This window comes from Pseudogulbenkiania sp. FW507-F1, from assembly GCF_058781125.1.
Genome location: NZ_JBYSWM010000032.1, coordinates 1 through 41,078, shown reverse-complemented (window position 1 = coordinate 41,078; position 41,078 = coordinate 1). Strand labels below are relative to the sequence as shown.

General features: G+C 66.2%; 33 protein-coding genes. 28 read left to right on the top strand and 5 right to left on the bottom strand.

What is annotated here, in order from left to right; all coding sequences use genetic code 11:
• From AC3WG5_RS16610 to AC3WG5_RS16595, 4 genes are all read left to right on the top strand, one after another.
• Nucleotides 1-1,932, top strand: a 1,932-nt coding sequence (locus tag AC3WG5_RS16610) for a type IV pili methyl-accepting chemotaxis transducer N-terminal domain-containing protein (protein WP_492569690.1), incomplete at its 5' end; no start/stop codon positions are given.
• A gap of 31 nt (nucleotides 1,933-1,963) precedes the next feature.
• Entirely contained in the window at nucleotides 1,964-2,632 is a 669-nt protein-coding gene (locus tag AC3WG5_RS16605; RefSeq protein ID WP_008952999.1) for a response regulator, read from the top strand.
• Between the two features lie 63 nt (nucleotides 2,633-2,695).
• A complete protein-coding gene (locus AC3WG5_RS16600) occupies nucleotides 2,696-2,953 on the top strand; it encodes a hypothetical protein (RefSeq protein ID WP_492569688.1) in 258 nt (85 codons plus the stop codon).
• A 359-nt stretch (nucleotides 2,954-3,312) separates the two neighbouring features.
• Nucleotides 3,313-4,068, top strand: a complete 756-nt coding sequence (locus AC3WG5_RS16595; RefSeq protein WP_482582673.1) for a sulfite exporter TauE/SafE family protein — start codon at nucleotides 3,313-3,315, stop codon at nucleotides 4,066-4,068.
• A 113-nt stretch (nucleotides 4,069-4,181) separates the two neighbouring features.
• On the opposite strand, the gene AC3WG5_RS16590 is transcribed toward AC3WG5_RS16595, so the two are convergent.
• Complete coding sequence (locus AC3WG5_RS16590) at nucleotides 4,182-4,958, bottom strand: PAS domain-containing protein (protein WP_492569686.1); 777 nt, start codon at nucleotides 4,956-4,958, stop codon at nucleotides 4,182-4,184.
• 269 nt (nucleotides 4,959-5,227) lie between these two features.
• On the opposite strand from AC3WG5_RS16590, the gene AC3WG5_RS16585 reads away from it, so the two are divergent.
• The 7 genes from AC3WG5_RS16585 to AC3WG5_RS16555 all read left to right on the top strand — a co-directional run bounded on the left by AC3WG5_RS16585 (nucleotide 5,228) and on the right by AC3WG5_RS16555 (nucleotide 13,237).
• Nucleotides 5,228-6,154 carry a 4-hydroxyproline epimerase gene (locus tag AC3WG5_RS16585; RefSeq protein ID WP_492569684.1) on the top strand — a complete coding sequence of 309 codons (927 nt, stop codon included), beginning with the start codon at nucleotides 5,228-5,230 and terminating at the stop codon, nucleotides 6,152-6,154.
• Between the two features lie 218 nt (nucleotides 6,155-6,372).
• A complete protein-coding gene (locus tag AC3WG5_RS16580; RefSeq protein WP_014086655.1) occupies nucleotides 6,373-7,320 on the top strand; it encodes a dihydrodipicolinate synthase family protein in 948 nt (315 codons plus the stop codon).
• A 107-nt stretch (nucleotides 7,321-7,427) separates the two neighbouring features.
• Nucleotides 7,428-8,999, top strand: coding sequence for an aldehyde dehydrogenase (NADP(+)) (locus AC3WG5_RS16575; protein ID WP_492569682.1), 1,572 nt, complete (start codon nucleotides 7,428-7,430; stop codon nucleotides 8,997-8,999).
• A 3-nt stretch (nucleotides 9,000-9,002) separates the two neighbouring features.
• Nucleotides 9,003-10,265, top strand: coding sequence for an NAD(P)/FAD-dependent oxidoreductase (locus AC3WG5_RS16570; protein WP_492569680.1), 1,263 nt, complete (start codon nucleotides 9,003-9,005; stop codon nucleotides 10,263-10,265).
• A 44-nt stretch (nucleotides 10,266-10,309) separates the two neighbouring features.
• On the top strand, nucleotides 10,310-11,455 hold the full coding sequence (locus tag AC3WG5_RS16565; protein ID WP_492569679.1) for a branched-chain amino acid ABC transporter substrate-binding protein: 1,146 nt from the start codon (nucleotides 10,310-10,312) through the stop codon (nucleotides 11,453-11,455).
• Between the two features lie 106 nt (nucleotides 11,456-11,561).
• Entirely contained in the window at nucleotides 11,562-12,566 is a 1,005-nt protein-coding gene (locus tag AC3WG5_RS16560; RefSeq protein ID WP_492569678.1) for a proline racemase family protein, read from the top strand.
• A 245-nt stretch (nucleotides 12,567-12,811) separates the two neighbouring features.
• Nucleotides 12,812-13,237 (top strand): acyl-CoA thioesterase, encoded by a 426-nt coding sequence (locus tag AC3WG5_RS16555; protein WP_492569676.1) that lies wholly within the window; start codon nucleotides 12,812-12,814, stop codon nucleotides 13,235-13,237.
• Between the two features lie 95 nt (nucleotides 13,238-13,332).
• Here AC3WG5_RS16555 and mnmC read toward each other — a convergent pair whose 3' ends face one another.
• Entirely contained in the window at nucleotides 13,333-15,312 is a 1,980-nt protein-coding gene (gene mnmC, locus AC3WG5_RS16550; RefSeq protein WP_492569674.1) for a bifunctional tRNA (5-methylaminomethyl-2-thiouridine)(34)-methyltransferase MnmC2/FAD-dependent 5-carboxymethylaminomethyl-2-thiouridine(34) oxidoreductase MnmC1, read from the bottom strand.
• 48 nt (nucleotides 15,313-15,360) lie between these two features.
• Nucleotides 15,361-16,401 (bottom strand): tRNA 2-selenouridine(34) synthase MnmH, encoded by a 1,041-nt coding sequence (mnmH, locus tag AC3WG5_RS16545; RefSeq protein WP_492569672.1) that lies wholly within the window; start codon nucleotides 16,399-16,401, stop codon nucleotides 15,361-15,363.
• 33 nt (nucleotides 16,402-16,434) lie between these two features.
• Here mnmH and selD point away from each other — a divergent pair, with 33 nt between their 5' ends.
• From selD to AC3WG5_RS16520, 5 genes are all read left to right on the top strand, one after another.
• Nucleotides 16,435-17,460 carry a selenide, water dikinase SelD gene (gene selD, locus AC3WG5_RS16540; RefSeq protein WP_492569670.1) on the top strand — a complete coding sequence of 342 codons (1,026 nt, stop codon included), beginning with the start codon at nucleotides 16,435-16,437 and terminating at the stop codon, nucleotides 17,458-17,460.
• 3 nt (nucleotides 17,461-17,463) lie between these two features.
• Nucleotides 17,464-17,994, top strand: a complete 531-nt coding sequence (locus tag AC3WG5_RS16535) for a LexA family protein (RefSeq protein ID WP_492569668.1) — start codon at nucleotides 17,464-17,466, stop codon at nucleotides 17,992-17,994.
• Nucleotides 17,995-18,282: 288 nt separating this feature from the next.
• Nucleotides 18,283-20,859 (top strand): ATP-dependent chaperone ClpB, encoded by a 2,577-nt coding sequence (gene clpB, locus AC3WG5_RS16530; protein WP_492569667.1) that lies wholly within the window; start codon nucleotides 18,283-18,285, stop codon nucleotides 20,857-20,859.
• Nucleotides 20,860-21,172: 313 nt separating this feature from the next.
• Nucleotides 21,173-22,456, top strand: coding sequence for a sensor domain-containing phosphodiesterase (locus AC3WG5_RS16525; protein WP_492569666.1), 1,284 nt, complete (start codon nucleotides 21,173-21,175; stop codon nucleotides 22,454-22,456).
• A 164-nt stretch (nucleotides 22,457-22,620) separates the two neighbouring features.
• The gene (locus AC3WG5_RS16520; protein WP_008953678.1) at nucleotides 22,621-22,923 is read left to right on the top strand and encodes a YMGG-like glycine zipper-containing protein; all 303 of its coding nucleotides are present in this window, start codon (nucleotides 22,621-22,623) and stop codon (nucleotides 22,921-22,923) included.
• Nucleotides 22,924-23,033: 110 nt separating this feature from the next.
• On the opposite strand, the gene AC3WG5_RS16515 is transcribed toward AC3WG5_RS16520, so the two are convergent.
• Nucleotides 23,034-23,606, bottom strand: coding sequence for a DNA-3-methyladenine glycosylase I (locus AC3WG5_RS16515; protein WP_492569664.1), 573 nt, complete (start codon nucleotides 23,604-23,606; stop codon nucleotides 23,034-23,036).
• A gap of 174 nt (nucleotides 23,607-23,780) precedes the next feature.
• Between AC3WG5_RS16515 and AC3WG5_RS16510 the strand changes: the two genes are divergently transcribed.
• The 6 genes from AC3WG5_RS16510 to AC3WG5_RS16485 all read left to right on the top strand — a co-directional run bounded on the left by AC3WG5_RS16510 (nucleotide 23,781) and on the right by AC3WG5_RS16485 (nucleotide 31,195).
• Entirely contained in the window at nucleotides 23,781-24,365 is a 585-nt protein-coding gene (locus AC3WG5_RS16510) for an ANTAR domain-containing response regulator (RefSeq protein WP_083844245.1), read from the top strand.
• A 247-nt stretch (nucleotides 24,366-24,612) separates the two neighbouring features.
• Nucleotides 24,613-25,893 (top strand): CmpA/NrtA family ABC transporter substrate-binding protein, encoded by a 1,281-nt coding sequence (locus AC3WG5_RS16505; RefSeq protein ID WP_492569663.1) that lies wholly within the window; start codon nucleotides 24,613-24,615, stop codon nucleotides 25,891-25,893.
• A 24-nt stretch (nucleotides 25,894-25,917) separates the two neighbouring features.
• Nucleotides 25,918-26,832, top strand: a complete 915-nt coding sequence (ntrB, locus tag AC3WG5_RS16500; RefSeq protein WP_492569662.1) for a nitrate ABC transporter permease — start codon at nucleotides 25,918-25,920, stop codon at nucleotides 26,830-26,832.
• Between the two features lie 3 nt (nucleotides 26,833-26,835).
• Nucleotides 26,836-27,627: an ABC transporter ATP-binding protein gene (locus AC3WG5_RS16495; protein ID WP_492569661.1), complete on the top strand. Its 792-nt coding sequence runs from the start codon at nucleotides 26,836-26,838 to the stop codon at nucleotides 27,625-27,627.
• Between the two features lie 523 nt (nucleotides 27,628-28,150).
• Entirely contained in the window at nucleotides 28,151-29,362 is a 1,212-nt protein-coding gene (locus AC3WG5_RS16490) for a nitrate/nitrite transporter (RefSeq protein ID WP_008953684.1), read from the top strand.
• 162 nt (nucleotides 29,363-29,524) lie between these two features.
• Nucleotides 29,525-31,195 carry a bifunctional protein-serine/threonine kinase/phosphatase gene (locus AC3WG5_RS16485; protein WP_492569659.1) on the top strand — a complete coding sequence of 557 codons (1,671 nt, stop codon included), beginning with the start codon at nucleotides 29,525-29,527 and terminating at the stop codon, nucleotides 31,193-31,195.
• A 10-nt stretch (nucleotides 31,196-31,205) separates the two neighbouring features.
• On the opposite strand, the gene AC3WG5_RS16480 is transcribed toward AC3WG5_RS16485, so the two are convergent.
• The gene (locus AC3WG5_RS16480) at nucleotides 31,206-32,087 is read right to left on the bottom strand and encodes a LysR family transcriptional regulator (protein ID WP_492569657.1); all 882 of its coding nucleotides are present in this window, start codon (nucleotides 32,085-32,087) and stop codon (nucleotides 31,206-31,208) included.
• A gap of 94 nt (nucleotides 32,088-32,181) precedes the next feature.
• Here AC3WG5_RS16480 and AC3WG5_RS16475 point away from each other — a divergent pair, with 94 nt between their 5' ends.
• From AC3WG5_RS16475 to AC3WG5_RS16450, 6 genes are all read left to right on the top strand, one after another.
• Nucleotides 32,182-32,592, top strand: coding sequence for an EamA family transporter (locus AC3WG5_RS16475; RefSeq protein WP_014086677.1), 411 nt, complete (start codon nucleotides 32,182-32,184; stop codon nucleotides 32,590-32,592).
• Nucleotides 32,593-32,877: 285 nt separating this feature from the next.
• Nucleotides 32,878-35,310: a nitrite reductase large subunit NirB gene (gene nirB / locus AC3WG5_RS16470; protein WP_492569656.1), complete on the top strand. Its 2,433-nt coding sequence runs from the start codon at nucleotides 32,878-32,880 to the stop codon at nucleotides 35,308-35,310.
• Between the two features lie 68 nt (nucleotides 35,311-35,378).
• The gene (nirD, locus tag AC3WG5_RS16465) at nucleotides 35,379-35,690 is read left to right on the top strand and encodes a nitrite reductase small subunit NirD (protein ID WP_008953689.1); all 312 of its coding nucleotides are present in this window, start codon (nucleotides 35,379-35,381) and stop codon (nucleotides 35,688-35,690) included.
• A 158-nt stretch (nucleotides 35,691-35,848) separates the two neighbouring features.
• A complete protein-coding gene (locus tag AC3WG5_RS16460; protein ID WP_492569654.1) occupies nucleotides 35,849-38,551 on the top strand; it encodes a molybdopterin oxidoreductase family protein in 2,703 nt (900 codons plus the stop codon).
• Between the two features lie 153 nt (nucleotides 38,552-38,704).
• Nucleotides 38,705-39,460 (top strand): uroporphyrinogen-III C-methyltransferase, encoded by a 756-nt coding sequence (cobA, locus tag AC3WG5_RS16455; protein ID WP_492569652.1) that lies wholly within the window; start codon nucleotides 38,705-38,707, stop codon nucleotides 39,458-39,460.
• Nucleotides 39,461-39,937: 477 nt separating this feature from the next.
• On the top strand, nucleotides 39,938-40,999 hold the full coding sequence (locus tag AC3WG5_RS16450) for a porin (protein WP_014086681.1): 1,062 nt from the start codon (nucleotides 39,938-39,940) through the stop codon (nucleotides 40,997-40,999).
• Nucleotides 41,000-41,078: the final 79 nt, after the last annotated feature.

Sequence of the window (41,078 nt, the reverse complement as noted above, 5' to 3'; positions counted from 1 at the left end):
CTCCCGCCCCCCGCCGACTTGTCCCGCCCGCTGGGGTTTCGCTTGTCGGCCAAGATCATTGGTGCCCTCCTGGCGGTGCTACTGATGGCGCTCAGTGCCATCGGGGCGACGCTGTGGCTGTCCTGGCAACTCGAAGGGGGGGCCGCCGCCATCAACGACGCCGGGAGCCTGCGCATGCGCGCCACCCGGCTGTCACTCGATGTGCAGCGCTTCCACGACGGCAAGCTGCCGCGCGAAGTGGTGCAAAATTCCATCGTCCGCTATGACCAGACCCTGGCGGTATTGCGCAGGGGTGATAGCGCCCGCCCCTTGCTGGTGCCGCGCACCGCAAAAATCCTGCTCGATTTCAAAAATGTCTCCGACCAGTGGCACGGGCGCATCCGCCCCTTGGGGCAGGCCATTCTGGCGGCGGGCAGCGAGGCCAGCCCGCAGTCGATTGCTCGTTTCCAGTCCATGACCAGCGACTACGTCGACCTGATCAATCGTTTCGTCGCCGACATGGAGGCCTACAACGCGCGCAACACCGAGTACCTGCGCTATTGCCAACTGATGCTGGCGGCCCTGGCCGTGGTGGGTACGGTCGCCCTGATCTACATGATGATGCTGCTGGTGCTCAATCCGCTCGACAAGCTGCATCAGGGTATCCAGCTCCTGGCCGAAGGCCAGCTCGACGTCTCGGTGCCGGTCGAGTCTGACGATGAGTTCGCCCAGGTGAGCCAGGGCTTCAACCTGATGGCGCAACGCCTGGCCGAAGCACGCGCCACGCTGGAAGAGCGGGTCCGCGCCAAGACCGCTTCGCTGCAGCAGAAGAACAAGGAACTGGCGCTGCTCTATGAAATCTCCGCTTTCCTGAACCAGCCGCAATCGCTGGAAAGTCTGTGCCAGGGTTTCCTGGCTAAGGTGATGGCGGCGTACCGCGCCGACGGCGGGGCGGTTCGCCTCACCGATCACGAGCAGGGCATCGTCTACGTGGTAGCGGATCAGGGCATGCCGGAGGCACTGCTCAAGGAAGAGCATTGCATGCGCGTGGGCGACTGCCTGTGCGGCGAGGTGGCCGAACACTCGTCCAGCCGGGTGGAGACGCTGAGTGTGGCGGACAACAAGAGCTGCAGCCGGGAGGGCTATCGCGTTATTTCCGCCTTCCCGATCACGGTGCAGGGGCGTTCCCTGGGCTTGTTCAACCTGCATTACCGTCAGTCCGTCATCATGACGCCGCAGCAGACCCGCTTGCTCGAGGTACTGGGACAAAACCTGGCCGTGGCCATCGAGAACCAGCGCCTGTTCGCCAAGGAGCGCGAGTTGGCGGTGCTGGAAGAGCGCAACCTGGTGGCGCAGGGGCTGCACGACAGCATTGCCCAGGGCTTGTCCTTCCTGAACCTGCAGGCCCAGATGCTGCGCCAGGCGCTGCAGCTTGGCGACAAGGAGTTGCTGGACGACACCGTCGGCCTGATCGAGACCGGCATCAAGGAAAGCTACGACGATGTGCGGGAGCTGCTCAACAATTTCCGCTCCAAGCTCTCGGAGAGCCTGATGCAGGCCATCTCCACCGTGCTCGAGCGCTTCCGCCGCCAGACCGGCATCAAGGTGGAACTGCGCTCCGAGGGACTGACGGTGCCGCTGATGCCGGAACAGCAGCTGCAGATACTGTTCATCCTGCAGGAGGTGCTGTCGAACGTGCGCAAGCACGCCCAGGCTACGCAGGTGGTGGTTCATCTCAAGGACGACGGGAGTGCGTTCGAGCTCGATATCAAGGACAATGGCGTCGGCTTCGCCATGGCGACGGTGGCGGGCAAGGCCGATACCCATTTCGGCTTGTCCATCATGAAGGAGCGTGCCGCGCGTGCCGGCGTGGCCCTGCGTATCTCCAGTCAGCCGGGCCGGGGCACTTCGGTGCACCTGCATCTGCCGCGGGCCCAGCGCAAGGCCGCCTGAGCCGAATATCGACCTTAACCAAGAGAGACTTATGCCTGATACCCCGATCCGCATCCTGTTGGTCGACGACCACACCCTGTTTCGCAGTGGCATCCGCATGCTGCTGTCGCGCCAGCCCGAGCTGGCCGTCGTGGGCGAGGCCGCCGATGGGGCGGAAGGGGTGAAACTGGCAAAGCAGCTGATGCCGGATGTGGTGCTACTCGATCTGCACATGCCGGGTATCTCGGGTGTGGAAGCGCTGGGCTTGCTGTTGCAGGACAACCCGACGCTGGCGGTGGTGATGCTGACGGTGTCGGAAGACGCCGACGACCTCACTGCCGCGCTGAAGGCCGGCGCACGTGGTTACCTGCTGAAGAACATCGATGCCGACTTCCTCAAGCAGTCCATCATCAAGGCCGCCGCCGGCGAGTCGGTGATGAGCGAGGCCATGACCGCCAAACTGATGGCGCATTTCCGTGCCGGTGCGCCGGCGCCGTCGCAACAGCAGCAGGAGCTGGAGAAGCTGACGCCACGCGAACGGGAGATTCTCGGTTTCCTGGCGCAGGGCCAGAGCAACAAGGAAATCGCACGCACGCTCGACTTGGCCGAGAGCACGGTGAAAATCCACGTGCAGAACATCCTGAAAAAGCTGGGGCTATCGAGCCGGGTGCAGGCGGCGGTGTACGCAGTGGAGCACGGCGTGGCACGCCGCAGCGAGTAGGTGGGGAAAGCATGAAACAAAAAAGGCGGCCTTGGCCGCTTTTTTTTGTTGTGGCGGCAGGAAGTGACGGCGCTGGAGCCGTCGGATGGCACCAGCACGCCCCCCGGTCACGGTTGGCCAGTACGGGCAATGTTCCCCGGCTGGGGTCAATCAGAAAATATCGTCACACCGTTCGGCGAGAAAGCGGGCATCGTCCCGGTCGTGCGCCCGTTGGCGAACTTTTTGCTGCCGGACTTTTTCCGCTTCACTGAGTTGAGGTTTGGCTACCGCGTAAAGAAAGCTTTCGTGCTGGTCGCGGGCCTGTTTTCGTCGAACGCTTAGAGGGATACGAGAGATCATCCTGTCACCTCATCACTGCATTGCTGGCTTGTACACCAGAAGGCATTCGCTTTACAAAATGACCCTAATTAATTCTTTTGTAAAGCATAAATGGGCATCGGTTCCGGAAATGTTGCAGGAATGTCCTTGACGGTCAGCTTGCCGCCGATTCATTTCGATTTCATGTCAGGACGGAAGTCTTCGTATGCTGTTTTGATGGACAGCGGTGCCCCGGGTCGATGAATAGTGGCCTTTTAGAATATTGATCAAATTAGAAAATCTATTTGGTTATAACGCTAATCGGTTACTCTCCCATATCGTTTTCGAGTGCATCTGGGGGTCGTATGGAGTTGGGCTATGTCGTGGCCGGTCTTCTCGTTGGTTTTGTCGTCGGACTGACCGGCGTGGGCGGTGGCTCGCTGATGACCCCTATCCTGGTGTGGTTCGGCATTCCCCCGGCCACCGCGGTCGGTACCGATTTGCTGTACGCGGCCATTACCAAGGCCGGCGGCGTGATGATTCATCACCGTCAGCGCCATGTCGACTGGGGCATTACGAGGCGCCTGGCGACCGGCAGCCTGCCGGCGGCGCTGCTGACCCTGTTCGCGCTGTCCCGTATCGACCTGCCTACCGCCACCATCAATGCCGTGATCAAGGTGAGCCTGGGAGCGGCGCTGATCCTGACCGCGCTCGCCATTCTGTTCAAGCCGCTGCTAGTGAAACTGGCGCATCGCATCAACCCGTCGTTGCTGGATGAGTCCCGCTCGCGCACCGTGCCGACGGTGCTGATCGGCGTGATGCTGGGCGTGCTGGTGACGCTGAGCTCGATCGGTGCCGGTGCCCTGGGGACCTTGGCCCTGTTCCTGCTCTACCCGGTGCTGCCGACCACGCGTCTGGTGGGGACCGAGATTGCCCACGCCGTGCCGCTGACGCTGGTGGCGGGGATCGGTCATGCCAGTCTCGGCAACCTCGATTACGGCCTCTTGGTTAACCTGCTGATGGGGTCGCTGCCCGGTATCTGGATGGGCAGCCGCCTCACCAAGAAGATGGCGGAGCGCTGGATGCGTCCGGCACTGGCGATCATGCTGGCCATCGTCGGAACCAAGCTGGTGTACTGATCGAGACAATGTCTTTTCCCGAGCCCGGGGCGCCGATGGCAACATCGGCGCCCCGGGCTTTTGTGCGTCTTGGGATGCGTGAGATGCGGGTGGCTGTGGTAAAGCCTTATCTATCAGCTGCGCTCTGTAGCCTGACGATACTGCCGTGGTGTGAAGCCAGTCAGCGCCTTGAATTGCCGGCTGAATGCGCTGTGGTCGGTGTAACCGCACTGCAGTGCCACATCGGTAATCGGTATTTTGGTATGAAGCAAGCGATGCGCATGCTCCAGGCGCGCCTTGTGGATCATTTGCCGGGGTGTCAGATGGAAAACCCGCTTGCAGTACCGTTCCAATTGCGCGGCTGAAATGCCGGCAATCCGCGTCAACTCACCCATGGTGATGGGGCGATTGAAATGCGCACGAATGTATTCGTCCACGGCGACAAGGTGCTGATAAGCGGGATGCGTATTGCTGGCCGATTGCAGGTCGACCGATATGCCCATCAACCCGATGATTTCGCCTTTGCGGTTGTACAACGGCCATTTATACGTCAGGCACCACCCCGGTTCGCGGCTCTTGTAAAGATGCAGTTCTAGCTGGTTTTCAAGGACCAATCCCTGCTCCAGAACCCGTCGATCCTGCTCTGTATAGCCAGGACCCAGCTGAGCCGGGAAGACTTCAGCACTGGTTTTACCCAGCAGGGGTTGTAGCTGTTTCAGGCCGCAGCGCTGTACCAGCGTGTGATTGGCAATGAGGTAGCGTGCCTCCACATCCTTGATGAATATCGCCGCATTCGGGATGACATCCAGTACAGGTAGCAACGGCGCCACTCCCGCCAGCCATTCCTCGATAGTTTCAGGGCGTCGTTGCTCATCGCCCCGGCACAACATGGCAAGTGCGTTCGGTGTCATGACTTCCACTCCCCGGTATCCGTGCTCCCCCTCCAGTACCTGTTTCAGGGGCAAAACAAGCAGCTTGCAGCACGGCTTGCGTCATGTCGAGCCGCCCGTGAGGCTGCCACGCCAGTCGTACACCACTAAAACAAACTATGCCGATTTCGTCATCAAAGATGAAGATAAGCATCAAGATTATGGGCATCGATGAGTCCATTCTATGGCCTGGAAACTGACTGCGGGGCTCCCTCCCGAGAGGGGTAGCGCTCTTCTAAATGGACAGGCTTATGAAACAGGTACACATCATCGACTCCCACACTGGCGGTGAACCCACCCGCCTGGTGATGCAAGGCTTTCCGGAACTGGCTGGCAGCACCATGGCCGAGAAGCGCGACGCGTTGCGCGAGCAGCACGACAAGTGGCGCCGTGCCTGCCTGCTGGAGCCGCGTGGCAACGATGTGCTGGTGGGTGCGCTGTATTGCGAGCCGGTATCGCCAGACGCCACCTGCGGCGTGATTTTCTTCAACAATGCCGGCTACCTCGGCATGTGCGGCCACGGCACCATCGGCCTGGTCGCCTCCTTGCACCACTTGGGGCAGATCCAGCCCGGCGTCCACAAAATCGATACTCCGGTCGGCCCGGTCAGCGCCACCCTGCATGACGACGGCGCGGTGACCCTGCGCAACGTCCCGGCCTACCGCTACCGTCAGCAGGTCCCGGTAGACGTGCCCGGCCACGGCCGCGTCTACGGCGATGTTGCCTGGGGCGGCAACTGGTTCTTCCTGGTCGCCGATCACGGGCAGTCGCTACGGCTCGAGAATGTCGAAGCCCTGACGGAGTTCACCTGGGCGATGCTCAGGGCCTTGGAGGACCAGGGCATCCACGGCGAAGACGGCGCCCTGATCGACCATGTCGAGCTGTTTGCCGACGACGACCAAGCCGACAGCCGCAACTTCGTCATGTGTCCAGGCAAGGCCTACGACCGTTCGCCCTGCGGCACCGGTACCAGTGCCAAGCTGGCGTGCCTGGCGGCCGATGGCAAGCTAGCCGAGGGCGAGCGCTGGGTTCAGGCCAGCATCACGGGCAGCCGGTTCGAAGGCCGTTATGAATGGGACGGCGAGCGTATCCGCCCGTTCATTACCGGCCGTGCCTACATGACCGCCGACAGCACGCTGCTGATCGACGAACAGGATCCCTTCGCGTGGGGCATTTGAGCCCGCACGTCTGAGAACCGGTTCACGATCTGTCGCGAGCAGCCCTCAGCGGGGTGAAGAGCAGCACAGAAGCCGGAATGGACTGGAGTCCATGAGGGTTTCGAGCAGCACATGAGCCCTGATCAGGGATGCGCAGCAAGATCGTGAACAGGTTCTGACGCCGCCCCGGCGGCCCCTTTACCTCCATCACCCGAATAAATGCTGTAAGGAGCAAAACAATGAGCGACAACATCTTCACCGGTTGCATTCCTGCCCTGATGACCCCGTGCACCGCCGACCGCAAACCGGACTTCGATGCCCTGGTAGCCAAGGGCCGCGAGCTGATCGAGATCGGCATGAGCGCCGTGGTGTACTGCGGCTCCATGGGCGACTGGCCGCTGCTCACCGAAGCCGAACGTCAGGAAGGCGTGGCGCGTCTGGTGGCGGCCGGCATCCCGACCATTGTCGGCACCGGTGCGGTCAATACCCGCGAGGCCGTCTCCCACGCCGCCCACGCCGCCAAAGTCGGCGCCCATGGCCTGATGGTGATTCCTCGCGTGCTCTCCCGTGGCGCCTCGCCGGCCGCGCAGAAAGCGCATTTCGCCGCCATCCTCAAAGCCGCTCCGGGCCTGCCGGCGGTGATCTACAACAGCCCTTACTACGGCTTCGCCACCCGGGCCGACCTGTTCTTCGAGCTGCGTCGCGATTACCCGAACCTGATCGGCTTCAAGGAATTCGGTGGCGGCGCCGACCTGCGCTACGCGGCCGAGAACATCACTTCCAAGGACGATGAGATCACCCTCATGGTCGGTGTTGATACCCAGGTCGTGCACGGCTTTGTCAATTGCAACGCTACCGGCGCCATCACCGGTATCGGCAACGTTCTGCCGCGCGAAGTGTTGCAGCTGGTGGCCCTGAGCAAGCAGGCCGCCAAGGGCGACGCCAAGGCCCGCCGCCTTGCCGGCGAGCTGGAATCGGCGCTGGCGGTGCTGTCGTCTTTCGATGAGGGCTGTGACCTGGTGCTCTACTACAAGCACCTGATGGTGCTCAACGGCGACAAGGAATACACCCTGCACTTCAACGAGAGCGATGTGCTCAGCGATGCCCAGCGTCGTTATGCCGAGAACCAGTACGCGCTGTTCCGCGAGTGGTACGGCAATTGGTCGGCAGAGCAGAACGTCGCCTGACGCACAGCCCCGGCGCACGGCGGCGCCTCGATGCGCGTCGCCTCTTTTGCTCCCTCTGTGCAACTCCCTGTTGCGTAGCTGGGCTACCTACTTTCGCAGGAGTCACCATGAACTTGACAGGCAAGATGCTGATTGGCGGGCAAGCCGTCGCCGGCAGCCGCGCCGCGGTCCAGGCAATCGATCCGGCCACAGGCAAACTGCTTGAGCCGGCCTATCCCGGCGGCACCGGCGAGCAGGTGGAACAGGCCTGTGCGTTGGCCTGGGCCGCCTTTGACCGCTACCGTGAAACGTCGCTGGCGGTCCGTGCCCACTTCCTCGAAACCATTGCCGACGAGATCGAAGCCCTTGGCGATGAGCTGGTCGAGCGCGCCATGGCCGAGAGCGGGCTGCCGCGTGCCCGTATCCAGGGCGAACGTGGCCGCACCTGCGGGCAACTGCGTACCTTTGCCCGCACCGTGCGTGTCGGGGAGTGGCTGGACGTGCGGGTCGACACCGCCCAACCGGAGCGCCAGCCCTTGCCCCGCGCAGACCTGCGCCAGCGTCACGTGCCGCTGGGCCCGGTGGCGGTGTTCGGTGCGAGCAATTTCCCGCTGGCCTTTTCCGTCGCCGGCGGTGACACCGCCTCGGCCTTGGCGGCGGGCTGCCCGGTGATCGTCAAGGCCCATGGCGCCCACCCCGGCACCAGCGAACTGGTCGGCCACGCCGTGGCCCGGGCCGTGGCGAAATGCGAACTCCCTGAAGGCGTGTTCTCGCTGCTGTTCGGCTCTGGCCGTGAAGTGGGGCTCGCCCTGGTCAGCGACCCGCGCATCAAGGCGGTCGGCTTCACCGGTTCGCGTAGCGGCGGCATCGCCTTGTGCCAGGCTGCCCAGGCCCGCCCGGAGCCGATCCCGGTCTATGCGGAGATGAGCTCGATCAACCCGGTGTTCCTCTTCCCGGCGGCCCTGCACGCACGGGCCGAAGCATTGGCGCAGGGGTTTGTCGCCTCGCTGACCCAGGGCGCGGGCCAGTTCTGCACCAACCCCGGCCTGGTGATTGCCCTCCAGGGGCCGGACCTGGACCGCTTCAGCGCCGCGGCGGCGGATGCCGTCCAGCGCAGCAGCGCGCAAACCATGCTTACTCCGGGCATCTTCGACGCCTATCAGACAGGTGTCGGCGCGCTGGCCAGTCATGCCCGACCGGTTGCCGCCGGCCTGAGCACCGAAGGCCCGAACCAGTGTCAGCCCCGGCTGTTCATGACCACGGCGCGGGACTTTCTTGCCAACTCGGCCCTGCAGAGCGAGGTCTTCGGCGCCGCCTCGTTGATCGTGCAATGTGCCGACGGTGAGGAGATCCGCCAGGTCGCCGAGCACCTGGAGGGCCAACTGACCGCCACCCTGCACCTGGACGACGGCGACCTGCAAGCGGCCAGAGCCTTGCTGCCGACCCTGGAGCGCAAGGCCGGCCGCTTACTGGTCAATGGCTGGCCAACCGGTGTCGAGGTGTGCGATGCCATGGTCCATGGCGGGCCGTTCCCGGCCACCTCCGATGCGCGCAGCACCTCGGTCGGGACGGCCGCGATTCAGCGCTTCCTGCGCCCGGTCTGCTACCAGGATTTCCCGGACAGCCTGTTGCCTGCCGCGCTGCAGCACGGTAATCCGCTGCAGCTGCGTCGCCTGCTCGATGGCCAGAGAGAGGCCTAGGCGATGTGGAACTCCCCGACTTCAAGTGCGGACATCGTCGTGGTGGGGGCCGGCATCGTCGGCATCGCCACCGCCTTGCAACTGCGCCTGGCCGGCTGCGAGGTGACGCTGGTCGATCGCGGCGAGCCGGCGATGGAAACCAGCTGCGGTAACGCCGGCGCCTTCGCGGTGAGCGACGTGATTCCGCTGGCCGAGCCGGGCGTCTTGCGCAAGGTGCCGGGCTGGATGCTCGATCCGCTGGGGCCGCTGGCCTTGCGTTGGCGCTATCTGCCGACGCTGGCGCCGTGGCTGCTGCGCTTCGTCGCTGCCAGCCGGCCGAGTCGGGTGGCCGAGCTCACCCGTGCCATGGCCGCGCTCTTGAACCGGGTCAACGACGACTACGCGCCGCTGATCGAGCGCGCCGGCCTCACTCATCTGTGGCGGCGCCACGGCAATCTGACGCTGTACCGCAGCGAGACCGAGTTCGCCGCCGCCGAAGCCACTTGGCATGCCAAGCGTGCGCACGGTGTCGAATGGCGCAAGCTCGGCCGTGCCGAACTCGAGCGCACCGCGCCGCAGGTCGGCAAGGAGTGGCAGGTGGCTGTGAACGTGCCGGCCTGGTCGCACGTGGACGATCCCTACACCTTCAGCCGCGGGCTGTTCGACGCCTTCATCCGCGAGGGGGGGCGCTTCGTGCAGGACGAGGTGCTGGCCACCGTCAGCGCGGCCGGGCGCATTGCCGGCGTGGAGACCGCCAACCGCGGCCGGCTCGAGGCCGACACGGTGGTGATCGCCTGCGGCATCTGGAGCGACCGCTTCACGGCACAGCACCAGTACCGGATTCCGCTGGAGAGCGAGCGTGGCTATCACGTGACGCTGCCCAACGCCGGCGTGGCATTGCATCACTTCATCCAGTGCGCCAGCGAGAGCTTCGTGATCCTGCCCATGGGCAATGGCGGGCTGCGGCTGGCCGGCACCGTGGAGCTGGCGCACCGCGATGCACCGCCCGACTGGCGCCGTGCCCACATTCTGATCGACAAGGCCAAGCGCATCGTCGGCGATTTCGACGCCAGCGACATGAGTGTGTGGATGGGCAACCGCCCCTCCGTGCCGGATACCGTGCCGGTGATCGGCCCGGCGCCGGATTCCGCCGGCCTGTACTTTGCCACTGGCCACGGCCACCTCGGCCTGACGCTGGCGGCCACCACGGGCGCGCTGCTGACCGACATGATCCAGCGGCGTCCCAGCAGTTTCGATGTTTCACCGTACCGGCTCAACCGGTTCTGACCGGCCTTTCGGCCAACCTTAAAAAGAGAAGCAAAGGAGAAATCATGAAGCAGCGCTTTCCTCGCAGCATGACCATGGTGTTGGCCCTGGGTGGCATGATGGCCCCGTTCGCCATCGCGGCTGCGCAAGCGGATACCGTGGTGAAGATTGGCTTTTCCTCGCCGCTGTCCGGCCCTCAGGCGCATTACGGCAAGGACAACGAGAACGCCACCAAGATGGCGATCGACGATCTCAACGCCAGGCCGCTGACCATCGCCGGGCAGAAGGTGACCTTCGAACTGGTGTCCGAGGACGATCAGGCCGACCCGCGCGTCGGCACCCAGGTCGCGCAGCGCCTGGTGGACTCCGGTGTGAAGGCGGTGATCGGCCACTTCAATTCCGGCGTCTCGATCCCGGCATCCCGTATCTACTCCGATGCCGGCATCCCGCAGCTGTCGGTCTCCACCAACCCGACCTTCACCACCGCCGGCTACAAGACCACCTTCCGCCTGGTGGGTAGCGACAGCCAGGTGGGCGGCGCGCTGGGGCGCTATGCCGTGGCCCAGCTCAAGGCGCAGCGCATCGCGGTGATCGACGACCGCACCGCCTACGGCCAGGGCATCGCCGACGAATTCATCAAGTCCATCCAGGGGTTGGGCAAGCAGCCGGTCAAGCGCGAGTACACCAACGACAAGGCTTCCGACTTCACCGCCATCCTCACCTCGCTCAAGGCGGCCCATCCTGACGTGATCTTCTACGGCGGCGCGGACGCGCAGGCCGCACCGATGGCCAAGCAGATGAAACGCCTGGGCCTCAACGCCAAGCTGATGGGCGGCGACATGCTGAGCACCCCCACCTTCATCAAGCTGGCCGGTGCCGATGCCGTCGGCCACTTCTCGGCGGTACCGGGTGGTGAGCTTGGCGCGCGTCCGGCCGGCAAGGACTTCGAGGCCCGCTACAAGGCGCGCTACAAGCAGGACGTGGTGCTGCTGGGGCCGCAGTTCTACGACGGCGTGATGATCGTGGCCGATGCCATGAAGCGCGCCAACTCCACCGAGCCGGCCAAGTTCCTGCCGCTGATCGCCAAGACCGCCTACAAGGGGGTGACCGCCGACTTCAGCTTCGATAGCGCCGGCAACCTGAAACACGCCCCGGTGACCATCTCGGCGGTGGAAGGCAGCAACTGGAAAGTGAAGACCGTGGTGCAGTAAGACCGCCAGCGTGCGGGGGCGGCGGGCTACCACCCGGCATGCCGCTGATACGGCCCCTTGGCCGCCGCCCCGGTGAGTGGGCTTTTTTCCCGAAGAGAACCGATCCATGACCGAAACCTGGCAAAGCAACGAGTTCGACACCATCGAGATGCACACCGGCGGCGAGCCGGTACGCATCATCCCCGGGCTGCTCGACGCCATTCGTGGCGACGACATCCTGGCCAAGCGCCGCGACATGCGCGACCGGCTGGACGGCGTGCGCCGCCTGCTGATGTTCGAGCCGCGCGGCCACTACGACATGTACGGCGCGGTGCTGGTGCGTCCCAGCCTGCCGGGAGCGGATCTCGCCGTGCTGTTCATCCACAACGAGGGCTACAGCACCATGTGCGGCCACGCCGTGATTGCGCTGGCGCGCTACGCGGTGGAGCAGGGCCTGGTGGCGCGCACCGCACCGCTGACCCGGGTAGGCATCGAGTGCCCGTGCGGCCTGGTCTGCGCCGGGGTGGCGGAAGACGGCAGCGTCAGCTTCGACAGCGTGCCGGCCTTCGCCTTCGCGCTGGATCACCAAGTGGACGTGCCGGGTATCGGCAGCATCAGCGTGGATATCGGCTATGGCGGCGCCTTCTACGCCGTGGTGGATGCCGCGCGCCTGGGCGTGTCCCTGGATGGCCGCCTGCGCGATCTGGTAGAGGCGGCCACGGCATTGTCGGACGCGGTGCGCCGCAGCATCCGTGTGCGCCACCCCGACGCCGACGACCTGGGCTTCCTCTACGGCAGCATCCTCACCGATGGCCGCGAGCGCGCCGGCGACGGCCCCAGCCGCAACGTCTGCGTGTTCGCCGACGCCGAAGTGGATCGCAGCCCCACCGGCTCTGGCGTCACCACCCGCATGGCGCTGCGCCACGCGCGTGGTCTGGTGGACAGTGGCGAAGCCTGCGTGTTCGAGAGCATTACCGGTGCGCGCTTCGGCGCCAGTGTCAACGGTCCGGCCGTGCTGCCGGGTCACCACGCGGTGACCGTGCGTGTCAGCGGGCGCGCCCATTACAGCGGCCGCGCCCGCTGGTCACTGGAGCCGGGTGACGAGATCGGGCGCGGATTCCTGTTGCGTTGATGGTTCGGGTGCGATGCGCCGAACGGGCGGTACGGAGGGGCGGCGCGAATGTCGAGGCACTTGGTACGGGTGCCAGGGGCGATCGATTTCCTCTGCTTAGTTTTTGCGCCAGCCTCCGGGCTGGTTTTTTTTGGGGGGGCGGTGGAGCCGAGCCTGGCAGAGAAGGGGGCTCTATGCGCAGGGTATGACGAGGCCCGGCGATGCGGTTATGATGACGTATCATTACGTTAACGTAAGGTGAACATATGGAAAACCGCTTCCCGGTGATCGACCGCCGGACCATTGCCATGCGCTGGGGCGATATGGACGCTGTCGGCCATCTCAACAACACCAATTACTTCCGCTACCTGGAGCAGATCCGCATCGAGTGGCTGGATGAACTGGGGCACGGCATCAACCCCGATGGTGTCGGTCCGGTGCTGGCCAGCACCTCCTGCGTGTACCGCAAGGAGCTGGTCTACCCGGCCACGGTGGTGGTGACCATCGAGCTGGAGAAGCTCGGCAACTCCAGTCTCAAGCTGCGCCATCGCTTCTTCCGCGACGACGATGCCGAGACGGTGTACGCCGAGGCCGAGGCGGCGCTGGTGTGGGTGGATTATCGCAGCGGACAGACGGTGCGCATCCCCGAGCCGATCCGCGCCGCGATCAGCGGCGAGGGCGTGGCGGTCTGAATCCAGCGGCGGATCGGCCGCCTCCTCATCGGGACGCGCATGGGTGAAGGCAGCCCCGCGCGGCGTAGTGGCCGTGGGGCCGTGGGGCCGGGGGCTCAGGCCTTGTGTTTCTGCCGGATCAGGTCACGCAACAGGAAGCGGCTGGGGTGGATGGCGTCGAGCAGCGGCTTGGGCAGCGGCGCCGGTTCGTTGTCGAGGTAGGCGGCGAGGATTTCGCCCGAGAGCGGCGCGGTGATCATGCCGCGCGAGCCGTGCGCCGTGTTGACGTACAACCCCTCCACCCACGGCGCCGGGTTGTCGAGCCGGCGCGTGGCATCCTGCCCCAGCGCCCGGTAGCCTTCGAGGAAGGCGGCATGGTCGACCACCGGGCCGACGATCGGCAGGTAGTCCGGGCTGGTGCAGCGGAACGCGGCACGCCCTCCCAGTGCCTCCTCGGGCAACTGCTCGCGGCCCAGCGCCCGGTACAGCGACGGGCACAGGCCGGAGAGCATGGCGAGGTTCTCTTGATGTTCGGCCGGCTCGACGCTGAGGTCGTCGGTGTTGAACTTGAAGGTGGCGCCGAAGCAGTGGCTGTCGTGGCGTGCCGGCGAGACGTAGCCCTCGCCGCACAGCACGGTCTTGAGCCCGCGGCTCTCCGCCGTGGCCGGCGCCACCGTGACCTGGCCGCGGATGCGCTTGAGCGGCAGGTGCTGGGTGAGATCGAAGGCGGCCGCTTCGGCGCCGCCGGCGATCACCACCACCGCGCCGATGGCGAGCGGGCCGTCCTGCCCGTAGGCCGTCCACAGCCGCTCGACCGGGTTCCAGTTGAGCTCGGTGACCCGGGCTCCGAGCACCTGGCGGATGTTGGGGTGGTCGGCCAGGCGGGCAATCAGCTGTGCCGGATTGAGCCAGCCCGCCTGCGGAAAGAACAGGCCGCCGCTGGGCAGGTCGAGGCCGGCCAGCTCGCTGGCTTCGTGCTGATCCACCTGGCGCAGGAAACCTTGTGGCCAGCCGGCGGCGGCCAGTTCGGCCTGCTTTTGCGGGCTGTCCCCGGCGTGCGGCAGCTGGAGCACGCCGCAGGCCTGCCAGGTGGTTTCGCCCTGCGGCAGTTCCTTGTGCAGGGTGCGCAAACTATAGCCGTAGCCCGCCAGCACCAGCCGCGTCAGCGGCGGAAAGTGCGGCGACAGCTTGGCGTACAGCACGCCTTGGGGATTGCCGGAGGCTTCCTGTGCCAGCTGCCCGTGGCGTTCCAGCAGGGCGACCTGCCAGCCGCGGCGAGCCAGGCTGGCCGCGCTGGAGGCGCCGGCGATGCCGCCGCCGATGACGATGGCGCTGCGTTCCGCCGGCGGGGCGGGTGGCCGGGCGAACCACGGCGCCTGCCAGCCGCGTTCCGGCGTGTGCTCCAGGTGGCCGCGGCACATCTCGCGCTTGTGGCCGTAACCCGGCACTTTTCCCACGGTGAAATCGGCGGCGGTCAGGCCGCGGCGCACCGCCCCCGCGCTGGTGAAGGTGGCGAAAGTGGCGCCGGGTGCCGATAGCCGCGCCATCTGCTCGAACAGCGCCGGTTGCCACATTTCGGGGTTCTTGGACGGGGCGAAGCCGTCGAGGAACCAGGCGTCGATGCGGGCGTCCAGCTCGGGCAGGGTGTCGAGCGCGTCGCCGACCAGCAGCGTCAGCGTCAGCCGACCGCCGCGCAGCACGAAGCGATGCCAGCCCGGCGTCAGGATGTCGTACTGGGCCAGCAGCTCGCTGGAATACGACGCCAGCTCGGGCCACAGCGCCAGCGCCTGCTGCAGATCGGCGGGCGCCAGCGGGAATTTCTCGGTACTGACAAAGTGCAGCCGCGCCGTGCCCGGGGCGTGCTGCTCGAAGCATTGCCAGGCGCACAGGAAGTTGAGGCCGGTGCCGAAACCGGTCTCGCCGATGCAGAACTGACCGTGCTCGGGCAGGGCGGCGAAGCGCTCGGCCAGCGCGTTGTGGTGCAAAAAGACGTGGCGCGTCTCCTCCAGCCCCGAGGCGCAGGAGAAGTAGACGTCGCCGAAAGCGCGGGAAAAGGGTTGGCCGTCGTGCCAGTCGAGTTGGGCGTGGTGCGTCATCCGGTTCTTCAGTACGGGTCAGGCGTTCAAGGTTGGCCGAAGAGCGGCTCAGTGTGGCAGGGCCTGGGCGGTCGTCGCCAGCACGCCCGGCGACAGGTTCGGCAGCCGGATGTCGAGGGCCTGGTCGAGGCGCTGGTAATGATTGCCCTGCGAGCGGTGGTAGAGCGGGTCGTAGTGCTGCTCCAGCAGTTCCTGGACCAGTTGCTCGAAGCGGCCCCCGCGCACCAGCTCGGCCCAGTTGTCCATCTGGGCACGCGAGTGCAGGTTCTTCAAGAAGTTCAGCTGCTCCAGCAGGCGCTCCGGCTCGGCGACGTAGAAGTCGTAATCTTCCAGCAGGAAGCGCACGCGCTCGGCCAGCGGCACCTCGAGGCGCAGGCACTCGCCCTGGTGCATGGCCTTGAACAGCGCGTCGGGCAGGGCGATCTGGCCGATCCTCTTGCTTTCCGCTTCGATGTAGATCGGGCGTTCCGGATCGAGCTGGCGCAACTGCAGCGCCAACTGGCTGTCGAAGCCTTTCTGCGTCGGCTGGGGCTGGTGCGGCAGCAGACCGAGCACCGAGCCGCGATGGCAGGCCAGCCGCTCCAGGTCGAGCACCTGGTGGCCGGCCGCCGCCAGCGCCTCCAGCAGACGGCTCTTGCCCGAGCCGGTCGGGCCGCACAGCACGCGGAAGTTGAATGCCGCCGGCCGCTCGGCCAGTTCCTCCAGCACCTGGCGCCGGTAGGCCTTGTAGCCGCCTTCCAGTTGGTGGGCGTTCCAGCCCACCTGGGCGAGCACGATGGCCATCGCCCCGGAGCGCTGACCGCCGCGCCAGCAGTAGATCAGCGGTTTCCACGATTTGGGGCGGTCGTGGAAGCGTTCTTCGATGTGGCGGGCGATGTTCTTCGCCACCAGCGCGGCGCCGACCTTGCGCGCGGCGAACGGCGAGACCTGCTTGTACAGCGTGCCGACGCGGATGCGCTCCTCGTCGTCGAGCACGGGGCAGTTGATGGCGCCGGGGATGTGGTCCTCGGCGAATTCCGCCGGGGTGCGCACGTCGATGATCTCGTCAAACCCGGTGAGCTGTGATACGTTCGCGACCTTGAAATACATGGTATGTGGTGAGAACCGATGGCTGAAATACGATTGACCCAATTGTCTCATGGCGGCGGCTGCGGCTGCAAAATTGCCCCGTCGGTGCTGGAATCCATCCTGTCCGGCGCCAAGGAAAAAATGCCGTTTCCCAACCTGCTGGTGGGCGCTGAAACCAGCGACGACGCGGCGGTGTATAAGCTCAACGACAGCCAGGCCATCGTCGCCACCACCGACTTCTTCATGCCCATCGTCGACGATGCGCGCGACTTCGGCCGCATCGCCGCCACCAACGCGCTGTCCGACATCTACGCCATGGGCGCCACGCCGATCATGGCGCTGGCCATCGTCGGCATGCCGGTCAACACCCTGCCGCTGGAGACCATCCGCGACATCCTCGACGGTGGCGAATCGGTGTGCCGCGAGGCCGGCATTCCGCTCGCCGGCGGCCACTCCATCGACGCCCCCGAGCCGATCTACGGCCTGGTGGCGCTGGGCGTGGTACACCCGGACCAGCTCAAGCGCAACTGCGACGCGCGCGACGGCGACGTGCTGATCCTCGGCAAGGGCCTGGGCGTGGGCGTGCTGGCGCAGGCGATGAAGAAGGGCGTGCTGGACGACGCTGGCTACGCCGCGCTGATCGGCTCCACCACCCAGCTCAATACCGTCGGCGCGCAGCTCGCGGCTCTGTCCGGGGTGCACGCGCTGACCGACGTCACCGGCTTCGGCCTGCTGGGGCATCTGCTGGAAATCTGCAAGGGCTCGGGGTTGACGGCCGAGGTCGAGATGGCGGCGGTGCCGGTGATCGCCGAGGCGCGCCCGCTGGCCGAACAGGGCTATGGCCCCGGCGCCATCGAGCGCAATTGGGCAAGTTTCGGCGCCCATGTTCGTTTCGCCGACTCGGTGCCGGAGTGGCAGCGGCGCCTGCTGGCGGATCCCCAGACCAGTGGCGGGCTGCTGGTGGCGGTGGCGCCGGAGCAGGCCGAGGCGGTGCTGGCGCGCTTCCAGGAGAGCGGCTTCGGCTACGCCGCGGTGATCGGCTCGCTGCATCAGGGCGAACCGCGGATCAGCGTGCGCTGAGTCATGGCCGAACCATTCTCCTCCGACTCCGCTAATGGCATCCCGTTCGCGCCGCCTGGGCGAGAGGCGCTGGATGCCTTGATCGCGCGTTTTCCGCGCCAGGCGTTCCGGGCGGCGGAGGTGCTCTCCGAGACCGAGCTGCCGCTCTATGCTTCCCGTGTGCCGGCGGGCTTTCCATCCCCGGCCGACGACTACCGGGAAGCCTCACTCAATCTCAACGACTACCTGATTCGCCACCCCGAATCGACCTTCTTCGTCAGGGTGTCCGGTGAATCGATGAGCGGCGCCGGCATCTTCGACGGCGACATGCTGGTGGTCGACCGCCTGCTGCGGCCGCGCCACCGCGACGTGGTGATCGCGGTGGTGGCGGGGGAACTCACGGTAAAGCGGCTGGAGCTGCGCGCCGACGGTCCCTGGCTGGTGCCGGATCATCCCGATTATCCGGCGCTGCGCGCCAACCCGGAGGCCGGCTTCGACGTGTGGGGCGTGGTCACGGCGGTGGTGCGTTCGCTCAAGCCGCCCCACAAGGCTTAAGCCCATCCCGCGCAGCCGCTGTTGAGCTGCAGCGGCTGCGTCCGACGCTGTTCAATAAGTCGCACGGAGAGGCGTAATCCTCTTCGTTTACTTCCCCGTTCCCGTTTCGGTGTTCCCCCCGCACTCCGCCTAGCGTGGCTCGTTCAACGATTCGGCCAGGCTCTTGCCCTTGGCCGATCGTTTCTCGGGTAGCCCCTGTTCCGCTGGTGGAGGTATTCCCTGCCTGCGCTCTTGAAATCGCCAAAACCCCGCCCAAAATAGGGATTAACAGCGATTCAGGAGTCCCTCATGCGATTCGACAAACTGACCACCAAATTCCAGCAGGCTCTGGCCGACGCGCAGAGCCTGGCGCTCTCTCACGATCATGCCTACATCGAGCCGCAGCATCTCTTGGCAGCGATGCTGGACGACACCGACAGCGGCGTCGGCAGCCTGCTGGCGCGGGCCGGTGTCAACGTGGCGGGGTTGCGTGGCGGGCTCAAGTCCGTCATCGACCGCCTGCCCAAGGTGCAGGGCACCGGGGGCGAGATCACGGTGTCGCGCGACCTGGGTAACCTGCTCAACCTGACGGACAAGGCGGCGATGAAACGCGGCGATGCCTTCATCGCCAGCGAACTGTTCCTGCTGGCGCTGCTGGACGACAAGGGCGAGACCGGGCGGCTGCTCAAGGACAACGGCGGTTCCGCCAACGCGTTGAACGCCGCCATCGATGCGGTGCGCGGTGGTGCCAACGTGGAGAGCCAGGATGCCGAGAGCCAGCGCGAGGCACTGAAGAAGTACACCCTGGACCTCACCGAGCGGGCGCGTCAGGGCAAGCTCGACCCGGTGATCGGCCGCGACGACGAGATCCGCCGCGCCATCCAGGTGTTGCAACGGCGCACCAAGAATAACCCGGTGCTGATCGGCGAGCCCGGCGTCGGCAAGACCGCCATCGTCGAGGGGCTGGCGCAGCGCATCGTCAACGGCGAGGTGCCGGAAAGCCTGAAGCACAAGAAGCTGCTGGTGCTCGATCTGGCCGCACTGCTGGCCGGTGCCAAGTACCGTGGCGATTTCGAGGAGCGGCTGAAGGCGGTACTGAGCGACCTGGCCAAGGACGAAGGCAATACGCTGATCTTCATCGACGAAATCCACACCCTGGTGGGCGCCGGCAAGGCGGAAGGGGCGATGGACGCGGGCAACATGCTGAAGCCGGCGCTGGCGCGCGGCGAGTTGCACTGCCTGGGCGCCACCACGCTGGACGAATACCGCAAGTACATCGAGAAGGACGCCGCGCTTGAGCGCCGCTTCCAGAAGGTGCTGGTGGACGAGCCCTCGGTGGAGGACACCATCGCCATCCTGCGTGGGCTGCAGGAGAAATACGAAATTCACCATGGCGTGGATATCACCGACCCGGCCATCGTCGCCGCGGCGGAGTTGAGCCACCGCTACATCACCGACCGCTTCCTGCCGGACAAGGCCATCGACCTCATCGACGAGGCCGCCAGCCGCATCAAGATGGAGCTGGACTCCAAGCCGGAAGAGATGGACAAGCTCGACCGCCGCCTGATCCAGCTCAAGATCGAGCGCGAGGCGGTGAAGAAGGAGAGCGACGAGGCGTCGCAGAAGCGGCTGGGCCTGATCGAGGACGAGATCGACCGGCTGTCGCGCGAATACGCCGACCTGGAGGAAATCTGGAAGGCCGAGAAGGCCACGGCGCAGGGCAGCCAGAGCATTAAGGAGGAGATCGACCGCCTCAAGGTGGAGATGGAGGATCTCAAGCGCCAGGGCGACTGGCAGAAACTGGCCGAATTGCAGTACGGCAAGCTGCCGCAGCTGGAAGCGCGCCTGAAGGAGGCGGAAGCGGCCGGTGCCGGCACCCAGAAGCCGAACCGCCTGCTGCGCACTCAGGTCGGCGCCGAGGAGATCGCCGAGGTGGTGTCGCGCATGACCGGCATCCCGGTGTCGAAGATGCTGGCCGGCGAGCGCGAGAAGCTCCTCCGGATGGAAGAGGTGATGCACGAGCGCCTGGTGGGGCAGGACGAGGCGGTGCGCGCGGTGTCCGACGCCATCCGCCGCAGCCGCTCCGGCCTGTCCGACCCCAACCGGCCGTACGGTTCCTTCCTGTTCCTGGGGCCGACCGGGGTGGGCAAGACCGAGTTGTGCAAGACGCTGGCCGGTTTCCTGTTCGACAGTGAAGATCATCTGATCCGCATCGACATGTCGGAGTACATGGAGAAGCATTCGGTGGCGCGGCTGATCGGCGCGCCTCCGGGCTACGTCGGCTACGAGGAGGGCGGCCAGCTCACCGAGCAGGTGCGGCGCAAGCCCTACAGCGTGATCCTGCTGGATGAAGTGGAGAAGGCGCACCCCGAGGTGTTCAACATCCTGCTGCAGGTGCTGGACGACGGCCGCCTGACCGACGGCCAGGGACGCACCGTGGACTTCAAGAACACCGTGGTGGTGATGACCTCGAACATCGGCAGCCAGCACATCCAGGCTATGGGCAGCGACGACTACCAGGTGATCAAGCTGGCGGTGATGGCCGAGGTGAAGGGCTACTTCCGCCCCGAGTTCATCAACCGCATCGACGAGGTGGTGGTGTTCCACGCCCTGGGCAGCGCGCAGATCCGCTCCATCGCCCGTATCCAGCTCAAGTCGCTGGAGCGGCGCCTGGCCAAGCTGGAGCTGTCGCTGCAGGTCACCGATGCGGCGCTCGACGCCATCGCCGAGGCCGGCTTCGACCCGGTGTACGGCGCGCGGCCGCTGAAACGGGCGATCCAGTCCGACATCGAGAACCCCTTGGCCAAGGCCATCCTGGCCGGCAAGTACGAGCCCAAGGCGACGGTGCTGGTGGACGCGCAAAACGGCCAGATCGTGTTCGGGTGAGCACGCGACCGCCCGCCTGAAGGCGGGTGACGTGGACCCCCGGTTCGGTGACGTGTTTCAAGACACGTCGTCAGGACCGGGGGTCTTTTGCTTCCTGGTTCGGGCGGGGCGGGCAGTGCACTGTTGCAGTGCAATATGCGCCAATGCCGGGCGAGTGGCGGGCGCTATCCAGTCATTTTGACGGCATGGCGGAGCGGGACGCTGGCACAGCGATTGCTAAATGAGCGGCAGGCGGACCAACGGCGGTCCGCACTTGAAAGGGACAACGGCGTCCCCGGGGCAGACCGGCCCGGGGACGCCTTTTTTTGCCACTATGCAATCACTCTCCGCTTTGCCGCTGTCGTCGTCCGGCCTGTGCCTGCCGCTGGGCGACATCACGCGCTCCATCCTCCCCGAATCCGGCCGCGCCATCGGCCGCTTCCGTGAGCTGTCCCTGGATAGCCACTTCCAGCCGATCTACAGCCTGGCGCACAGCCGCATCGTCGGCCACGAGGCGCTGCTGCGGGCGCGGCAGTCCGACGGCAGCCCGGTGGGGCCGCTGCAGGCGCTGGCCAGCGCGCAAGGTGACGAGGAGCGGGTCTTTCTCGACCGGCTGTGCCGTGCCCTGCACCTCGCCAACTACCGTGACGCCGGGGGGCTGGACGACGCTCAGACCTGGCTGTTCCTCAACGTGTCGACCCAGGTCGTCGTGCGGGCTGGCCAGTCCGAGCCGTTCTTCGCCGAGCTGCTGGCGCACAGCGGTTTTCCCGCCCGGCGCGTGGTGGTGGAAATCCTCGAGGGCACCATTGCCGACCAGTCGTTGTTGAGCGAGGCGGTGACCAATTACCGCCGTATGGGCTGCCTGGTGGCGCTGGACGACTTTGGTGCCGACGCCTCCAACATCGAGCGCATCTGGCGTGCCGCGCCCGACATCGTCAAGCTCGACCGCAAGCTGATCGCCGCCGCCGAGCATTCGCCGCGGGCTCGGCGCGTGCTGCCGGCCACGGTGGCGCTGATCCACGAGGCGGGCAGCCTGGCGCTGATCGAGGGGGTCGAGAACGAGGAGCAGGCGGCCATCGCGCTGGACAGCGATGCCGACCTGGTGCAGGGCTTTCACTTCGCGCGGCCGGCGCCGCAGCCGCTGCGCCATGGCGACGGCGGCATCGCTGCGCTGTCCGCCCGGCACGCCGCGGCGCAGGCCTCTGCGCGCCAGCGCCGGGAATTGCAGGTCTACGCCAGCGCCTTCCAGCGCGCGGCGCAGCGGCTGTGGACCGAGCAGGGTCTGGCGTCGGCCTGCGCCGAGCTGCTGGCGATGCCGCAAGTGGACCGCTGTTACCTGATCGGCGCGGACGGGGTGCAGATCGGCGCCAGCGTGCTGCGTGCCGACCACGAACCGGCGTCCTCGCGCTTCGCCCCGCTGGAGGAGGCGCAGGGCGCCAACTGGGCGCGCAAACCCTACCACTACCGTGCCCTGGCCCACCCCGGCCAGCTGCAAGTCAGCAGCCCCTACCTGTCGGTCGCCAACTCCCGGCTGTGCGTGACGCTGTCGCTGACGGTGCCGTTGGCGCAGGGGCAGCGGGTGCTGTGTTGCGACATCAAACTGGAAGGGCTGGCCTGACGATGACTCCGTACGCCAGGATGTCAGGCGAGAGATCTTCGGCCGGGGCGGCGGCGTAAGCATCAGGCTTAACAATTGTTAGTACTTCTTGACAGCGCCGGGTGGCGATCTTGGTTATGATGCCGCCGTTGATGATTACTGCACTAGCCTTAAGGAACACAGCCATGAACAAGAACCGTTGGATGGTCGCCCTGCTGGCCGGCAGCCTGTTGCTGACCGGCTCGGCCTACGCCATGGACAGCAACGCCGTGCTCGGCGGCGCGCTGGGCGGTGGTGCCGGCGCGGCGGTCGGTTCGGCATTGGGTGGGCGGGATGGCGCGATGATCGGCGCGGCGGCCGGTGCCGCCATCGGTACCGGTGTCGCAACCCGGCCCGAACCGCGTCGCACCATCGTAGAGCATCGTTATGTCGAAGAGCGCGGCTGGAAGCGCGGGCACCGCCACCATCACCATCGCTACGACGATTAAGAGCTAAAAAAGCCGCATCGAATCGCTTGTGTCAGCAAGGCGCGCAGCCGGTGTCCGGGGTTCCCGGCACCGGCTTTTTGTTGCGTGAGGCGCTAGCGGGCGAGCGCGGCTCAGCCTTGTCGTTGCGGGTGACGGTGACAGCCGATCAGGTGGTCGTTGACCACGCCGGTGGCCTGCAGGAAGGCGTAGATCACCGTGCTGCCGACGAAGTTCATGCCGGCCTTCTTCAGCTGTTTGCTGATGGCGTCGGACAGGGGCGTGGAGGCGGGGCATTCGGACAGGCTGCTCCAGCGATTGATTACCGGTTGGCCGTCGACCTGGGCCCATAGCCAGGCGGCGAAGCTGCCGTGAAGACGCTGCAGCTCGAGAAACACGCGGGCGTTGCGGATGGCGCTGTGGATCTTCAGCCGGTTGCGCACGATGGCCGGGTTCTGCAGCAGGCGCTCGACGTCGGCCTCGTCCATGGTCGCGACGCGTGCCGGGTCGAAGCCGTGGAACGCGGCGCGGTAGCCTTCGCGTTTCCTGAGGATGGTGATCCACGACAGCCCGGCCTGGGCGCCTTCCAGCACCAGCATTTCGAACAACTTGCGGTCGTCGTGCACCGGCACGCCCCATTCCAGGTCGTGGTAGGCCACGTAGAGCGGGTCATCGCCGCACCACGGGCAGCGCGTTGCAGTAATCATGGTCTTCGGCCAACCTTAAAGTAAGCCCACGCTGCGTTGGGTCTCCGCCGTATCGAGCCGTTTGCCTTTTGGGGGCCCGAGACAGGTTGCACGCAGATCGTGGACAGGTAGTTTGCATGGAAAGAGCATCGACCCGGCATGGTGCTTGCTTCACCTTTTCTGTGCAATAGGGAGATGACAGTGCTGACGGTAATGCTGGTGAACGATGGATCGGGCAAGGCGGCTGCGCTCAAGGAGGCGCTGACGCAGGCCGGCGTGCGCGTGATTGCGGAAGTGGAGGTGTCGCTGCGGCTGGGTGAAATGATCGACAGCATCCGCCCCGACATCGTGCTGATCGACTCCGATGCCCCATCGCGGGACATGCTGGAGCACGTCTGCGTCAGCAGCGCGCACAGCGAGCGGCCGGTGGTGATGTTTACCGACGACGCCCGCCGCGACACCATCCGCGCCGCGCTCGCGGCCGGGGTGGCCGCCTACGTGGTGGGCGATGTGGTGCCCGAGCGCATCCAGCCGCTGTTGGAGGTGGCGATAGAGCGTTATTCGCTCGACAAGGAGCGGCGTGAGGAGCTGGACGGCATGCGCCAGCGCCTGGCCGACCGCCAGGTGGTGGAGAAGGCCAAGGGCTTGCTGATGCAGATGAAGGGCATCGGCGAGGACGAGGCCTACCGCCAGTTGCGCGAGCGGGCGATGAAGTCGCAAAAGAAGATCGGCGACGTGGCGCGCGAGGTGGTGGAGCTGGCGAACTGGCTCAAAGGCTGAGCGTGCGGTGGTGCAGAACGCACGTGTGCAGTGCACAAAAGCGTAGGTCATAAAAAATATTCCTTTAAAAACAGACGATTGTTGTCTGGCATGGTAGTTGCGTATGGCGTGGTGACCGGGTAGGCCACCAACGGCGGCGGCTCCATCCGGACAGGCAACGGCGCCTGTCGCACCCTCTCCGACGCGGAGCGGGACGACAGGCGCTTTTTGTTTCCGGCTGTTTTTTTCTGCAATGAGGGAGAAGGAAATGGAAGACACGCGCACATCGATCGACAGCAGTTCGCCCGCGGCGCCGGAGCGACGCACTTTTCTCAAGGGAGCACTGACCACCATGGGGTCCACCACCTTGCTGGCCGCCTTGCCGGCCGGCATCGCCAGCAGCGCCTGGGCTGCCGGCAGCGACAAGCCGGAAAAAACCGAAGTCAGAGTCGGCTTCATTCCCCTTACCGACTGTGCCTCGGTGATCGTGGCCTCCAAGATGGGCTTCGACAAGAAGTACGGCATCACCATCGTGCCGTCCAAGGAGGCGAGCTGGGCCGCGGTGCGCGACAAGCTGGTCAACGGCGAGCTGGACGCCGCCCACGTGCTGTACGGCCTGGTGTACGGCGTGCACCTGGGCATCGGCGGTCCGAAGAAGGACATGGCGGTGCTGATGACGCTGAACCAGAACGGCCAGGGCATCACGCTCTCCAACCAGCTCAAGGCCAAGGGCGTGACCTCCGGCCCGGCGCTCGCCAAGCTGATCAAGGCCGAGCCGCGCGAATACACCTTTGCCCAGACCTTCCCCACCGGCACCCACGCCATGTGGCTCTACTACTGGCTGGCCGCGCAGGGCGTCAACCCGATGAGCGACGTCAAGACCATCGTGGTGCCGCCGCCGCAGATGGTGGCCAACATGCGCGTCGACAATATGGACGGCTACTGCGTCGGCGAGCCGTGGAACGCCCGCGCCATCGCCGACAATGTCGGCTTCACCGTGGCCACCACCCAGCAGATCTGGGCCGGCCACCCGGAAAAGGTGCTGGGCAGCACCGGCGACTGGGTGAAAAAGAACCCGAACACCGCGCGCGCGCTGACCGCGGCGCTGCTGGAAGCCTCGCGCTACATCGACGATGTCAAGAATCGCGCCAGCGTGGCCAAACTGATTTCCGACAAGGCCTACGTCAACGCGCCGGAGCCGGTCATCGAGGGGCGCTTCCTTGGTTCCTACGAAGACGGCCTGGGCAAGAAGTGGCAAGACCCCCACCTGATGAAGTTCTTCGACGAGGGCAGGGTCAACTTCCCGTATCTCTCCGACGGCATGTGGTTCCTCACCCAGCACAAGCGCTGGGGCTTGCTGAAGGCCGATCCGGACTACCTGGGCGTGGCGCGACAGATCAACCAGATCGCGCTCTACAAGGAAGCCGCTGCGCTCGCCAAGGTCGCGCTGCCGCGTTCCGATATGCGCTCGGCCAAGCTGATCGACGGCGTGGTGTGGGACGGCAAGGACCCGAAAGGCTACGCCGCTTCGTTCAAGATTCGCGCCTGAGCCACGGAATAGGGGAGAACCACCATGCAAGCCATCAAGCATGAAGCCCGTGTCGTGAGCGGCACAGAGAGCAAGACCGTGGAACAGACACTGCCGGCGCGCACCGCGTCGAAACGCCGTTTCCCGTCGCTGGAATCGGCCGACACCTCGCCCGCCGTGCGCCTGCTGGTGCAGGCGATCAAGACCGTGGTGCCGCCGCTGTTGGGGCTGGCGCTGCTGGTGCTGGTCTGGGCCGTGGTTGCCAAGTCGCGCGGCGGCCTGCCGGGGCCGCTGTCCACCTGGGAATCGGCCAAGCTGCTGTTCGCCGATCCGTTCTACCGCAACGGGCCGAATGACCAGGGCGTGGGCTGGAACATCCTCAATTCGCTCGGGCGCGTCGGCATCGGCTTCGGCCTGGCGGCGCTGGTGGGCATTCCCGCCGGCTTCATCCTCGGCCGCTTCGCCTTCGTCTCGGCGATGTTCGCGCCGGTGATCAGCCTGCTGCGACCGGTTTCGCCGCTCGCCTGGCTGCCGATCGGCCTGTTGGTGTTCAAGGCCGCGAGCCCGGCGTCGATCTGGGTGATCTTCATCTCCAGCGTGTGGCCGATGATCCTCAACACCGCCGCCGGGGTACGTGCGGTGCCGCAGGATTACCTCAACGTGGCGCGCGTGCTGAGATTGTCCGAGTTCAAGGTGTTCACCACCATCCTGTTCCCGTCGGTGTTGCCGCACGTGTTGACCGGGGTGCGCCTGTCGATCGGCGTGGCCTGGCTGGTGATCGTGGCGGCCGAGATGCTCACCGGCGGCGTCGGCATCGGCTTCTGGGTGTGGGACGAGTGGAACAACCTCAACGTCGAGCACATCATCATCGCCATCTTCATCGTCGGGCTGGTCGGGCTCTTGCTGGAGCAGGCGCTGATCCTGCTGGCGCGCCGCTTCAGCTTCGGTCAGGGAGTGTGAGTCATGGAAAAATTCGTCGAATTGCAAGGCGTGGGCAAGAGCTTCGCTAGTCGCCAGGGCCGTTTCGTGGCGCTGCGCGATGTAAACCTGACCATCCGCCAGGGCGAGTTCGTGTCGCTGATCGGCCACTCCGGCTGCGGCAAATCCACCGTGCTCAACATCGTCGCCGGGCTGTACGACCCCGATGCCGGCATCGCCTTGTGCGGCGGGCGCGAGATCGACGGGCCGGGGCCGGAGCGTGCCGTGGTGTTCCAGAACCACAGTCTGCTGCCGTGGCTGACCTGTTACGGCAACATCTACCTCGCGGTGGAGAAAGTGTTTGGCCAGCGCGAGAACAAGGTCCAACTCAAGGCGCGCTGCGAGGCGGCGCTGGCGCTGGTCAACCTGAGCCACGCCAGCGACAAGTACCCGCACGAGGTGTCGGGTGGCATGAAGCAGCGTGTCGGCATTGCCCGCGCGCTGGCGATGGAGCCCAAGGTGCTGCTGATGGACGAGCCGTTCGGCGCTTTGGATGCCTTGACCCGCGCCAATCTGCAGGACGAGCTGGTGAAGATCGTCGAGGCCACCCGGGCCACCGTGGTGATGGTGACGCACGACGTGGACGAGGCGGTGCTGCTCTCCGACCGCATCGTGATGATGACCAACGGCCCGGCCGCCACCGTCGGCGAGGTTCTCGAAGTGGCGCTGCCGCGTCCACGTGAGCGGCTGGCGCTGGCCAACGACAGTGCCTACCACGGCTATCGCAGCGCGGTGCTGGAGTTTTTGTATCAGAAGCATCTGCGACCGGCAGCGTGAACCTATTGCATCAGGCTGCTGTGCCTGCGCATCTCCTTCGGAGATTCGCTCAGCGATACGGAATCCTCATGTGGTCAGGGTACATTCGGGTTCCTGGACGCTGGCGGCACTCAACCTGCTTTGGCTCGCTGGCCTACTGAAACAGGCCCTATGTACTTTGGGTGGTAATGGAGGGCGGGGAAGACGAGAGTCTTCCCCGCTTTTTTCATGGCGCGGGCGCCGATGTGCCCGGCTGGTGCATCGGCGCACTTGTGCAGTGCGCCAGACCGCGTGCGACGGCGCCAAGGCCCACCTGGCGCGGCTTTCGTGGCTGGCACGCTAGTTGCTATATCAACCTCGAACAATTCAGCTCCGGCACGCCGGGCCAACGAAGGCCAGGTTCGCCGGATGGCAGGGGGAGACCAATGTGGGTCTTTCGCCTGAGACGGACAACGGCGTCCGCTACCACGCAGCCAACACTGCGCGGCGGCGGACGTTTTTTTTTGCGCGGCGACTGGTTCGCATCGATATCGGGAGAAGGTACATGAACAAGAGTTTCTGGAAGGCCGGGCACTGGCCCACTCTGCTGGCCGCGTTTCTCTACTTCGACTTGAGCTTCATGGTCTGGTACATCCTCGGGCCCTTGGCGATCCAGATCGCCGACAGCCTGTCGCTGTCCGCGCAGCAGCGCGGCATGATGGTGGCCACGCCGATCCTGGCGGGCGCGGTGCTACGTTTCGCCATTGGCCTGATGGTGGACCGCCTGTCGCCCAAGACCGCCGGCATCGTCGGCCAGGTGGTGGTGATCGCGGCTCTGGGCACTGCCTGGCACTTCGGCATCCACTCCTTCCACCAGGCGCTGCTGCTGGGCCTGTTCCTCGGCGTGGCCGGCGCCTCGTTCGCGGTGTCGCTGCCGCTGGCGTCGCAGTGGTATCCGCCGGAGCACCAGGGCAAGGCGATGGGCATCGCCGGCGCCGGCAACTCCGGCACGGTGTTCGCGGCCTTGCTGGCACCGGGGCTGGCCTCGGTCTACGGCTGGGAGAACGTGTTCGGCTTCGCGCTGATCCCGCTGTCGATCGTGTTCGTGGTGTTCTGTCTGTTGGCCAAGAATGCGCCCAACCGCGCGCCGGCCAAGTCGCTGGCCGATTACCTCAAGGTGCTGGGCGACAAGGATAGCTGGTGGTTCATGTTCTTCTACAGCATGACCTTCGGCGGCTTCGTCGGCCTGGCCGGCGCCTTGCCGGGCTACTTCCACGACCAGTATGGCCTGAACGCGGTGACCGCCGGCTACTACACCGCCGCCTGCGTGTTCGCCGGTTCGATGATGCGCCCGCTGGGCGGCGCGCTGGCCGACCGCGTCGGCGGCATCCGCACCCTGCTGGTGATGTACACCATCGCCGCGCTGATGCTGGGCGTGGTCGGCTTCAACCTGCCGCAGGCCTACGCCGCGCTGGCGCTGTTCGTCGGTGCCATGCTGGCGCTCGGTTGCGGTAACGGCGCGGTGTTCCAGCTGGTGCCGCAGCGCTTCCGCAAGGAAATCGGCGTGATGACCGGCCTGGTCGGCATGGCGGGCGGCATCGGTGGTTTCCTGCTGGCGGCGGGCCTCGGCTTCGTCAAGCAATCCACCGGCAACTACCAGATCGGCCTGTGGCTGTTCGCCAGCCTGGGCCTGGTGGCCTGGTTCGGCCTGCACAGCGTCAAGCTGCGCTGGCGCACCACCTGGGGTGCGGCCAGCGTGACCTCGGCCCGGGTATAGTTCGAACAGGAGGACCCGCGCGCCAGCTGTTCCGGGTAGGGACGGCCGGTGCGCGCTGAGCGGATCTCTCGCCGGCCCAGAGTGGCCCGCGAGAGATTCGCACACTGACCACCCTCATCCGCCGACGCCATCGCCGAGGCGGATGGGAACAAGGATTCGACCATGTCGCTCGCCCTGACCGTCGGTCACGCCACCGATGCCGGCCCCAAGCCGCGCAACGAGGATGCGCTGGCCTGCGTGACGCCGGAGGCCGGCCTCTTGACCAGCAAGGGGGCGCTGTTCGTGCTGGCCGACGGCGTGTCGAGCTGCGCCGACGGCAAGCTCGCCGCCCAGTCCAGCGTGCGCGCGGTGGCGGCGGACTACTACGCCACGCCGGAAACCTGGGAGGTCGGCACCGCGCTCGATCGCCTGCTGACCGCGCACAACCGCTGGCTGCGCTCGCAGGGCAAGACGCTGGTGGCGACGTTGACCGCACTGGTGCTGCGCGGCCGGCGCTTCACCGTGGCGCACGTCGGCGACAGCCGGCTCTACCGCCTCACCGGCGGCCGGCTGTTCTGCCTCACCACCGACCACGTCTGGGACGAGCCCTCGATGCGCCACGTGCTCAAGCGCGCCATGGGGCTCGACGAGCACGTCATGGCCGACTTCCTCGACGGCGACGTGGCCGAGGGCGACGTGTTCCTGCTGGTCAGCGATGGGGTGTGGGGGCCGCTGCCCGACAAGCGCCTGGACGAAGTGCTGCGGCTGCACGTCGATCCGCAGCGCGCGGCCCAGGTGCTGGTGGAGGAGGCCATCGCCGCCGGCTCCGGCGACAACCTGTCGGCCATCGTGCTGCGCGTCGACGGCCTGCCTTCGGCCAACCTCGGCGACGAGCTGGCGCGCGGGGCCTTCCAGTCGCTGCCGCCGCGGCTCAAGCCGGGGCAGGAGTTCGACTGCCTCACCGTGGAGGCGGTGTTGAACGACGCCCCGTCCGGGCTCGCCTACCGCGTGCTCGACAGCGCGGGCAAGCGCTGGGTGATGAAGACGCTGCCGCCGACCTTGGCCGGCGACAGCCAGGCCGAGCAGGCGCTGCTGGTCGAGGAGTGGCTGCAGAAACGCCTGACCGCGCATTACTTCGCCGAGGTTAAACCGCTGCCGGCACGCCAGCACCTCTACTACCTGCTGCGCTGGTACGCCGGCGAAAACCTGGCCGAACGGCGCCAGCGCGAGGGCGGCAGCATCGGTCCGAGCGAGGTGGTGAAAATCGGCCTGCGCCTGACGCGCGCACTGGCGGCGCTGCACCGGCTCAATATCGTGCACCGCGACGTCAAGCCGGAAAACGTCCATATCGATCACGACGACAAGCTGCGCCTGCTGGACCTGGGCGTGGCGTACTGCCCCGGGCTCACCGTCGACCGCGACGGTGCGGTGCCGGGCACGCCGAGCTACATGGCGCCGGAGCTGTTCGAGGGCGCTTCGGCCAACGTGCGCACCGATCTCTACGCCGCTGGCGTGACGCTGTACTGGCTGCTGACCGGCCACTACCCTTACGGCGAGGTGGAACCGTTCCAGCACCCGCGTTTCGGCACCCCGGAACTGCCGACGCGCTACCGCCCGGATCTGCCGCTGTGGCTGGAAAACGTGCTGCTGAAGGCGGTCGAGCGCGACCCGGCACGCCGTTTCGAAACCGCGGAAGAGCTGCAGCTCGCGCTGGAGAAGGGCGACGCGCAGCCGGTTTCCGTGCGCCGTCGCGTGCCGTGGGCCGAGCGCGCGCCGCTCAAGCTGTGGCGCGCCATCGCCCTGGTGTCGCTGCTGCTCAACCTGGTGCTGGTGTACCTGCTGCTGGTGTGGTGAGCGGCGGGGCTCAGGCTGCCGTCGCTACGGGCATGTCCAACTCGCGGCAGAACAATTCCGCCAGTTGCCGCGTCAGCGGGTCGCCGTCGCCGTTTTGCCGGTAGACGCCGACCGGCATGCCGGGCAGCGGCGGCAGGCTGCCGTCGTTGATGCAGCGGCTGTGGTCGGGCGGCGTGTCCGCCAGCATCGCCGCCACCCCCAGGCCGGCTTCCACCGCCGCCTGGATGGCGGGCAGGCTGGCGCTTTCGAACACGATATGCCATGGCTGTCCGGCCCGGTTCAGCGTCGCCAGCGTCTGTTCGCGCCACGAGCAGGGGGCACTGAAAATCACCAGCGGCAAGGAGGAGGACGACGGCGGCACCTTGCCGCGCGCGGCGAACCACGCCAGTGGGCACAGGAACTGGGCATCCGGCTTCGGCAGCAGGGCGCTGTCGGCCAGTGGCGAACTCACCATGACGTCGAGTTCGCCGGCGTTCATCGCGGCGAACAACTCCGCCTTCAGCCCTACCGTCACCGACAGGCGCAGTCCCGGATGCACGCTGGCGAAATCCGCCAGCACGCGCGGCAGCCGGGTGCCGGTGAAATCCTCCATGATGCCGATGCGGCGGTGCTGCACGCTGGCGGGCCGGCCGCCCAGCCCCGGCACCAACTGGTCGGTCAGCGTCAGCAGGCGCTCGGCGTAGGGCAGCAGCGCCTCGCCGGCCCCGGTCAGCCGGATGCCGCGTGGCGAACGCTCCAGCAGGGGCTGGCCGAGCTGCTGCTCCAGTTTGCGGATCTGCAGGCTGACGGCGGGCTGGGTGCGCTGCAGCATGGTGGCGGCGCGGTTGATGCTGCCATGGCGGACCACGCTGACGAAAGCGCGCAGCAAGGCGGTATCCAGGTCCATAGTCATAAACATTCCTTATAACAGGCATAGTAAACGACAGTCTACCTATACCTGATACGGGCCGATAGCATGGAGGCATCCACTTTATAGGGAGTCCATCATGTATCTGTCTGCCTTGTTGCTGGCGGTCGCCGGCTCGGTGATCTACCACTTGTCGCTCAAGCACGTACCGCAAGCGGTGAATCCGTTCCTGACCCTGGCCGTGAGCTACGGCCTGGCCATGTTGCTGTGCCTCGTCGGCATGCTGTTCAGCCCCGGCAGCCGCAGCCTGCTGGCGGTGAATTGGAGCAGCAGCGGCGTCGCGCTCGGCATCCTCGGTATCGAGCTGGGTTTTCTGCTGGCCTACCGCGCCGGCTGGCAGATGGGCGTGGCCTCGCTCAGCGCCAACGTGATCAGCACCCTGGTGCTGCTGCCGCTGGGCTTCTTGCTGTTTCGTGAGCAACCCTCGCTACTGCGCCTGGGCGGGGCCATGGTAAGCCTGGCCGGCTTGTGGTTGATGCTGCAGAAATAGCGGGCGTGACGCACCGTGCACGCTCTTGGTGCGTTGGTGCACTGCAACGTACTGGTCGCAACCGGGCAATGGCCTGGAACCCCCGCCAAAGGGGCATCCTGAAGCTGGCACGGTGCTTGCTAGTAATGCAGCAGACAACAATGCCCGGTTTGCCAATGGCGGTGAAGCGGGTAAGGACAAAGAGGTCCGTTCAACATGGGGGAATCCATGGGAACGGACTTTTTTTATTTGGTCTCGCTGCGGCAAGGGTGAATGCGGCGTAGCCACGATGCTAAGGAGATCCCGATGAACAAACCGAAACTCGTCATGGTAGGCAACGGCATGGCCGGCGTACGCACGCTGGAAGAGCTGCTCAAGCTCATGCCCGACTTCTACGACATCACCGTCTTCGGCGCCGAGCCGCACCCCAACTACAACCGCATCCTGCTGTCGCCGGTGCTGTCGGGAGAACAGACGCTGAAGGAGATCATGCTCAACGAGGTGGAGTGGTACGCCGAAAACGGCATCACCCTGCACATGGGCAAGGAAGTCACCGAGATCGACCGCGTCAAGCGCGTGGTGCGCACCTCCGACGGCACCGAAGCTCCTTATGACCGCCTGCTGCTCGCCACCGGCTCCAACCCCTTCATCCTGCCTGTGCCGGGCAAGGACCTCGACGGCGTGGTGACCTTCCGCGATATCCGTGACGTCAACCTGATGATCGAGGCCAGCCAGAAATACAAGAAAGCCGTGGTGATCGGTGGCGGCCTGCTGGGCCTGGAAGCCGCCAACGGGCTGATGGCGCGCGGCATGGAGGTGAGCGTGGTGCATCTCGGCGAATGGCTGCTCGACCGCCAGCTCGACCGTACCGCCGCCAAGCTGTTGCAGCAGAGCCTGGAAGACCGCGGCATCGCCTTCCACCTGCAGAAGCAGACCGCCGCGCTGCTGGACAACGGCACCGGCCGCGTCGCCGGCCTGCGCTTCGCCGATGGCGAAGAAATCCCGGGCGACCTGGTGGTGATGGCCGTCGGCATCCGCCCGAACGCCGAGTTGGCCGAAAAATCCGGTCTCTACTGCAACCGCGGCGTGGTGGTGAACGACACCATGCAGACCTACGACCCGCGCGTCTATGCCGTCGGCGAGTGCGTCAGCCACCGCGGCGTGGCCTACGGCCTGGTCGCCCCGCTGTTCGACATGGCCAAGGTCGCCGCCAACCACCTGGCGCACTACGGCATCGGTCGTTACGTGCCGGCCGCCACCTCGACCAAGCTCAAGGTCACCGGCATCGACCTGTTCTCCGCCGGCGACTTCATGGGCGACGACGGCACCGAAGCCATCACCCTGTCCGACCCGATGGGCGGCCTCTACAAGAAGCTGGTGCTGAAGGACAACAAACTGGTTGGCGCCTGCCTGTACGGCGACACCGCCGACGGCGCCTGGTACTTCCGCCTGATCCGCGAAGGCAAGTCGGTGGCCGAGATGCGCGACGTGCTGATGCTGGGCGAAGGCGGGCAGGGCGACGTCGGCCACGCCGGCCAGAGCAAGGTGGTGGGCATGCCGGACGACGCCGAAGTGTGCGGCTGCAACGGCGTGTGCAAGGGCACCATCGTCAAGGCGATCCAGGAAAAGGGCCTGTTCACCGTCGACGAGATCAAGAAGCACACCAAGGCCGCCAGCTCCTGCGGTTCGTGCACCGGCCTGGTCGAGCAGATCCTGATCAACTGCGTCGGCGGCGCCGCCGACGTCAAGCCCAAGTCCGAGAAGCCGGTGTGCGGCTGTACCGAACACACCCATGGCGGCGTGCGCAAGGTCATCCGCGAACAGCACCTGACCAGCCTGCGCCAGGTGATGGATTTCCTCGAATGGCGCACCCCGGATGGCTGCGCCACCTGCCGCCCGGCGATCAACTACTACCTGATCGCCACCTGGCCGGGCGAAGCCAAGGACGATCCGCAGTCGCGCTTCATCAACGAGCGCGTGCACGCCAACATCCAGAAGGACGGCACCTACTCGGTGATCCCGCGCATGTGGGGCGGCGTCACCAACGCCTCCGAGCTGCGCCGCATTGCCGACGTCGCCGACAAGTACGCCATCCCGATGGTGAAAGTGACCGGCGGCCAGCGTATCGACCTGTTGGGCGTGAAGAAGGAAGACCTGCCCAAGGTCTGGGCCGACCTCGACATGCCGTCCGGCCACGCCTACGGCAAGAGCCTGCGCACCGTGAAGACCTGCGTCGGCTCCGAGTTCTGCCGCTTCGGCACGCAGGATTCCACCCAGATGGGCATCGACCTGGAAAAGGACCTCACCGGCATGTGGAGCCCGGCCAAGGTCAAGCTGGCGGTCTCGGGCTGCCCGCGCAACTGCGCCGAATCGGGCATCAAGGACGTCGGCATCATCGGTGTCGACTCCGGCTGGGAGCTCTACATCGGCGGCAACGGCGGCATCAAGACCGAGGTGGCGCAGTTCCTCGCCAAGGTGAAGACACGCGAGGAAGTGCTGGAACTCTCCGGCGCCTTCCTGCAGCTCTACCGCGAGGAGGCGTTCTACCTCGAGCGCACCGTGCACTACCTGCACCGCGTCGGCCTCGATTTCATCAAGGCCCAGGTGGTCGACAACCTGGAAAACCGCAAGGCCCTGTACGAGCGGCTGCGCTTCGCCCTGTCCTTCGAGAAGGACCCGTGGACCGAGCGCGTCAAGGAAGGTGTCGCCCGTCACGAATTCGAACCGCTCACCGTGTAATGCCAGACCGCCGCGGGAGCACGTCGTCAGCACCCGTGCTCCCGGCACGAATGGACAAGGAGATCAGCATGAACTGGAAAACCGTTTGCACCATCAATGACATCCCGAAGCAGGGCGCCCGCGTCCTCAAGCGCGAGGGTCAGGACGACATCGCCATCTTCCGCGCCGAGGACGACTACGTGTTCGCGCTGGTCGACCGCTGCCCGCACAAGGGCGGCCCGCTGTCGCAGGGCATCATCTCCGGCCACACCGTGGCCTGCCCGCTGCACAACTGGGTGGTCGACCTCAAGACCGGCGAGGCCTGCGCGCCCGATGTCGGCTGCACCGGCCACATCCCGGTACGCGTCGAAGACGGCCAGGTCTCGCTGGACCTGAAATGAGCCGTCACGGGGCGCTCCGCCGAAGCCGGGCCGAAACGAGCTGATGTAGGGCGTTCTGCGTGAGCGCGGCACGCCCGCCTCGACGGAACGCCCAGCTCGGCGCGGCTTCCGCCCTACGGCAAGGCTCCATCAAGATTGATCGCATTGGGAGACATCACATGACAGACACCACGGGACGCAACAAGACTGTCTCCTCGATCTGCTGTTACTGCGGCACCGGCTGCGGTGTCCTGATCCAGTCCGACGGCCAGCGCCTGACCTCGGTGGAGGGCGATCCCGCGCACCCGGCCAACCTCGGCCGGCTGTGCAGCAAGGGCCGCACCCTGGCCGACACCACCGGCAAGCCGGGCGCGCGCCTGCTCTATCCCGAGCTGCGCCACGACAAGGCCGCCCCGCGCCAGCGCATCGCCTGGGACGACGCCATCGCCGGCGCCGCCGACCGCATCGCGGCGGCCGTCGCCGAGCACGGCCCGGACTCGGTGGCGTTTTACCTCTCCGGTCAGCTGCTGACCGAGGACTACTACGTCTTCAACAAGCTGACGCGCGCCGTGATCGGCACCAACAACGTCGACACCAACTCGCGGCTGTGCATGTCGAGCGCGGTGGCGGGCTACAAGGCCACGCTCGGTGCCGACGCGCCGCCGGCCTGTTACGAAGACATCGACCAGGCCGAGGTGGTGCTGATCGCCGGCTCCAACATGGCCTACGCCCACCCGGTGCTGTTCCGCCGGCTGGAAGCCGCCAAGGCCGCCAACCCGGCGCTCAAGGTCATCGTGATCGACCCGCGCCGCACCGACACCGCCAGCCTCGCCGACCTCTACCTGCCGATCCTGCCCGGCACCGACGTGGCGCTGTTCCACGCCATGCTCAACGTGCTGGTGTGGGACGACCTGCTCGACCGCGACTACATTGAGCAGCACACCGAAGGTTTCGCCAAGCTGAAGGAGCGGCTGCGCGAATTCACCCCGCGTGCCGCCGCCGACATCTGCGGCATCAGCGAAGAAGACATCGTCACCGCCGCGCGCTGGTTCGGCCGCGCCGGTGCGGCGCTGTCGTTCTACACCATGGGCCTGAACCAGTCCGCCGCCGGCACCGACAAGAACGCCGCGCTGATCCACCTGCATCTGGCCACCGGCCAGATCGGCAAGCCCGGCGCCGGCCCGTTCTCGCTCACCGGCCAGCCCAACGCCATGGGCGGGCGCGAAGTAGGGGGGCTGGCCAACCTGCTGTCGGCGCACCGCGACCTCGCCAACCCCGCGCACCGCGCCGAAGTGGCGGCCATCTGGGGCGTGGACAGCATCCCGGCCGAGCCCGGCCTGCCCGCCATCGAACTGTTCGAGGCCGCCTCGAAAGGGCAGATCAAGGTGTTGTGGGTGGTCTGCACCAACCCGGCGCAATCGCTGCCGGACCAGGCGCTGGTACGCCGCGCGCTGGAGAAGGTCGATTTCGTCATCGTGCAGGAAGCCTTCGCCGGCTCGGAAACGCTGCCGTACGCCGACCTGGTGCTGCCGGCCAGCACCTGGCCGGAGAAGGACGGCACCGTCACCAACTCCGAGCGCCGCATCAGCCGCGTGCGCGCCGCGCTGCCGGCGCCGGGCGAGGCGCGCCATGACTGGATCATCGCGCGCGACGTGGCGCAGGCGCTGGAAGCGCGTCTGCATCCGCTTCGGCCAACCTTGTTTGGCTACGAAGAAGCGTCCCAGGTGTTCGCCGAGCACGTCGTCACCACCGCCGGGCGCGACCTCGACATCACCGGCTTGAGCTACGCCGTGCTCGACCAGATCGGCCCGCAGCAATGGCCGTTCCCGGCCGGCGCCACCGCCGGCCAGGCGCGGCTCTATCAGGACGGCCGCTTCGCCACGTCGTCCGGCCGCGCCCGCTTCGTCGACATCGGCTACCGCCCGGTGGCGGAGAACGTCTCGGCGCAGTACCCGCTGCGCCTGACCACCGGCCGCCTGCGCGACCACTGGCACACCATGAGCCGCACCGCGCTGGTGCCAGGGCTGACCCGTCACGTCGAAGAACCGGTGCTGTCGCTCAACCCGCGCGACCTCGACCGCTACCACCTCAAGGAGGGCGATCTGGCGCGCATCAAGTCGCGGCGCGGCGCCATCGTGCTACCGGTCGCGTCCGACGACAACCTGCGCCCCGGCATGGCCTTCCTGCCGATGCACTGGGGTGGTGCCTACATGGCCGGCAACGGTGTCAATGCCCTGACCTTGGGCAAGGTCGACCCGGTATCGCGCCAGCCTGAACTCAAGCACGCCGCCATCGCGCTCGAACCGGCGCGCCTGCCGTGGCGGCTCACCCTGCTGGTCAAGGGCGACGTGGCCCAGCTGCGCCAGCGCCTGACCCCGTGGCTGGCGCGCTTCCCCTACGCCGTGCTGCTGACGGTGGTTGCCGGCGGCACCGCGGTGCGCCTCAAGCTCGCGGCCGAAGCCGCCCCCGAGGCCGGCCTGCTCGAGGCGCTGGCCGACACGGTGACGCCCGCCGACGCCCTGCTCGCCGCCTTCGACGACCCGGCACGAAGTGTGCTTAGAAGAGTATGGCTGAACGGCAAAGTGCCTTGCGTCTACCTGCTGGCCGGCGACGTGCGCGCCGACGAGGCGCTGTCCGACTGGTTTGACGACGGCGAGACGCCGGACAGCCTGGCGCGCTTGTTGATGGGCGGAGGCACTCTGATCCACCGTTCACGTGTAGTATGCGCCTGCACCGGGGTGCGCGAGGACGCCATCGTCCAGGCGATCGCCGCCGGTTGTGATGTTGAAAGGCTGAAATCGGGACTCGGCTGCGGTAGCGGCTGCGGTTCCTGTGTGCCGGAATTGACGAGGATGGTGGCTGCCGCGAAGGGCCCGTTTTAGTAGTCGAGCGAGCCCAAGCAGGTTGAGTGCCGCCTGCGCACAGGAACCGGAGTGGACAAGGAAGTCCATGAGGATACCGAGCACTGCCGGCGCTCAAGATGCAAAGGCACAGCCGACTAATAAATGGGCCCCAGGCGGTCCAGGGAGTATGAGATGAACACAGGCAAGGTCTATCTGATCGGGGCGGGCCCGGGTGATCCGGAACTGCTGACGCTCAAGGCGGTGAAGGCCCTTCAGGCCGCCGACGTCTGGCTGGTGGACGACTTGGTCAGCCGCGAGGTGCTGGGCTTCGCCCGCCCCGACGCGCGCATCGTGCACGTCGGCAAGCGCGGCGGCTGTCGCTCCACGCCGCAAGCCTTCATCCATCGCCTGATGCTGCGCTACGCCCGCCACGGCAAGGTGGTGGCGCGCGTCAAGGGCGGTGATCCCTTCATCTTCGGTCGCGGCGGGGAGGAATGGCAGTGGCTGGCCGAACGCGGCGTCACGGTCGAAGCCGTCGGCGGCCTCACCGCCGGTCTCGCGGTCGGCCCGGCGCTCGGCCTGCCGCTGACCCATCGCGGCCTCAGCCGCGGCGTGACGCTGGTCACCGCGCACACCCAGGACGGCAGCCCGCTGCCGTGGGCGGCGCTGGCGCAATCCGGCCTCACCGTGGTGTGCTACATGGGCATGAGCGACCTGCCGACACTGACCGCCGCCTGGCGCGAAGCCGGCTTCGCCGCCGATCTGCCGGTGGCGGTGGTGCACCGCGTCGGCTGTCCGGAGCAGCGTGCCGTGGTCAGCACGCTGGCCAACCTGGTCGCCGACGTGCGCGAGGCCCGGCTCGCCAGCCCCGCCGTCATCGTGCTGGGCGAAGTCGCCGGCCTGGCTGCCTTGCAGTCGCAACTGGAGCAGGCGTGCAGGGTTGCATAGGACAACACCCGTAGCGGGGCGGGGTCATGCCGCTACGCGAAGGTCACAACAAAAGCGCCGGTCATGGGGAGTGACCGGCGCTTTTGTGTCTGAATCCCAGAACCTGTTCATCTGTCGCGAGCAGCCCTCAGCGGGACAGCCCAGCACAGAAACCGGGATGTACATGGAGTACATGAGGATCATGGCTGAGCAAATCGGGGATTTGCACACGCAGAGCAGCGCATGAGCCCCAATCAGGCACGCGCCGCAAGATCATGAATAGGTTCTCACGGCCAAGGTAATCGGCTTGATGGCCGTCAACGCGGTGACTCGGCGGCCTGTTTATGCTTCATGCCGTGTGGCGATAAAGCCTAAATTCCCCTTGTGGTGTCGCGATTTAACATCACCGTAATAGGAAAGACACATTGAGTGTCTATATTTCGCCACACGTTTCACCCGACGAAGCGTGAAATACAACAACCCTAGTGAGTTATCGCAATGAAGAAGAATCTGCTTGCCCTGGCGGTCGCCTCCGCCCTGATCGCCCCGGCCGCCCTGGCCGACGTGACCCTCTACGGCACCATCAGCGAATCGATCGAATCGGTCAAGGCCACCGGCGCTGTCGATTCGACCAAGGACATCAAGTCCACCACCCGTGTCAGCTCCAACGTGTCCAAGCTGGGCTTCAAGGGCAATGAAGACCTGGGCGACGGCCTGAAGGCCATCTGGCAGGTCGAGCAGGAAATCTCCGTCGATGACGGCGGCACCCGCAAGGGCACTTTTGCCACCCGCAACAGCTTCGTCGGTCTGGACGGCGCCTTCGGTAAGGCCTTCATGGGCTACAACGACAGCGCCTACAAGGCTCTGCTCAAGCCGATCCTGGTCAACCCGATGGCTGACACTATCGCCGAAATCTGCACCGACAAGTCGGTGTTCTGCCATGGCGACACGCGTCTGGCCAACTCGGTGCATTACTACACCCCGAACTTCGCCGGCTTCCAGGCTGCCGTGTCCTATGGCACCGACGAAACTCGCGCTATCGTCGGCACCGACCGTACCAACAAGGACGTCTGGAGCCTGGCCGCAGCCTACTCGATCGACGGCTTCAACGTCGGCGTGGGCTACGACCGTCGCAACGACAAGAACGCCGTGGCCGGCGACGCCAACCTGAACCAGTCCTTCTGGAAAGTGGCCGCCAGCTACAAGTTCGGCGACACCAAGATCGGTGCCGGCTTCGAGCAGGAGCGTAACGACACGACCACCGGCGATACCAAGCAGAACGCCTGGACCGTCGGCGCCGAGCAGAAATTCGGCAACTTCGGTGTGAGCCTGGCCTACGCCAAGCTGCAAGAGTCCAAGTCCGACGCCAAGGACGGTGCCAACCAGTGGACCCTGGGCGCCACCTACGATCTGTCCAAGCGCACCCAGACCTACGCCTACTACACCCGCATCGCCAACGACGACAACGCCAGCCGCACCTTCGGCAACGCCGGCCTGACCGGCGTCGGTGCCGGTTCCAACCCGACCGGCTTCGGTGTTGGCCTGAAGCACTCGTTCTAAGCGAACGCCCGCGTCTCCCCCCGCCGCCTGCGACCTCCGGTCGCCGGCGGTTTTTCGTTTGTGAGGCCAGGGCGGGGAG

Coding starts and splice junctions, on each gene's coding strand:
- cobA (WP_492569652.1), top strand. CDS start 38,705: ATGAACACAGGCAAGGTCTATCTGATCGGGGCGGGCCCGGGTGATCCG.
- AC3WG5_RS16475 (WP_014086677.1), top strand. CDS start 32,182: ATGTATCTGTCTGCCTTGTTGCTGGCGGTCGCCGGCTCGGTGATCTAC.
- nirB (WP_492569656.1), top strand. CDS start 32,878: ATGAACAAACCGAAACTCGTCATGGTAGGCAACGGCATGGCCGGCGTA.
- AC3WG5_RS16505 (WP_492569663.1), top strand. CDS start 24,613: ATGGAAGACACGCGCACATCGATCGACAGCAGTTCGCCCGCGGCGCCG.
- nirD (WP_008953689.1), top strand. CDS start 35,379: ATGAACTGGAAAACCGTTTGCACCATCAATGACATCCCGAAGCAGGGC.
- AC3WG5_RS16605 (WP_008952999.1), top strand. CDS start 1,964: ATGCCTGATACCCCGATCCGCATCCTGTTGGTCGACGACCACACCCTG.
- AC3WG5_RS16565 (WP_492569679.1), top strand. CDS start 10,310: ATGAAGCAGCGCTTTCCTCGCAGCATGACCATGGTGTTGGCCCTGGGT.
- clpB (WP_492569667.1), top strand. CDS start 18,283: ATGCGATTCGACAAACTGACCACCAAATTCCAGCAGGCTCTGGCCGAC.
- mnmH (WP_492569672.1), bottom strand. CDS start 16,401: ATGTATTTCAAGGTCGCGAACGTATCACAGCTCACCGGGTTTGACGAG.
- AC3WG5_RS16485 (WP_492569659.1), top strand. CDS start 29,525: ATGTCGCTCGCCCTGACCGTCGGTCACGCCACCGATGCCGGCCCCAAG.
- AC3WG5_RS16580 (WP_014086655.1), top strand. CDS start 6,373: ATGAGCGACAACATCTTCACCGGTTGCATTCCTGCCCTGATGACCCCG.
- AC3WG5_RS16585 (WP_492569684.1), top strand. CDS start 5,228: ATGAAACAGGTACACATCATCGACTCCCACACTGGCGGTGAACCCACC.
- AC3WG5_RS16575 (WP_492569682.1), top strand. CDS start 7,428: ATGAACTTGACAGGCAAGATGCTGATTGGCGGGCAAGCCGTCGCCGGC.
- AC3WG5_RS16590 (WP_492569686.1), bottom strand. CDS start 4,958: ATGACACCGAACGCACTTGCCATGTTGTGCCGGGGCGATGAGCAACGA.
- AC3WG5_RS16490 (WP_008953684.1), top strand. CDS start 28,151: ATGAACAAGAGTTTCTGGAAGGCCGGGCACTGGCCCACTCTGCTGGCC.
- AC3WG5_RS16480 (WP_492569657.1), bottom strand. CDS start 32,087: ATGACTATGGACCTGGATACCGCCTTGCTGCGCGCTTTCGTCAGCGTG.
- AC3WG5_RS16450 (WP_014086681.1), top strand. CDS start 39,938: ATGAAGAAGAATCTGCTTGCCCTGGCGGTCGCCTCCGCCCTGATCGCC.
- mnmC (WP_492569674.1), bottom strand. CDS start 15,312: ATGACGCACCACGCCCAACTCGACTGGCACGACGGCCAACCCTTTTCC.
- AC3WG5_RS16510 (WP_083844245.1), top strand. CDS start 23,781: ATGACAGTGCTGACGGTAATGCTGGTGAACGATGGATCGGGCAAGGCG.
- AC3WG5_RS16535 (WP_492569668.1), top strand. CDS start 17,464: ATGGCCGAACCATTCTCCTCCGACTCCGCTAATGGCATCCCGTTCGCG.
- AC3WG5_RS16525 (WP_492569666.1), top strand. CDS start 21,173: ATGCAATCACTCTCCGCTTTGCCGCTGTCGTCGTCCGGCCTGTGCCTG.
- AC3WG5_RS16570 (WP_492569680.1), top strand. CDS start 9,003: ATGTGGAACTCCCCGACTTCAAGTGCGGACATCGTCGTGGTGGGGGCC.
- AC3WG5_RS16495 (WP_492569661.1), top strand. CDS start 26,836: ATGGAAAAATTCGTCGAATTGCAAGGCGTGGGCAAGAGCTTCGCTAGT.
- AC3WG5_RS16515 (WP_492569664.1), bottom strand. CDS start 23,606: ATGATTACTGCAACGCGCTGCCCGTGGTGCGGCGATGACCCGCTCTAC.
- ntrB (WP_492569662.1), top strand. CDS start 25,918: ATGCAAGCCATCAAGCATGAAGCCCGTGTCGTGAGCGGCACAGAGAGC.
- AC3WG5_RS16560 (WP_492569678.1), top strand. CDS start 11,562: ATGACCGAAACCTGGCAAAGCAACGAGTTCGACACCATCGAGATGCAC.
- AC3WG5_RS16555 (WP_492569676.1), top strand. CDS start 12,812: ATGGAAAACCGCTTCCCGGTGATCGACCGCCGGACCATTGCCATGCGC.
- AC3WG5_RS16460 (WP_492569654.1), top strand. CDS start 35,849: ATGACAGACACCACGGGACGCAACAAGACTGTCTCCTCGATCTGCTGT.
- AC3WG5_RS16520 (WP_008953678.1), top strand. CDS start 22,621: ATGAACAAGAACCGTTGGATGGTCGCCCTGCTGGCCGGCAGCCTGTTG.